This window comes from Acetobacter sp. DsW_54 (assembly GCF_002153575.1).
GTDB classification, from domain to species: Bacteria; Pseudomonadota; Alphaproteobacteria; order Acetobacterales; family Acetobacteraceae; genus Acetobacter; species Acetobacter fabarum.
The window spans coordinates 173015-229837 of sequence record NZ_JOPD01000002.1 but is presented as its reverse complement, the minus strand read 5'-3'; the positions used below and the strand labels follow the sequence as shown (position 1 = coordinate 229837).

Here is a 56823-nt window from a genome sequence, read left to right as displayed (position 1 = left end):
TCCCCCTGATCGCCCCTAGTATTCTGGCTGCGGATTTTGCACGGCTGGGAGAAGAAGTAGAAGCCGTGGCACATGCCGGGGCGGACTGGATCCATCTGGATGTGATGGACGGCCATTTTGTGCCCAATATTTCGTTTGGGCCAGCCGTTATCAAGGCATTGCGGCCGCATAGCACCCTGCCTTTTGACGTTCATCTGATGATCGCCCCCGTTGACCCCTACCTGGAAGCCTTTGCCCAGGCCGGGGCCGACCAGATTCTGATACACATAGAAGCCGGGCCGCACACACACCGCTCGCTCCAGCTTATTCGCCAGCTCGGGGCAAAGCCCGGCATTGTGCTGTGCCCTGCCACACCAGCCGCCGCCATTGCCGAGGTCATGGACCTTGTGGACGTTATTCTGGTCATGACCGTTAACCCCGGTTTTGGGGGGCAGAAGTTCCTGCCCAGCCAGTTGCCTAAAATCGCAGCCCTGCGGGAGATGATCACACGCAGCGGGCGCGATATTCGTCTGGCGGTTGATGGGGGAATAGATGCCGCAACAGCCCCACTGGCCGTACAGGCTGGCGCGGATGTGCTGATCGCCGGGAGCGCCGTGTATGGCAAGCCGGATTATGCCGCGGCCATTGCCTCCCTCCGCAAGGCTTGATCTATCGCATGGTGATTATAGTGCGAATGCACCAAATGCTGTCATAAAGTTCCATTAGAGTAGCGCCTTTAATACCCCAGCCTTGGAGTTACACTCATCTAATGCCCCTACGCCGCTGGACCCGTGCCCCCCGCCTTGCCTATGCCATGCGCAACCCGCTTGGCGGTTTTGCACGCGTTCCCGCGGCCCCCGCCGTAGTGCTGCGGGACCTGTGGCCGGGCAATGCCACGGTAGGGGAAAAACTGGTCCGCAACCGGACCGAGTTTGATGGCGTGCCCCGCTCGCTCCAGTCCGGCATATGGGACGATCCGGCGTGGCCAGCCCCTTACCGCCGATGGTTACAGGGTTTTAGCTGGTTACAGGACCTGCGCGAACTGGGCGCTGAATCCGCGCGGATCAAGGCGCGCACGCTTGTTGCACACTGGGTGCGCCTGCCTGCTGCCGAACGCGCGGTTATGGACCCTTCCATAACTGGTGCGCGGTTGAGCGCATGGCTGGGCTGTTACGAGTTTTTTGCCGCCTCCGCTGATGATGTTTTTCGCCAGAACCTGATGGCCTCCCTTATGATGGAGGCCCGCTCGATTATTGCACTCATGCCCGATGCCGCTTATGGCTGGCAGGCGCTTTGCGCGCTCAAGGGGTTGCTCGCGGTTGCGGTATCCATTCCCGATTATCCGGAGTTCCTGACCCGCTACCTGCGTCTGATTGACGAGGTCATAACCAGCCAGATCCTGCCCGATGGCGGACATATTACCCGCAGCCCTGAAGACCTGTTCCTGACGGTAAAGGAGCTGGCGGAGATGCTTTACATTCTTCAGGTTGCGCGCCTGCCGCTGCCAACAACGCTCGTAGATGCTGCCAACCGGACCGCCCCCGCCCTGCGTGCCCTGCGCCATGCCGATGGCGGGCTGGCCCTGTTTAACGGCAGCACGGAACGCGACCCGCAACTGGTGGAACTTGTGCTGAACCGCGTATCCCGCTCCCGCGTTGTCGCCGCAGGATTGCCCGAAAGCGGATTTGCCCGCCTGAGCAGCGGCCGCGCACTGGTCATAGCGGATGCCGCAGCCCCCGCCCCAACCGGGTTTGACCACACAGCCCATGCGGGCATGCTTTCGTTTGAATTTTCATCCGGCAAGCAACGGCTGATCGTTAATTGCGGGGCAAGCCGGCAAAAAGGATGGGCAGAGGCCCTGCGCTACCCAGCAGCCCATTCCGTTCTGGAACTGGCGGGCATGGCCCCCATGACCTTTGAGACCAACGGCACCACCAGCAGACCACCACAGGTCAGCCGCACCCATGCAACGCAGGACGGCGCACACTGGCTGGACATGACCCATAACGGGTACGAAAGTCAGGGCGGGGGCCTGTACCACCGCCAGCTTTATCTGGGCAAGGACGGCCGCACTCTGCGGGGGGAGGAAAAGCTGGAAGGGGCAACACTAGCCCGCATGCCTTGTGTACGCTTCCACCTGCACCCTGATATTATGGTGGAACCGACCGAAAACGGCCACCTGCTGCACAGCGAGGAAGAAAGCTGGCTCTTCCAGTCCGATGGACAGGTCCGGGTGGAAGAAAGTGTGTATCTGGGTCAGGGCCGCAGGATAAAAACGCTCCAGCTTGTCCTGACCCCGCCCGCACCACCTTTGGATGAGAGCGCAGCCACGCCTACACCCGAACCAGACGCAGCACCTGCGGAGGAAGAGACCACTCCCGCGCAGCAGGCTGCTTTGCCGGAAACAACGCAGGAACAGCCAGCCCCCGCCGCATCTGCCGCTGATGCACTCAGCATTATGGCTGAAGAGACCTCACCCCTTGCAGACCCCCTACCCGCCGCAGAGCCAGTAGAACCAGCCCCCGCCACCGCGCCGGAACCCAAACCCGCCACCACCGGCCACCCGGCACTTCTCCATTCCATGATAGGGCAGCCCCCGCCCAAGCCGATCCATTGGGCACTGACACTGATCAGCGAATAATCCCGACCGTGAAAATACTTGAAGTCACGAATGTTGATTTTTCGCTTGTCCAGTTCCTGCTCCCGCTGATGCGCGCATTGCGTGCGGAAGGGCATGATGTTGTGGGTGTCTGCGCCGATGGCGCCTTGCTTGACGGGCCACGGGCGGAGGGTTTTCGTATTGAAACCCCACCTCTGGCCCGTTCCTTTTCCCCTTTTGCGCAACTGCGCGCCTTATGGGCGCTTATCCGGCTGATACAGCGTGAAAAACCGGATATGGTGCATGCCCACATGCCCATTAGCGGCCTTCTGGCCCGGGTTGCCGCCAGGTTATGTGGCGTCCCGTGCATTGCATATACCTGCCACGGCTTTCTGTTCAACCAGCCCGGCTCCCGCCCCAAACGCCTGCTGGCAAAAGTGCTGGAACGGGGGTGTGGCGCCATAACCGATATTTACCTGACCGTATCGCAGGAGCAGGCAGCAGATGCCTTGCGCCTGCGCATCCACCCTCACCCGCAGGTCATCAGCAATGGGCGGGATAGCCGCGTTTTTCACCCCGATGCGCAGGCACGCCAGCAGGTTCGTGCAGCATTGGGCACCCCGCCACAGGCTGTTGTGATCATTATTGTCTCCCGCCTTGTTCATGCCAAAGGGTACCCCGAACTTCTGGCCGCCATGCGTGACGTACCGGATGCTCATCTGTGGATTGTGGGGGAACGGTTGGCGAGTGACCACGGCCCAACGCTGGATGAAGCACTGGAGCAAAGCAGCCGGGAATTAGGGCCAAGGTTAAAGCGGCTTGGCTACCGCGCGGATATTCCGGCACTTCTGGCCGCTGCGGATATTTTTACCCTTCCCAGCTACAGCGAAGGGCTACCCATGTCCGTTATTGAAGCCATGCTGACCGGCCTGCCCGTTGTGGCCACCAATGTTCCCGGCCCGCGTGAGCAGGTGGTGGATGGGCAGACGGGCATTCTGGTGCCCCCGCGCTGCGTTGCGCCACTGGCACAGGCTCTGCGCCAGTTGGCAAGCCAGCCCGCCCTGCGCCAGAGCATGGGGGCAGCGGGGCGCAAACTGGCCCTTACACGTTATGAAGAACGTGTGGTTATAGGCAGAACCGTGGGCCTGCTAACGCAACCCAATAATCCGGCGGCCTAAAAGCAACAGCCCCTACTCAGTCTTTTTTGGTGGGGCTGTCTGTTCCGGTCTTTTTGGCCGCAGGCAAAAAGCGGATGGTCAGGCGGGAGGGAGAGGCCGCAAGCCGCCCACCTGTGCGGATTTCATCCAGCCGGATACGCACGCCTGAGTCATTTTCCATCAGGTGCCCGGCAACCCCCTTGCCGACCGTTGTCTCGCCCGAGAGCGACCAGTATGTTCCTGCAAAATCTTCCAGCCGTTGCAGGTTATAAACCTTGCCCACGCTGTTGCCGGAGGAAAAACCGATTGCAGCGGCCGAAGCCCCACTGACCTCAAACGGGTAGTCATGCCCGCCATAAGTCAGCACACCATTGCCCCAAGTGTAGCCCACACCCAGATCAGCCGAGCGGGTTTTGAAGGTAACCTCCGCCATGGCAGGGCCGAGAACGGTCTCTGCTCCTGCGGGCAAGGCCCATGCGCCGGACAGTGCCAGCGCCGCAAGAAAACGACGGGATGCTGAGCGCATCAAAAATGCTCCTTGTGTTCGGGACCACCAAAACATGGCATAGGGTTCTGCCGCTGCATAGCTTTATTGCAGGCATGGCTGGGCGGTTTATGTGTTCCAGACCGGGTCTTTAAGCTTTTCCACAAAGGCAGTGTGTGCAGCCAGTTCGGCAGCTGTGGGGCAGACTTTTACCACCTTGCGTTCTGCCGGGCCGTCATACACCACGGTGGGTGCCTGCTCGCCATCAGCCACCAGCCCCAGACCATGCTGGCGACCGCCCATAAGCTCCACATACACTTCGGCCAGCAGCTTGCAGTCCAGCAGCGCATTGTGGGTTGTACGGGCAGACAGGTCCACGCCAAAACGGCGGCACAATGCGTCCAGACTGTTGGGCATGCCGGGAAAACGCTCGCGCGCCATATCCAGCGTGTCCACCATACGGCCCATATCCAGCGGTTTGCGGCCTGCGCGCTTGAGTTCTGCGTTTAAAAAACCAAAGTCAAAGCGGGCATTATGCGCAATAAGGGCATCATCCCCCACAAAGGCCAGAAAATCGTCCGCGACCTCGGCAAACTTTGGCTTTCCCTCTAGGTCCGCGCGGGTAAAGCCGTGAACACGGCTGGCCTCTTCAGGCACATCGCGCTCGGGGTCCAGCAGGGTGTGGTAACTATTACCCGTGGGCAGGTCCCCCACCAGTTCCAGGGCTGCAATTTCAATCACCCGATCCCCGGTTGCGGGGTCCAGTCCTGTTGTTTCCGTATCAAACAGGATGGATCGCTTCATGCCCTCAAACTCCTGATAAAGCGGCGGACCTGCCGCTCTGTTTCCTTCATGGACAACCCCGTGCGGATAACGGTATCCGCCTTTTGCACCCTGCGGGCATCCCGCATCTGGCAGGCAATAAGCCTCCGGGCCTGCGGGGGCGGCATGTTGCGGCGATGGGCCACACGCCTGCGCTGCACCCATGGGGGAGCAGACACCACCGCCACCCGGCGACAGAGCCGGTCTGCCCCGGTTTCAAACAACAGTGGAATATCCAGCACCACGCAGGCAGCCCCCTGCAGGCGGGAGCGGCGCAAAAACTCGGTGCGGGCATGGCGCACCAAAGGATGCATAATGACTTCCAGTTTTTTCAGCAATGCCGGGTGGGCCAGCACGGCCTGCCGGAGCACCGCCCGGTCCAGCCGCCCGGCCGTTACAGCCTGCGGCACCAGTTGCGCAATGCGGGGCAAGGCAGCCCCGCCGGGAGCCTGCAGGGCATGAACAGTGGCATCTGCATCAAACACCGCCACTCCGGCACGGCGCAGCATGCTGGCAACCGTGCTTTTGCCCATACCCATGCCTCCGGTCAGGCCCAGTATTTTCATGCGTAAACCCTGCCTTGGTCAAAAGGAGCAGATCACGCTCAAAGGCTGTTCAGAACATGGTCCTGCGTTGCATCGTCCACTTGCGGGTCCACGCCAAACCATTCCTTAAAACCAAACCGTGCCTGATGGAGCAGCATGCCCAAGCCCCCCACCGTACGCAAACCCTGCCGGGTTGCCGCCGCGAGCAGGGGCGTAACCAGCGGGGCATAGACAATGTCCGCCACCACCAGATCCTCCGCCGCCTGCGCCAGAGAAGGGCAGAACAACGGGTCCGGCCCTCCGGCCATACCCAGCGAGGTGGTGTTGACCAGCAGGGCGAACTCCCCCAGCCGCTGCTCCCACTCGGACCAAGCCAGCACATCCGTACCGGGCAATGCCGCGGCCAGCGTTACTGCGCGCTCGTGCGTGCGGTTGGTTATGGCAACCTTGATGCCCCTGTCCTGCAAAGCCGCAGCCACGGACCGCGCGGCCCCGCCGGCCCCAAGCAGCAGGGCGCGGGTCTGCGGGCGGGGTGGCAGGCTGCTGGCCTCCAGACTGGCAACAAACCCGCTACCATCGGTGGAAAGGCCAAGGATTTTCCCATCCTCACGGAAGACAAGCGTGTTGACCGCACCCGCCCGCCGGGCCGAGGCATCCAGCACATCGGCCAGCTTATAGGCCGCCTCCTTGTGCGGAATGGTAACATTAACCCCTTTGAAGCCCGCAGCCTGCAACCCGAGTACCGCCGCCACAAAATCCTCCGGAGCCGTGGGCAGGGGCACATAAGCACCATCAACCCCATAACGCCGCAGCCAGTAGTTATGCAGCGCGGGCGAGCGGGAATGCTCAACCGGCCAGCCCATAACACCGGCCAGTCTGGCCTTGCCGGTAATAATCTGCGGGGGTGGTGTGGTGGGGGAGGTGGTCATGGCCGCTGTTCATACCTTGTGCAAAAAATCCGCCAGGCCTGTGGCAGCAGGCTGGCCAGCCGGGCGGCCCATTCCGCCTGACCTTCTGGGTGGGCAATCAGGTCCTGACGGATTTCAATTTCAATATACGGCAGGGCACGCTGCTCGCCATGCAGGGGGATTGTGTAATCCGATGTATCGGTCAGGGCGTAGGGTTCATTATCCCCCACCACCAGACCTTCGGCCCGGAGCAGGTCGATCATGATATGAGCCAGACGGGAGTCATGGTTATGCAGCAGTCCCACATGCCATGGCCGCGCCACCTCGCGCATGACCGGCGTGAAGCTGTGCAGGGCCACCACAACCACGGCGCGCTTTTGCGCCAGCCGGGCATCAAGCTCCTGTGTAATCCGCTGGTGGTAGGGGTGCAGAATGGCCTGTTCGCGCCATGCCCGGTCCTGCATGCTCAGGCTCTGGTTGCGTGGAACAGCCGTGCCATCACTCTGCGTCACAATGGAGGTAGGGTGACCCGGCGCGCGGTTACAGTCGATTACCAGACGGGAATACACCTGCTCGATCAGCACCGCAGGCAGGGCATCGGCCAGTTTGCGGCCAACACCGTCTATACCAATATCCCACCCGATATGGCGGGCACGCTCATCCGCGCTCAGGCCCAGACCATCAAGCGTGGGCGGAACAGCCTGTCCTGCATGGTCACTGACCAGCACAAACGGCCCGCCGCCATCCTGCCCGTAAACCTTAAAACTCTCAGCCAATATTTCTGTCATCAGTCATGCCGGCATGTGCCAGTTTGCCGGGCGGAGGGGGCGGAGGCACGACATCCGCCTCCCCCAAAACCCGAAAAAAACGCCTTACTGGGCGGAGGAGACAATAACGGCGGCCAGATCGGCCTCGGCCCGGACGCGACCTGCATCCTCACCACCCAGACCTTCTGCATCCAGACCGCTGCCATCCAGCTCATAGACCAGATAGGCGGGGTCTGTGCCGTCCAGCGATTCTTCACCGCCTTCACTGTAGCTGCGGGCAGCCACGTAGTCCGGCCCACGCATTTTTTCTTCCAGCCGACGCACGGCTGTAATCGGGTTTTCTGCCTTGATCACCTCGAGCAGCACGTTTGCACCCGGGTCGATCACTCCAAAAGTTGTCAGTTCGTGAGCCATGGTCTTTTCCTGAACCCTTTGTAATTTACACACTTTATAAGCAGAGAAATAAGCATGCAGCCAGCCCTGTAAACACCGCCTGCCCCATAAAAAACCTGCCCGCACCGCAGCACTGGCATGATCTGGCGCAAGGATGACGGTTTGCGCAGCGCGGCATGCGCCGGTAGGATGGGCTTTGCATTCAGCCTGCTCCGGTATTATGGCTGCGGCTCCACGCTACATGTAAACGAACAGGTCAGCCAACCATGTCTTTGAAGAACCAGCCCCCGGCCCAGACAGCCACCACAGCCAATGCCAATGTGCAGTGGGGCGGACGATTTGCGGGTGGACCTTCGGACATCATGCAGGCCATCAACGCCTCCATCAGCTTTGATAAAGCCTTGTGGAAGCAGGATATTGCAGGCTCTCTGGCCCATGCGGCCATGCTTGCGCATGTGGGCATCATCTCCAAGGATGACGAGACGGCAATCCGCAAGGGACTGACCGAAATTGGCGCGGAAATTGCCGCGGGCGACTTCGCCTTTTCCGAAGCGCTGGAAGATATTCACATGAATATCGAAGCCCGCCTGTCTGAACGGGTGGGGGAAGCTGGCAAGCGCCTGCACACCGCCCGCTCCCGCAATGACCAGGTAGCCACCGACTTCCGCCTGTGGGTGCGTGACGCCATAGACGGGCTGGACCAGCAGGTGGCCTCGCTCATGCGCGCACTGGCACAGCGGGCACAGGAACACGCGGCAGACCCCATGCCCGGCTTTACACACCTGCAAACCGCACAGCCGGTCACCTTTGGCCACCACCTTATGGCTTACGTGGAAATGCTGGCCCGTGACCGGGGCCGTCTGGCCGACACACGCCGCCGCCTGAACGAATGCCCGCTGGGTTCGGCCGCCCTTGCAGGCACGTCCTTCCCCATTGACCGGGCCATGACGGCCGAACTCCTGCATTTTGACCGCCCGACCGCCAATTCGCTCGATGCGGTTTCGGACCGGGATTTTGCGCTGGAATACCTGTCTGCACTGTCCATTCTGGCCATGCACCTCTCCCGCATGGCAGAGGAAATCGTGATCTGGTGTTCCTCCCCCTTCTCCTTCATCCGGCTGTCGGACGCGTTTACAACCGGCTCTTCCATCATGCCGCAAAAGCGCAACCCGGATGCAGCCGAGCTGGTTCGTGCCAAAACAGGCCGCATTAACGGCAGCCTGATCGGGCTGCTGACGGTCATGAAAGGTCTGCCGCTAGCCTATGCCAAGGACATGCAGGAAGACAAGGAGCCGGTTTTTGCCGCAACCGATGCCGCCGCCCTGTGCCTTGCCGCATGCGATGGCATGGTGCGCGACATGACCGCCAACACCCAGCAGATGCGCGCTCTGGCTGGTTCGGGCTATTCCACTGCAACCGATATTGCAGACTGGCTGGTACGGGTGCTCAAGGTGCCGTTCCGCACCGCCCACCACGTAACAGGCCGCCTTGTAGCCCGCGCAGAAGCCCAGAACATTGGCCTAGCAGAACTCACTCTGGCGGAAATGCAGGCCGAAGAACCGGGCATTACGCAGGATATTTATTCTGTCCTGAGTGTTGATGCCTCCATAGCCTCGCGCACAAGTCTTGGCGGAACCGCTGCATCCAACGTTATGGCGCAGGCCACCCGCTGGCTGGATGCACTGACAGGCACCCCCACCACCACAAAAGGTTGAGCATATGCCCCTCCGCCTGTTCATGGGCCTGTTTTTGGCAACCGCCCTGTGCCTGCCACTGGCCGCCTGTGGCAAAAAGGGGCCTAATCAGGCTCCGGGTCCGCGCAACAAGATTACCTACCCCCTCGTCTATCCACCGGACTGAGCGCAGCCCATGCCGTAACAGGCCAGCCCCCGTGCGGCACCACACGGGCTCTGGCCTACCGTGCAGTGCGCTCACCCATGCTTCCGCCCTTTTTTGTCCAAGGCCCAGTTCGTTTCATGGCTGATTCACCCGCCTATACCGATGCAGACCCCTCGCTGGCTGAACTGCTGGCAACCCACCCGCACCTGAGCACAGACCCCTTGTGTGGGCTGATGTTTGAGGGCGTCCCCCTGAACGCCATAGCCGATGCGGTTGGCACCCCATGCTGGGTGCTGGGTGCTGGCACGCTGCGCCAGCGCCTTGCCCGCATGCGTACGGCCATGGCGGATGCGGGGCTGGATGTCAGCATCCATTACGCGGTCAAGGCGAATGACCACCTCTCCGTCCTGTCCCTTATCGGGCAGGAAGGGTATGGGGCGGATATTGTCAGCGGGGGCGAGCTTGCACGCACACAAAAAGCGGGCATTGCGGCGCAGCGGGTAGTTTTTTCCGGCGTAGGCAAGACCGATGCGGAGCTGGACTATGCCATTGGTCTGGGCATTGGCCAGATCAACGTGGAAAGTGCGGAAGAGCTGGCCATTATCTCGGCCATTGCAACGCGCCTTGGCAAACAGGCCACCATCACGCTGCGCATTAACCCCGATGTGGATGCCAAAACCCACGCCAAGATCACCACCGGGCTGGCCGCCAACAAGTTTGGCATTCCGTTTGATAACGCTGCGGCTTTGTATGCCCACGCCTTTACCCTACCGGGCATCAAACCCGTTGGGTTTGCAACCCATATTGGCAGCCAGATCCTCTCCACCGCGCCATACCATGCAGCCTATGCCCGCGTGGCCGAACTGGTGCGCACCGTGCGTGCCACTGGCCTGAGCGTAGAAGCCGTAGACTGCGGTGGTGGGCTTGGCATCAGCTATCGCAACGAGGTGGAAGGCCAGCCGGAAGCTCTGGCAGGGGCCATCCGGGCCGAACTGGGCGGGCTTGGCCTGCGGCTGAGCATAGAGCCGGGGCGCTGGCCCATTGGCCCCGCAGGTGTGCTGCTGAGCAGCGTTATCCTGCGCAAGGAGGAAGGGCTCCCCAGCCCGTTCCTTGTGCTTGACGCCGCCATGAACGACATGGTCCGCCCCAGCATGTATGATGCATGGCATGGCCTTGTACCCCTTGCGCCACAGGCCTTCAGCCAGCCTGTCGCACCCACGCATGTTGTTGGCCCGGTCTGCGAAAGTGGTGACACGTTTGCGCGCGACCGCCTGCTGCCCCCTCTTGGCCGTGCATCCCGTATAGCCATTCTGGACACGGGCGCTTATGGTGCGGTCATGAGTTCCACCTACAACAGCCGCCCTCTGGCCGCGCAGGTTCTGGTAGAAAACGGTCAATGGACAGTTATACGCCGCCGGCAGACACTGGAAGAACTGTGGCAGGATGAAGCCATGCCAGCTCCCCCGAACGGAAAAGCCTGACGCATGCGCGGTCTGAAGCAGGATCTGACCGCATCAACCGCGCAGGACGGCACACTGGCGGCCCGTCTGGCCCATGTGCGCCGTAATGCGGCCCTTGTTTTGCACATTGAGCAGCTCTGGCCTGCCCTCCAGCCGACTGTAGCCATGCTGGGGGTTTACACACTGGCGGGCCTGCTCCGCCTGCCCCAGCACCTGCCCGATGGGCTGCGCCTTGTCAGTGTGGCAGGCTGGCTGAGCCTGTGTGGCTGGCGGCTCCATACCGATCTGGGCCGCCTGCGCCCCACCACGCCGGAGGACATTGACCGCCGGATCGAGCAGGCATCCGGCCTGCGCAACCGTCCCCTTGCAAGCCTGACAGATACCCCGTCACCACTCCCCCACGCCAGCAATACGCTCCTGTGGCAGGCCCACCGGCAGCGGCTTCTGGCCTCCCTTGGCCGGTTGCGGGCTGGCTGGCCCGACCTTGCGCCCAAAGGCCGCGCGCACCAGCTTGCGGCTGCGGGGCTGGTGCTGGCTCTTGGCGTGGCCGGCGGAGTTGCCGGGTCCTCGGCTCCGGGGCGTATTCTGGCCGCTTTTATTCCCGGCCGGGATGACCCGGACGTGCCCCTCCCCCACATAGATGCGTGGATTACTCCCCCCGCCTATGCCCCGGACGCTCCGGTTTTTTTAAGCCCGAACCGCCCTGCCCCCCAGATGCAGGAAGGTGCCCGGCTTACCGTTATTGTTAACGGCATGGCCTCGCACCCCGTGCTGCAAGGCACACACGGCATGGTGGTACAGGACGCAAAACGCCAGAAGCTGGCCCCCCATAGCTGGAAGCTGGAAGCCACGCTGACCCATAGTGGTCTGCTCAGGCTAACCGGCCGGGGACGTACCCTTGCCAGCTGGTCCATGACCATTCTGCCCGACCTGGCCCCACAGGTTGCCTGGGGCCCATCCCCCGGTGCCCCCGGCAAGGGGGACTGGCATACCCGCCTGCCCTACACGGCCAGCCACGCCTATGGCCTGTCAGACATGCAGGTAGTGCTACACGCTGCCCACCCTGCCAAAGGAGCCAACCCCAAGCGGGAACTGAGTATTCCCCTGCCTTTAACCGGCCACCCCAAATCGGTTAAAAATGTGCTTGTCCCTGACCTGTCGGAAGACCCATGGGCCGGGCAGGACGTGACCGGGCAGATTGTGGCAACTGCTACCAGCGGGCATCAGGGGCAGAGCGAACCTGCCACGTTCAAACTCGGGAGCAGGGTTTTCCACTCCCCCATTGCCCGCGCCATTCTGGACGTGCGCAGGCGTTTTGCGCTGGAGCAGGAAAAGCGTGAAGATACGGCGCAGGACCTGGAAGCATTGGGTGAGGCCCCCGGCCCTGTACGGGAGCATACGGGCATGTTCCTCAACCTGACCAGCATTGTAGCCCTACTGGAAAATGCCGACATAGACACCCAGACCGCCCGCACCAGCGCCACCAACCTGCTATGGGACCTGGCGCTGGACATAGAAGACCGGCGCACGGGTGATAATGCCAGTGCTCAGGCCTCGATTGATGTGCGGGCCGCACAGGCCGATGTCGCCCAGAAGCTGGCAGACATGAAGCGCAATGGCACCCACAACCAGCAGGCACAGGAAGAGCTGGAACAGAGCTTAAAAGCGCTACAGGACGCCATTGCCCGCAAAATGCAGGCTCTGGCCGATAACGCCCTGCGCAACCATACGGCCATCCCTGACCTGCCCGGTTTTTCCGCAGCGGGGAATAAAGCGTTCGATCGGCTGATGAAGCAGTTGCGCGCCGATGCCGCCAATGGCCGCTCGGGCGATGCCATGCAACGCCTGCAGGAAATGGAAAACGCAACCGAGCGCATGCGCAATGCCACACCGCAGGACCTTGCCGCGCTGGCCCAGCAACTCCAGGCCCAGCAGAAAGCGCGTGAACAGGCCGCCGCCCTGCATGACCTGACAACCAAGGAATCCAGCCTGCTGGACCATGCCCAATCCCGGCTGGATGAACATGCGCGTGCCCTTTCCCAACAACAGAGCGATCTGGCGGATGATGGGGATGGAGAAGCCGCAGAATACGCCAACCTGCCGACATCGGAACTCCTGCGCAGGCTTGGGCTTTCCGCCCCACCCAATATGGGTGGAGGCAGCACAGGCCAGCAGCCTTCCTCCGGCAATACCCAGCCCCCGGCTGGCTTGCCAGACCCGGCCAAGGCCGAAGCACAGGCCAGCGCACGCCGCACCGAACGTGCAACCCAGCATGCGCTTGAACAGGCATTGAGCGAGCTTAAAGATGAGTTCAAGGAACTCACCGGCAAAACCCCCGATGCATTTGAACAGGCCCGCAAGAGCATGGCTACGGCCCGCAAGGCGCTGGCTGATGGGGATGATGCCGCAGCCGCCAGTGCTGAGGAAAAAGCACTCGAAGCCCTGCGCCAGAGCCGCAAACAGATGCAGGACAGCATGAAGGGCAATGGCCAGAACACAACGCCCAGCTTTTTGCCCTCCTTTGGGGGGAGTGGCGATGGGTCATCCGGCTCAGGCAATGCGGGAGAGAGCGGGAATGGCCAGCCCTCCGATACTGCGGGCGAAGGTGGGGACGACGAAAACACAACAGGCAAAGACCCTCTAGGCCGTAAGGAAGGCGAAGGGGCGGACCAGAATACGGACGACAGCACCCATATTCCCGACACGGTAGCCCGCCAGCGCGCGCGTGAGATTGAGCAGGAACTCCGCCGCCGCGATTCAGACCGAACCCGCCCGCAACAGGAACTTGAGTATCTGGACCGCCTGCTCAAACCGTTCTGAGCAGGCGGGGCGGAACCCTGCACCAATCTCTGCTGCCCGCGCTGGTGCCCAACAGCTGGTTATGCCCCTATAGGGACCCCGCAATGCGCAGGCCCCGCCTACCCGTGCCAAAAGCCGCGTTGCACATAATGGAAAAGAACCGCCACAATGCGGCATAACGGATGGGCACAGGGTGCCAGTTGCAAGCCCGCTGCCCCATAAGGGAGAGCCTTCATGTTCGCCATGCGTCTGCACAGCCCGCGCACCCCGCTGCAATGGGAGGAACTACCCGACCCGACCCCCGACCCGGGCCAGATTCGGGTCAAGGTGCTGGCCTGCGGTGTGTGCCGGACCGACCTGCATGTGGTGGATGGAGACCTGACCCACCCCAAACTGCCCGTAACCCCGGGGCACGAAATTATTGGCCGGGTTGACCTGCTGGGCAGTGGCGTAACCTCCCTTACGGTTGGCCAGCGCGTAGGTATTCCCTGGCTGGGCCATACCTGCGGGCACTGCTCCTATTGCGCAACAGACGATGAAAACCTGTGTGACCACCCCATTTTTACCGGCTACACGCGCGATGGCGGCTACGCCACAATGGCCGTGGCCGATGCACATTTTGCATTCCCCATGGGGGAGGAAGGCTCGGACGTCTCCCTCGCCCCCCTGCTCTGTGCAGGGCTGATCGGGTGGCGCTCACTTGGCAAAACGGGCAATGCCCAGAAAGTTGGGCTGTATGGCTTTGGGGCAGCGGCCCATATTATTGCGCAGGTGCTGGTATGGCAAAAACGCGAGGTTTATGCCTTTACCCGCCCCAATGACACCAAAACGCAGGAGTTTGCCCGCTCGCTCGGCGTAAAATGGGCTGGTGGGTCGGACGCACTCCCCCCCGAGCAACTGGATGCAGCCATTATTTTTGCCCCTGATGGGGCTCTGGTCCCCGCAGCCCTTAAAACCCTGCGCAAAGGCGGGCGTGTCGTGTGTGCCGGGATTCACATGAGTGAAATCCCCGCTTTTTCCTACGACACGTTATGGGAAGAGCGCGATATTGTCTCTGTTGCCAACCTGACGCGTGAGGACGGGCTGGAATTTCTTTCCCTCGCGCCCAAAATTGGCATCCACACCACCACCACGACCTACGCGCTCAAGGACGCCAACAAAGCGCTGGATGATTTGCGCCATGGCCGGTTTGATGGCGCTGCCGTGCTGGTGCCCTAGGCGGGCACGTCCTCCACGCTGGCAGCCACCAGAATGGCCGCCAGCAGACCGGGAAAACGGCTTTCCAGCTCCTGCTCACGCAGGGAGTTCATGTGGGTAACCCCCACCACTTCAGTCCGGATAAGCCCGGCCTTGCGCAGGACCGCAAAGTGGTGGGAGACGGAGGATTTTGGCCGCCCATCCTGCAACGGGGCGCAGGGCTGGGGCTGACAGGCCGCAAGCTTGCGCACCACCGCCAGCCGGAACGGGTCGGACAGGGCGTAAAGCAGGCAGGACAACTGCATATCCTGCGCCAATGGATGGTCATACTGCTTCATGACAACTGTTTGACCTACCTCTTCCCTTGCTTTGCCCGTTAGTTCGATTATAGTCGAACTAACGGGGCTATGATGCCCCTTTGTAACAGGAGCACGGTTCATGCCAACGCTTTTCGACCCTTATACCCTCAAAGGCAGCACATTACGCAACCGCATTGCTGTTGGCCCCATGTGCCAGTATCAGGCGCAGGACGGCATGCCCAACGACTGGCACAGTGTACATTATGCCTCGCTCGCCCGCGGTGGAGCCGGGCTTGTTACGCTTGAAGCCACCGCTGTTTCTCCCGAAGGGCGGATTACCCCCAACTGCCTTGGCCTGTGGAATGATGCGCAGGCACAGGCCTATGCTCCCATTGTTGCCAGTATCCGCAAAACCGGGGCTACGCCGGGTATCCAGATCGCCCATGCAGGGCGCAAGGCCAGCGCCAATGTGCCATGGGAAGGGGATGACCATATTGCCGCCACCGACCCACGCGGCTGGCAGCCCATTGGCCCCTCTCCCGTTGCTTTTGGTGCCAACCTGCCCCGCGCACCGCATGAAATGACCCTTGAGGACATTGAACGCGTTAAAAACGACTTTGTCGCAGCCGCAATACGTGCGCGTGACGTGGGTTTTGAATGGCTGATGCTGCATTTTGCCCATGGCTATCTGGCGCAGAGCTTCTGGTCCACGCATTCCAACAAGCGTACGGACCAGTATGGTGGCTCGGCAGAAAACCGGGGCCGCTTCCTGCTGGAAACACTGGCAGCCGTGCGTGCCGTCTGGCCCGAAGACCGCCCGCTGATTGCCCGTTTTGGCGTAATTGAATTTGATGGCAACGATGCGCAGACGCTGGAAGAATCCATTGCTCTCGTACGCAGGATGAAAGAGCACGGGCTGGACTTTATTGATGTCAGCATAGGCTTTTCCACCCCCGAAGCCACCATTCCGTGGGGGGCCGGGTTTATGACCCCCATAGCCCATAAAGTGCGGCAGGAGGCGGGTTTGCCTGTCACCACATCATGGTACATCAGCGAAGGCCGTCAGGCTGATGCCCTGATCCGTAACGAGATTGTAGATGTTGCCACAATCGGCCGCCCTTTGCTGGCCAACCCGCACTGGCCGCACGAGGCAGCGCGTATTCTGCACGCCAAGGACGCAAAAACCATTCTGCCGCCGTCCTATGCATGGTGGCTCTCACGCTACCAGTAACGCGGTTACTGGTCATACTACCCCGCACAGGTTACGCGCCTGTGCGGGCTACCGCGTGCGGGCATAACGCGTGCGGCCTGCACACCCCTTACCCAAAAACGAGTCGTATGGGCTCTAGTCCGCCTTGGGCATGCCCACACATTCCGCCGGACCGGGGAATGTGCGCGTACGCACGGCATGGGCGTAATCAGCCACAGCGCGGTCCACTTCCTGCCCCAGATTGGCAAATTTACGCACAAAACGTGGGGTAAAGTCGGGGAACAGGCCCAGCATGTCCTCCGCAACCAGAATCTGCCCATCGCACTGGGGCGATGCGCCTATGCCTATGGTCAGAATCCCCAAAGCTTCGGTTATGGCGCGCGAGAGTGGTTCCATTGTGCTCTCGATCACCACGGCAAAGGCTCCGGCTTTTTCCACCGCCAGCGCATCGGCCATAACCTGTTCGGCCTCACTCCCGCGCCCAACGGTACGAAACCCCCCATGTGCATGCACGGCCTGCGGTTTAAGCCCGATATGCCCGATAACCGGAATCCCCCGCTGGACCAGAAACTCTATGGTCGGAGCCATTTCCTGCCCCCCTTCAAGCTTGATGCAACCGGCCCCGGTTCTGGCCATAATATCCGCCGCAACGCGGAACGCCTGCTGTGGGCTTTCCTGATAACTGCCAAAAGGCATATCCACGGCTACGCAGGCCTTCTGGCTACCACGCACAACCGCCTGACCGTGGGCAATCATCATCTCCACGCTTACGGCCAGTGTGGAGTCCATGCCGTACACCACCATGCCCAGCGAATCCCCTACCAGAAGCAAGTCGCAATGCGGGTCCAGCAGCCGGGCCATGGGGGTTGTGTATGCAGTCAGGGCCACTACGGGCGTATCCAGCGCTGCCAGAGAACGGGGCGTGTACCGCCGCACTGTTTGGTGTTTGCTCAAGACCTTTACTCCCCGTCACACTTGGATACCCAGAACCGGATGCAGCTTTTCCCCGAACCCCTGCATATGTCCAGCCCAATGCTTATAAATCTTTTGCCAATTCCAACCGGCCATAAAGCCGCATAAAGCCCCCTAACACACCACAGGCAAAGAATAGTTACCTAAAGCCATTGACAACCCCGGGAACAGGCTTTAGGTCAGTGCTCAACAAGTCGGAGGGGTGCCCGAGTGGCTAAAGGGGGCGGACTGTAAATCCGCTGGCGTACGCCTACGTTGGTTCGAATCCAACCCCCTCCACCATGTTTTCCATAAATTCAAAACCTCATATGCCTTGCAATGTTTTTACAACTGCATGCTCGGTCTTTATGCATGGTTTTTGTGGCTTGAAAGCCTTGCCTGTATTCCAAGCCGCACCCTCCTATGCCTTTGGACATCAAGGTGATTGCCCTACCTTTTGAGGTAATCAGGCCATGCCTGGAACCGGCAGTTCTGCCGCGCATCATCCAGCCTGACTGTCCCGCGCATTCTACTGATTCGGGCACACAAAAAAACATATCTGAAAATCACAAAATGCCTGATTAAACCGTAATTGGTCCTTTCAATATTTTGAAAATATTAAGACTTACTTTTGTAAAAACCGGTCTTGCATACAGTCCCATATGAGGAACCGATCCTATTTTTACACAAATAAAAAAGCGTCAATTAACGCATGTACCAATCAGAACAATACAATGGGCTGTTTGGGCTACCCTGCTTGGCATTGCTGTTTACGCACTGGCTTTTGCATTACCTGTGCTTATTCGTCGGCTGGCATTTAATGGGATTCTGGAACACTCAGAAGCAAAAACTTTCTACTTCAGCGGTTTATTGCGTGAGAAATATCCTCTTTACCAATACACCCATTCCCCTGCCGCGTTTTATCAGACCAGCTCAATATATAACCCACTTTATCACCTGTATTTACGCGCCTTCCCCGAAGCCTGGATTGCCAATCTTTCCGCCTTACGCATTCTATCTTTTGTGCCGCCATTTTTACTATCGGCTGTGCTGGTTGAAGCTTCCATCCGCCGGATACTCGGCCTTAACTGGGTAGGTCTGCTCTGGTCTTTGCTCTTCCTCGCATTGTACCCAATGTATGCCTAGATCGACCTCTCCCGGCCTGATGCCATTTTCATGCTGAGCATCATTTTTGTACTCTTCACGTGCAGCCTGAAAGATAGCGGATTTTTAAAATTTATTCTCGTCGGGCTCTCAATCTGCGTGTGTTTTCTCGTCAAACAAACCGGATTACTTTTAATTGGCATTCCGCTGGTTATGGCGGTTTACGAACGTAAATATCTTATTTCATTCGCAGCAGTTCTTGGCTCCATTATCCTTTCCATTGCCCTGTTACAGTGGGCATACGGACCGGCATACTGGCACTGGGCTTTTACCATTCCCCGCACAGACCCCTATTCCCTGAACCAGAGCATTCTGCTTGTTGCGCAATATACCGGCGATGTTGTTATTTCCCTTCTCGCTCCGTTCCTGCTGCTTTCTCAAAAACATTTGCCCAACAACAGAACACTGCGTGACATTGCGCCCCTCCTCCTGACATGTGGCGCAGCATTTGGCCTTGCTTTTGTTTCAGGCGGAAAATGTGGTGGCTGGATTGCGGATTTTGTTATTTACATGGAGATCTCGGCCATTGTTCTGGCGATACTCCTGCGAGAAGCTCTGCACAGCTTACACATTAATATTTGACTATCCGGCCTTACTGGAAGCCTTGGCGTTCTTTTTTCCATCTCAATTCTGGAAGCGCGCAACATGCGCCACAACCTGAAACCAACACGGAATGAGACGGATCAGATCGAACTGGTACAAATGGTACATCACATCAAAGGGGATGTATGGACCACAACATGGCCAATTATTGATTACCTTGCAGGAAAAACTATTAAATCCCCCTTACAAATTATCTGTCAGGCATGGTTCGGCGTTTGCAACACTCCCTCAAATATAAGAGCAGATTATCTGGATCCAAAAATCTGGAATCCTATTACAAAAAAACATATTGAGGCTGTTTTTATGCCAGATAATCTGTCCGTTCCCACTTTGGAAGCAATTCTAAAACAGAAATATATTTACTGCCTTTCTTTAAAAAACCATCTGAAAATCAAGTATTTTTATGGTGGGCAGATGTTCTGGCCATCAGAGGTCTGGGTCGCATCACAGGCAACATGCGATGACCTGCGCGCAACCTTCGGGTATGCGGCTCAACCTGCACAAAACTGACAACACTCCAGCACCACCTGCTGCTGGTTTATTCCAACCAGCACGCGGCACACCGTAGGTGCCACGCAGCAATACACAGGCATTAACAGGCGACAAACAAAACAGGCAGGCCAACCGGCCTGCCTGTTTTTTACACCCTGCATCAACGCCGCAGGCTGTTACGTGCTTTGTATTTTAGATCACGCGGCCCGCAATGCTTTTGAGCTTGCCCATCAGTTCGGGGTCACGCGCATCGGGAGCTGTAATCAGCGCATATTCCAATGCACGGTCACAACCAGCACTGCACAGACCACGCTTTTTACCACCCAGTGCGGGAATAACCGCCTTGACCAGCGCCTTGGCCTTGGCGGAATTGGCCTGCATGGTTTTAACAACGCTTTCCACCGTCACGTTATCATGCTCGGTGTGCCAGCAGTCATAATCGGTCACCATGGCAACGGTGGCATAGCAGATTTCCGCCTCACGGGCCAGGCTGGCTTCTGGCATGTTGGTCATGCCAATAACCGAGCAGCCCCATGTGCGATAAAGTTCACTCTCCGCACGGGTGGAAAACTGCGGGCCTTCCATAACCAGATACGTACCCTTGCGCGTGGCCTCAATACCCAGCCTGTCGGCCTCGGCCTTGAGCACATCGCCCACGCGGTTGCACAGCGGATCTGCCATGGAAATGTGGGCAACACAGCCCGTATCAAAAAAGCTTTTGTCGCGCGCAATCGTGCGGTCAATAAACTGGTCGATAATCACAAACCGGCCCGGCGGCAGTTCTTCCTTGAGCGAGCCGACAGCGGAGAGAGAGACAATATCGGTCACGCCAGATATTTTAAGCGCTGCAATATTGGCCTTGTAGTTCAGGCGGGAGGGCGGAATAGGGTGGCCACGGCCATGGCGGGGCAGAAACACGCATTTTACGCCATCCAGCCGCCCGAATAAAAGCTGGTCGGAAGGCATGCCCCACGGGGTTTCCACCGTGCGCCATTTCTTGTCTTCCAGACCATCAATATCATACAGGCCAGACCCGCCAACCAGACCGATAACGGGTTCTACAACTTCATTTTCTGACATCAGACCAGATTCTCCGGTTTAAAATCGCAAACAGCACGGCAAGAAAGCACAGATACAGCCCCGCTCCCACACCCAACCTGCGCCGCTGGTCCAGATGGGGGGCAGAAACCCAGGCAAGGAAGGTTGTTACGTCCCGTGCTTCGGCCTGCACATCGGGCACTGTGCCATCTGCGTATTTGACCTCGTTGCCATGCAACGGGGGGGGCATGGCCGTAAAGTGGCCAATGGCATAGGGGTTGGAAAAACCACGCCCGATCTGGCGCACAGGCTGCGGACCGTACCCGACCAGCAGGCCATACAACCTGTCCGGCCCGCCGGGATAAACCTGAAGAATGCGGGAAAGATCAGGCGGCACCACACCCTGATTAGCCACCATAGCCGCCTCTGGCCCCGCATAAGGGGATGGCAGGGCATCATCCGGGCGGGCAGCGCGGTGCCTGAGCCGCCCTTCCGCATCCAGTCCATCGGGCACCTGCCAGCTTGCAGCCAGCGCAACGACCTCCGCAGTTTGCAGGCCCATTCCTTCAAAATCGGAAAAATGAAGCTGCGACAGGCTATGGCAGGAAGCACAGGAGCCCGCAAAAACCGCGTAACCACGCTGGACCGCGGCTAGGTCAAAATGCCCCAGCGCACCTGTAAAAGACCAGTGCTGCCGCGCGGCTGGAGCAGGCCCGCGCGCAGGTTGCGCCAATGCACTACACGCCCAAAGCAGACCAGCCCCAATAGCCACACACCGCCGGACCATCATGCCCTGCCCCTCCGCCACACACGGCCGACAAAGGGCAGATAGAGCAGAAAATACGCGTAGTACCCCACCATACCCAGCCGGGCCACCAGCATCCACACTCCCTGCATGTGGTGCAGGCCTGCGCAGGCCACTGCCACGGCAGAACAGACAAGCAGACCCATAGCCCCCATCCGCACGACCACGGGTGCGCTGTGGGCGGCATCCGTTGCACGGTCCAGCCAGGGGACGGCAAACAGAACAGCCACCGCTCCGCCAGAAAGCAGCAGCCCCCCCAGCTTGAACGGCACAGCCTGCATCATTCCGTAAAAGGGCAGAAAATACCATTCCGGCTCAATATCGGCCGGGGTGTGCAGCGGATTGGCCGGGCGGTAATTGGCGGGTTCGACTATAAGTTCCGGCCAGAAACACAGCACCCCGACAAAGGCAAGCGCAACCAGCACAATGGCCAGCATATCCCGCACCGTAAAATAGGGGTGAAAAGGCAAAACTCCCGTTGCCGCAGTTGGGCGGGCAGATGGGCTGGAACTCCCCCGCGCATGCACATGGGCAATATGCCCCAACACCACCCCTACAATCAGGAATGCCAGCCCAAAATGCAGGGCAAACATGCGGTGCAGCGTGGGTGTACCGGGGGAATCCCCCCCCAGAAAAACACCTTCCAGCCACCCACCGGCAAGGGGGAGTGCTCCCACCGCCTTACCCGCGACATCCGCCCCCCAGTAGGACATCTGCCCCCAGGGCAGCACGTACCCTGCAAAGGCCGTAACCATAACCATGACCAGCAGAGCGCACCCGCTCAGCCACACAGCACGGCGTGGCGGCAGGTAGGAGCGGTAGTACAGCCCCCGCAACAGGTGCACATACAGGGCCAGCATAAAAAAAGAAGCACCGGTCATGTGCATGCCGCGTAGCAGCCAACCTGCTGGCATGCGGCGCTCAATGCTTTCAACCGAGCCAAAGGCCAGCCCCGCATCGGGTGTATAAACCAGCGTAAGGGTAAGCCCAGTAAGCAGCATAAGGGCCAGTATGGCGCACAGGACTGCCCCTATGGTCCACAGCCAGTTCAGGTCCGCAGGGAGCGGCAGGCGGCCATACGCCTTGGCCCACGCGCTCAACTGATCCTGCGTTGCAGGCTCCGCGCCCTGTCCGTTATGGCAGACTGGTTTGCCAGCCATTGCACTTCTCCCCCACGCCCCACCACATTCGGGCGGGCTCAGGTTCCCGTTTAACGATGAACCGGATGATCTTGCAATGACCGGCCCTAAGGCGCACCCCTTGAAAAAATGCCCTAAGCCGATTCTCTGCTTGCCGGGCAGCAGACCAGTATGGAAAGAGCTTTACACATGACGCCGACAAAGCCTGCCTCCGTTCCCTCGCATGACAAGCTCAAGGACGCGGCACGCGCATGGTTTGAAACTCTGCGTAACCAGATATGCACAGCCTTTGAAACCATTGAGGCAGACGCCGCCGCACAGAACAGCCCGGTACTTCCCGGCCACGAACAGCCCTCCCGCTTTGAACGCAAAAGCTGGAACCGCCTGAATGAAGACGGAACCCCCGGCGGCGGCGGCGTGATGAGCCTGATGCGTGGCCGGGTTTTTGAAAAAGTGGGGGTCAATGTCTCCACCGTGGAGGGAACATTCCCCCCCGACTTTGCGACCACCATTCCCGGCGCGACCGAAAACCCGCATTTTTTTGCAACCGGCATCAGCCTTGTTGCCCATATGTGCAACCCGCTGGTCCCTGCTGCTCACTTTAACACCCGCATGATCATTACAACGCAGGGCTGGTTTGGGGGTGGGGGCGATATTACCCCCATGTTCCCCGCCAGCGCCGAAGCGCAGGACGATGCCGCCACCTTCCATGATGCGTTTGCCAAGGCATGCAATGCGCACGACCCGGAGTATTACCCACGCTTCAAGGCATGGTGTGACAAATACTTCTACCTTCCCCACCGCAACGAACCACGCGGCCTTGGCGGTATTTTTTATGACCGGCTGGACAGCGGCAATGCGGAAGAGGACTTTGCCTTTACCAAAGATGTCGGCCTTGCTTTTCTGGATGCCTACCCGCGCATTATCCGTCGCCGGATGATGGAACCCTGGACCCCCGAACAGCGCGATGCCCAGCTTGTGCGCCGTGGCCGTTACGTGGAATTCAACCTGCTGCATGACCGGGGCACGCTGTTCGGGCTTAAAACCGGAGGCAACACGGAAGCCATTCTGATGAGCATGCCACCAGAGGTTAAATGGCCGTAATAAAATGGCCGTGTTTCTGCCTTTAATTTCGCATAGTATGGAACCGCGATACCCACAATGAAGGCTATTGGTGTTTGTCTAATCTCATCCCTGCTTCTTCAATGATGCACCAACACCATGGTCTTGCCCTGTCCCGCCGCCTGTTTCTGGGCGGGGCACTGGGGAGTATGGCCGCAGCGGCCACGGCCCATGCGGCAGATGACATACTGGTAGGCCCGGCCCCCACCGCCACGTCTGACCAGACCACAAAGCTGATTGTGGCAGGCAGTGCAGAAACACCCTGTGGCGCATGGGCCACCCGGCTTGCTCCGGATATGGCGGAAGAGCTGGGGCAGCCGCCTTTTGACCTCACCTTCACCACCGGGTGGGACGGCGTAACAGGCGCAAACCTGTTTGATGCGCAGGAGCAATTGAGCACCGCATCCAGCACGTTACTTGTACCCGGCACAGCACTTATGGCCGCCATGACCGGGGATAGCCGCGTGCATTACGCGTATCAGCGCTGGCTACCTGTGTTAACAATATGCCAACCCAGCGTGGTTGTGGGGCATGTCAGCCTGCACCGCTCGCTCGGCGTTATTCTAAGCAGCAAAACCACCCGCATTGCGGTTTCCACCCCCACAGGGCCGGAACTGCCGACCCTTCTGGCCTTTGACCTGCTGGCCCTGCGGCCTCTGCCAGTCAGTGGCTATGCCACACCGGATGCCGCCATGGCCGCCCTGACCGGCGGACTGGTCGATGCCATTCAACTCCCCATGGATGCCGCCCTGAAAGAGCGGCTGGACACACTGGCCACCAAAGGATTTGTCCCGCTCTTTCTCAACACCGTAGCGCCACCCGTGCCAACACCGGCGGATATGGTGTTACCCCCCACCTTCCCGACCATATTGCTGCAAGAACGCAGGACATCCACACCGGCTTTTCTGCCACAGGCATGGCAAGCCATTGCGTCTGCCGCCAGCCTTAAGGCAGCCCTTGTTCTGCCCCTGTTAACGTCCCCCGCCAAAGTGGCGCGCTGGCGGCATGCGGCGGAAACATGCGCAGCCAAACTGAACCTGCAACAGATTGCGCTGGCTAACGGCCAAACCGTACTTTCGGGCGCAAAATGCATTGCCTCCTACGGCATGGCTACTCCCGATGTAAACGTGGGCATGGCACTCCGCCGCTGGCTGGCACTTAACCTGCCACGCTGGCGGAGCACACCAGTCCCCCCTGCGCAGCCCTTACCGCCTGCGCCTGCGCAGTAAAATCCGGACAGAGCCTTTATTCCCCTCATGGGGGTAAGCCAGCCCCAGTATGCTGGCCCGCATTTCCGGCCGCTCCAGCCAGTGGGGTAGTTCGCGCCGTAAAATGCCGCCTTCCTGCCCTGTACCCAGCCCTGTAATAATTTCCACACAGCGCAGGCCACGGTGGGCAGCTACGTCCATGAACTCTCTGAGCCGCACAAACGCTTCCTGCGCGACCATACCGTGCAGGTCGAGGCGTTTTTCCACCCGCATGCTCCCCTGGTGGAAACGCCGCCAGCTATAGTCATCCACACCGGGCTGGCGCTGGCCAATTTTTTCCGCAATGGGCGGCGCTGGCCGTACCGTTATGGGGGCTACCGCTGGAGCATGGTGGACTGTGGGGCGCACCTCCCACAACAGGCTCCCGGCGGGCCTGACCTTGGGCGGGTTTTTTTTATAATGCGTTTGCGGAATAGCCGCAGCACCCTCCGGCACAGGGGGCGCATCCCGGCCGAATGCCGTATCCGCCATGGGGGGGACAAGGCTGGCGCTGGTCAGGGGGGCCACATCACGCACCACCAGCGCCCAGAGCTGCTTTTCCGCCTCCTGTAACTGACGCCGCCTTTTTACCACCCTGTCCACCTATCGCGCTTTATTCCAACCGATCTGGCCCGGCATACCCTGCCACAAACACAAACGGCTCGCCCCACAGGCTTTATCACCTGCGGACGAGCCGTTGTTCAAGCACAGAAAGCGGGCATCCTCAAAGATGCCCGCCCGTGTCTTTCTGTTTTACTGTTTGGTGTTGGTCAGTTCATGGCCTTCATACTTGCCCGTCAGGGTTTGCAGGAACGCCACAATATCCGCCACATCCTGGTCAGACGGGTTGCTGTCCGGCGTCTGGTAACGGGCCATTTTGCGCACGGCTTCATCCAGTGTTTTTACGCTACCATCGTGGAAGTAAGGCGCGGTCAGCGTAATGTTGCGCAGGGTGGGCACCACAAAGCGGTTCTGGTCCAGCTTGTTATGGCTGATGGCGTAGATACCTTCATCCGCATCTGTCAGCTTGCCGCCGCGATCCTTGAAGTAATCGGACTCCAGCCCCATGACTTCGTAACCACCGCCACCAACACCAATACCGCTATGGCAACCCGAGCAGCCAATGGCCTTGAACCGCTCATAACCACGTTTGGCCTGCGGGCTGATCGCGTCTTCCTTGCCCTTGAGGTATTCATCAAACGGGCTGTCTGGCGTGATCAGGGTTTTTTCAAACTCGGCAATAGCCTGCGTAATGGTCTGCTGATCAACCTGCACATCCGGGCCAAAAGCGGCCTTGAACATACCGGCGTAATCGGGGTCTGCTGCCAGCTTCTGGGCAACTTCCGACCAGTCATGCGATCCCATTTCCAGCGGGTTCATAACCGGGCCTGCGGCCTGTGCAGCAAGGTCTGGTGCACGGGCGTTCCAGAACTGGGCGATCTTGAAATACGCATCATACACGGTTGGCACGTTAATCGGGCCTTTCTGGCCGCCAATACCGGTTGCGGTTACCAGATTATCCACCCCACCCTTGTCCAGCCCGTGGCAGCTTGCGCAGTTGAGCGTGTTGTCGCCTGACAGTTTTTTGTCAAAAAACAGCTTTTTGCCCAGCGCAACCTTTACCGGGTCCACCTCCACGCTTTCCGGTACGGGGCGTACGGGTTCGGCAGCCAGTGCTTGGGTTGCACCCGTATTGGCGTAGTATTTACGCCGGGTCTGCTGCACCCATGCCAGAATGTCCTGCCGCTCGGCATTGGACAGGTGCGCATGCCAGTGCAGCAGCAGGTACTGTGCCGGGGGCATGCGGTTCTGCACAATGACTTCCTCAATGCGCGACAGCTCTTCTTCCGACGGCGGCGTACCATGTTCAAACGCATGCAGAACAGGTTCCATACGGAAATGGCGCAACCCCTGATCGCGATCCCGTTCCATAATCGTGTTCGCCACTGGCAGACGGAAGTAAAAAGGCAGGTCCCGACCTGTTGCATGGCAGTAATCGCAACGTGCTTCATTCAGCGCATTAAACGCAGCCAAAGCAACGGGGTCTTTATGTGTTGGTGAAGACGGCACAAGCTCTGTTGCCGTTACATGGTCATAATGCTGCAAAAACGCAACTGTACCACCGTATGCCAGCAAGCCGACCCCTGCCAGAGAGACTAATATACGTTTCAAACCCCGATCCCCCGGTTCTATTTCTTTCTCTTATACGTTTTATTCATTCTTGAGCCCGTTGTGTTTGATGCACATCAAAATGTCAAAACGATTATTTTTATCGTAATAATAGATAAATCCGATCAGGCGAGCGGGCTGTTCACCAGATCGTGCATAAGACGTGCCCGGGCTATGGCCACGTACTCCGCATCTATTTCCATCCCCACACCACTGCACCCAAGGCGCTGGGCGGCCAGCAGAGTGGTGCCTGTGCCCATAAATGGGTCAAGCACCCGGCCTTTGGATTTGCCATGGAGCAGAATGCACTGCTCGGGCAGGGCTATGGGGAAAGTGCCGGGATGATCAAATTTTTCCGCCCGCCCGCGCACGGTCTCGTAAGGGATAAACCACGCATCCCCCCGGCAGCGGCGATCTTGCTGGTGTCCACGGCGGGCAATGTTGGTTTTGTCCTTATAAGGCACACCCGCGCTCAGCCGGTCCAGCGGCACATCCCCTTCGAGCGTGAAGTGAAAAAGATGTTCATGCCCACGGTGCAGGTAGCGCTGGCTGTTCATGGGTTTAAAATGGCCAAAACTATCCTCCCCCACGGAGATGGATTTGACCCATGAAATATGGTTTTGCAGCACAAACAGGTCGCGCAGGCGCACGGCCAGCTCGAACGGCAGCCACGGCTGTGCAGATGAGCCTGAGATATTCAGAAAAAACGACCCGTCCGGCTTAAGCACCCGCTGTAACTGTGTGGCAACCTCCACCATCCAGTCCAGATAATCGTTTTCTTCCCGCCGGTCGGGGTAGCTCCGGTAGGACAGGCCAATATTGTAGGGGGGGGATGTAACAATCACATCCACGGTTTCGGCCTGCATGCGCCGTAATGCGCGCAGGCAGTCGCCTAGAACAATGTCCTGACGACCAACCTTATAGCGTTTTGCCCGTGCGGGCGGGGTGGTGGAACCCGTGGCCGGCTTGTCCGCACTCACGCACTACGCGCCGCCGCAAGACGCCAGCCACTGCCACCAACGCCCAGCAGGCGTTCGAGCGTCCACATATCGGAAAACTCGGTCACGGCATCCGTGCCGGTAACTGGCTGGCCAGCCTGATCTTCCACCAGACTGATCTGGTCGGAAACAATGCGCACATCAATGGCAACCCCAAGCCCTACGTCCAGCTTTGTCAGCCGCACGTCCTCAATGGCGAGCGAGCGCACGGCCTGAATGTCTGTCCGCTGCTTCTGCCCGGCGGCTTCACGCGCGGTAATGGCAGCATCGAAGGAGTTATAGACCGCGGGTGTCAGATAGGTTTGCAGCACATCCCGGTTACCCTGGGCGTAGGCTTCCACAACCTGTGAAAACACGGTCTGCACGCTCATCAGGAACTGCTGGGGGGTAAATGCTGTATCCTGCTGGTTAATCTCAACCAGCAATTGCCCAACCCGCGTGCCGGGGGATGGCACATCGTATTCAACAGCGGGGCCAGCTGGCTCCACCTTGTTTTCCACCACACGGGGCGCTGCCTCCGCACGGGGGGGAACAGGCATGGTGGGGGGCTGGATGCCAACACGCTTACCCAGAACACTCCGCAAGCGCAGAGCCAGAAAAGCGGCTACCAAAGCCAGAAGAACCAGATCGACCGGAAAGTGGTCGAGAGAAAAATCCATCTGTTAAACGTCCACCAATCTGCCTGCACACAGCGTTTGCAGGTTTATATATTATTACGGGAAGAGCACTTTCCCTCGGGCTCTCATTATCACATAGTCATGACAGAGTGCGGTTACAATGAATACCAGTCCATCCGCCCTTGTAAAAGACCATTCCTGTTTTAAAAACCACTCAGGCTACCATGATCATCCTGCGTCATTGCGAAAGTGAGTTCAACCGCCTGTATAACCTGAGCGGGCGAGACCCCTGTGTGCCCGACCCTGCCCTTTCCGCCCATGGGCAGGACCACGCCCATGCTCTGGTGGATGAACTCCGGCACAAAAACATTACGCGCATTCTGGTTTCGCCCTTTACCCGTACCCTGCAAACCGCCACCCCCATTGCCCACGCGCTGGGCCTAACACCACAGATAACGCCCCTTGTGCGCGAGCGGGGTATGTATTCGTGCGATGTGGGCTCCCCCGCCTCCGCACTCATGCAGGACTGGCCGCAGCTTGATTTTGCCCACCTGCCCGAAAAATGGTGGTCTCCCTTACCAGAATCCGACCGTGCACTCAGCCTGCGGGCGCAGCAGTTCCGTGAGCAGATGCGCAAGGACGCCCCGCATGAGCACACATTGGTTGTTTCCCACTGGTGGTTCCTGCTTGAACTGAGCAACCAAAGCCTGGAAAACGGGGACTGGCTGCATCTTTCCCCATAAAAACAAACGCCCATAGCCTCCCTCCGGCATGGTGCATACGCCCAGCAAAGACCCGGATTGGAGTGTTGGCTAACCCCGCAGGTCATGCTACCGCCTTAAGGGAACCCAATACGTTTGAGAGCAGGAAGCTGTCATCAATGTCCGATACTGCCCAGTCCGTTCCGCCCGCCCTGCCACTGGCCATTAACCTCCAGTACACGCGCGATCTTTCCTTTGAAGTGCCCGTTGGGGCAGAAATCTTTGCAACCCTGCGCGCTCAGCCCCAGATCAGCGTAAACATCGATGTGCAGACCAACCGCCTGCAGAGTGATCAGATGGTTTACGAAGTCATCCTGAGCATCAAGGCCGAAGCCAAGGAAGCCCCGGAAACGGAAAACGGCCCCGCCGGGCGCACGGTGTTCCTGACCGAACTGGTTTATGCAGCCGTTGTCACCCTGACCAACCCGCCGCCTGAACTGGTTGAACCCATTCTGCTGGTTGAAGTCCCGCGCCTGATCTTCCCCTACGCGCGCAACATCATCAGCGATGTCACGCGTGATGGTGGGTTCCCCCCCATTGTGCTGCAGCCGATCGACTTTGTGGCCCTGTGGCAGGCCCGCCGCGCAGAATTCCCTGAAGCAGCAGGCCACGCATAAGCCTCTGCTTTGGGTGTAACAGCGCCTTGCAAAACCCGGCTGCCATTATGGTAGCCGGGTTTTTTATGTGTTCAGGCAACCCAGAGCCGCAAGCATGGCCGGGGCATCGGGCGTAGCGGCCACCGTAACCGGCCCCTGCCAGCCCGCAAGCTGCACCGCCTGCGCCACCTCGTGCGAAATCACAACGGCGCGCAGGGCCAACACCTGTGCGTATAGATGGCTACGGGGCACACTGGCCAGCCAGCTCCGGGCACTCCGGGCCGAAAAAAACAGAACCGCTGCAACCTGCCCGGCCTGCAATGCCTGACCGGCAGAGGCGGGAAAATCCACCACCGCACTGGCTCGGTACGCAACCCGCCGTACAACACTAAAACCGTGGCTGCGCAGGCTTTGCGCCAGTTCCACCCCCTGCCCCGCACCGGAAAAAAGCAGAAGTGTTCCCTGCTCCGGGGAGCACGTACCAACCAGCAGACGTACGAGCGCCTGCGCATTACCCTTGGCACTGCACACGGTAACAAACCCGGCCGCCCGCGCTTTTTGCGCAGTGCGGTCGCCCACAGCAAAAACAGGAATGGTGGGGCTGACACTTTCCGCCGCAGCGGCAACTGCCTGCCCACTGGTCAGCAGTAATGCAGCAGGCTGGCGTGGCAAATGCCGCACAGGACAGGCCCACACATGCAAGGCCGGAGCAGGAACAGGCACCCACCCCGCGCGGGCCACTGCCAAGGCCGTCTCCCCCAACCCCGGCTCTGGCCGGGTGATGAGAACACCACGCGACGACGGCGAATGCGAAAACGGCGGAGGCATGGAAGGCGGCCTGTGTGTGTTTTTACGCGTTTTCCTCAAAAATATCGGCCGGGCTATCCCTGCGCAGGCTGCATCCCAGTTCACGCCCCAGCCGTGCGGCATCTTCGGGCGCACCACTTATGCTGCGCTTGAGCAGGAAGGACCCGTCCTCCCGTGCCACAAGGCCGGTCAGGTGCAGTTTGGGCGTATCCCCTGCCACAACGGGAATAAGCTGGGCATAGCCCCCAATCGGCGTACGGCATGACCCGTCCAGCTCTGCCAGCAGGGCGCGCTCGGCCGTGGCAACGGCGCGGGCTTCGTAATCCTCAATGGCGGAAAGCAGTTCGCGCAGTTCAACATCGTCCTCACGCACCGTCACGCCAACAATGCCCTGCCCGGCGGCTGGGACCATAACGGTGGGGGAAAGCACAATGCTGGCGCGCTCGGCCATGCCAAGGCGGCGCAGGCCAGCCAGCGCAAGCAAGGTGGCATCGCACTGCCGGGCGGCAAGCTTGTCGAGTCGGGTCTGCACGTTGCCGCGTAGCAGGCCAAACTTAAGGTCCGGGCGTACATGCAGCATCTGCGCCTGACGGCGGACAGAAGCACACCCGACCAGAGCGCCTTCGGGCAAGGCCGAGTACGGATCATCCGGATCGGACTGTTCCAGCCGGGGGCCAAGGATCAGCGCGTCCCGTGCATCTTCGCGCTTGAGCGTACAGGCCAGCACCAGACCGGGGGGGAGCGTTGTTTCCAGATCCTTGAGGCTATGCACGGCAAAATCAATCCGCCGGTCTGCCAGAGCCTCATGAATTTCCTTTGCAAACAGGCCTTTACCGCCAATTTCCGCAAGCCTGCGGTTTTGCACCTGATCACCCGTTGTGTTGATCTGGTGTTCCTGAAAAGCGTTCATGTCCCGCAAGACGGGGCAAAAGCGTGTCAGCGTGGTCAGGAAGGCGCGTGTCTGGACCAACGCCAGAGGCGACCCACGCGTGCCCACGCGCAAAGGCAGGGAGTGACGTCCCGAATGACTGCCCGCCTTTTTCTGGCGTGCAGCCGCTTCTGCGGCAATCTCCTGCAAGGCGGGAGAAAGGACAGGTGAGGAAGGGTAGGCTGAATCCATAAGATGTGTCTATTACCGGGAATGGAGAAAGGACAAGATACGATGAAGCCCGGCTGGTCTGAAAAACTTGCGCGACCGGAAAAACATTCCGCCCCTCCCCATCCGTTGCATTCGTGCAAGAATACCGCTTTTTTTATGGTGCGTCCATGAGTGACCTTTCCGCCACCCATCAGCCCGCCGGGCCTGTTCTGGCCATTGAATCCTCCTGTGATGAAACCGCCTGCGCCATTCTGGCCCCCGATGGCACCTGCCTTGCCCAGCGCGTTGTCTCGCAGGATGGGCATGCGGATTTTGGGGGGGTGGTGCCAGAAATAGCTGCCCGCGCGCATCTGGCCCTCCTGCCTGCTCTGGTCGAAGCAACATTGGCAGATGCAGGGCTGGCCACCACGGACCTTGCCTTTATTGCCGCCAGCACCGGGCCGGGACTGATTGGCGGGCTGATCGTTGGCACAAGTTTTGCCAAAGGGCTGGCTCTGGCGCTGAATATTCCTTTTGTTGCGGTCAACCATGTAGAAGCCCATGCCTTGACCGCCCGCCTGCCCGGTATTGTGCCCGATGGTGCGCCTTTCCCCTACCTGTTGCTGCTGGTTTCTGGCGGGCATTGCCAGTGCATTGCGGTGGAAGGCGTTGGCCAGTACCGCAAACTCGGCGGCACCATAGACGATGCCGCAGGCGAAGCATTTGACAAGGTCGCAAAAATGCTCGGCCTTGGCTGGCCTGGTGGCCCGGCACTGGAAAAACTGGCCCAGATGGGCAACCCGGATGCCATAGCCCTGCCCCGCCCGCTCCTGCACCGGCCGGGGTGTGACTTCTCATTCTCCGGGCTTAAAACCGCAATTGCGCAAAAACTGGCCCCTTACGGGCAGGCTCCCCTGCCCCACCAGTTTGCCGCCGACCTTGCGGCATCCTTCCAGCAGGCGGTGGCCGATGTTGTGGCCGACCGCATCAACCATGCGCTGGACATGATGCCACAGGCCCGCCTTCTGGTTGCCGCTGGTGGCGTTGCCGCCAACACCACCCTGCGCGCCAGACTGGAGGACGTAGCCCACAAGCGCGGCCTGCGCTTTGCCGCACCTCCGCTCCGGCTCTGCACGGATAATGCCGTTATGGTCGGCTGGGCAGCCCTTGAAACATGGCGTGAAAGCGCTGAACGCGGCCTGCCCGCACCCAACAACACAACCCTGCGCCCACGCCCGCGCTGGCCACTGGAAGACATGGCCCAGCGTTTTGAACCCGATCAGGCCTCCGCATGAACTATCGCCACATCTACCACGCAGGCAATTTTGCCGACTGCATGAAGCACACGTTGCTGGTCAGCCTGCTCCAGCATTTTCTGCGCAAGGAAGCACCTTTTCTGGTGCTGGACACCCATGCCGGTATTGGCCGGTATGACCTTGAAAGCCCCGAGGCCGAAAAAACCGGCGAATACCAAAGTGGTATCGGCAGACTATGGGCAGAAGCGCCAGACAGCCCGCTTGCCCCGTGGCTGGAGCTGGTACGCAGGGCTGGCGGGCCACGCTTTTACCCCGGATCCCCCCTGCTGGCATCGCTCATGCTACGCCCACAGGACCAGTTGATCTGCTGCGAAAAACATCCGGTGGACAAACGGGCACTGTACCGCCTGTTTGCAGGCCAGCCCAACATAAGCGTGCATGAGCGCGATGCGTATGAGAGCCTGCGTGCACTCCTCCCCCCCAAAACAGCAAAACGCGGCCTTGTGCTGATCGACCCACCATTTGAGGAACCGGGGGAGTTTGACCGTCTGGCCGAAGCACTCCAGACCATTCGCACCCGCTTTGCCGCAGGCATGATTGCGGTGTGGTATCCCATCAAACACAGAACACCTGTGCGCCAGTTCCATACCAGCGTGGAGCAGGCGGGGCACCGCAACGTGCTGGTAGCTGAACTGCTGATGCGCCCACCCCACAACCCCGATGCCCTCAATGGGGCGGGGCTATTGGTGATCAAGCCACCTTACGGTTTTGCCGCACAGGCACAGCAACAGCTTGAGCGGCTGAAAACGGCACTTGGTGCGTTTGACGCCACAGTAAATGAACTGGTGCCTGAATAAACCAGCCCCCCCTTTTTTGCGTAAAAAGGCCTCATGCCTCAGTCGAAAAAAGGGGCGTGGATCTTGTGCGTAAGGGAGGCCGCCCCGCTTAAGTGGGGCGGCTGACATCCTTGAGCAGGCTGTGCCACATATCTGTTGCAAAGCCCTGCACGCCTGCGGCCAGAATCTGCACGCCAATGCACAGCAGAACGAGTGCCGCCATCCGGCTGACAATGCGTGTGCCGGTTACACCCAGCATGGATACCAGTTTTTCCGAGCTGGAATACGCAGCCCACACGATCAGCACCACGCAGATAGCAGCAACAGTCGTACCCGCCGAATATGCCCAGAAGGAATGACCTGATGGACAACCCGAGCCCAGGGCAATAGCCACGGCAATTGTGCCCGGCCCAACGGTAAAGGGCATAGCGAGCGGGAAAAACGCCGTATCTGCCCAGTTGGGCGACATAACGGTGCGCCCACCCTGCAGGGCCTGTTTTTCCTTCTGCGCTTCCACACTCTCCGGGCTTTGCAGCAGGGCCCATGCCCGCACGGCCACAACCAGACCGCCGGCCACACGCAGGGCGTTAACGGTTACGCCAAAAAACGCCAGAACAAGGCTGCCAAACCACAGGGAAACAATGATCAGCATAAAGGAATAAAAAGAAACCAGCCGCGCAAGAGCCATAATCTCGCGCTGGGAGCGACCATCGGACGCCTGAGCAAAAATAAGCGCCGCGCCAAATGGATTAACAATGGAAAACAGGGCGGGAAAAGCCAGCAGAAAAGAGGAAATCCCTGTCCTGACCATACTGCCGCTTAGCAGAACCTCGGGAAGATGCGCCGCCATAACCCTGCCCGGAACTCCAACACAAACACCACACCGGCCAACAGGCCGCTCAAAGAGGGACGTCGGTTACGTCCCGGTTGGCTTTATAGGTTTTTACAAAACGCGAGACCAGAGCAATATCCTCCGGCGGGTAACACAGATTGGTATTGCTGCCATCTTCAAGCGGCCACACATTCAGCCCGATGTCGTTGTAAATCCGGATAAAGCTGCCCCCCACCTGCCAGAAGGCAAGCCGCTGGCCCTGCTGCAAGGCCAGATCCCGCAACCGCCATATGGCCGAAATGCTGTCATCCTCCCCGCCGGCAGGGTCCCCCAGCCCGACGAGTAGGTTCCCGCGGTGGATAAAGGGAATAACCGCATCCCCTGCCTCCCCTTCTACAAAGCCTTCGGGCTTCATGTCTGCAATGTCAGGCAGGGCGTGTTCGAGCGTTCCGTAATGCTCGGCCATATCCTGCGTCCATGACTGGATAGGAATACGGGCAGGCCACATCAGCCGTGCCAGCACGACCAGAGCCAGCAGCACGGCCAGTGCCACGGTCCAGCGTACGGCCCCATGCGCGGGGGAGGCAAGAATAAGCTGCCACCAGCTCCCCGCCCCGGCATTGCGCGTGGCCAGAGCAATAATGCAGGCAAAAAACAGTAACAGGCACAAAAGGTTGGAGCGCGATAACGGTTCGCTCAGCAATTCGGCGCGGCGGTAATAGCAGTTCCGGAACGGCGCAATGAACAGTGCGGACAACCCCAGCATAACGGGCACAAAAATTGTGTTCCCGCGCAGGAAGGTCATGACCGTTGCCACCAGCAACAGGCCCAGCGCCCCCCGCCATGCCAACGTTACCCGCTGGGAAAGACCAATGGCCATGCCAATCAGCGCAACCCCCATAAGGGAGAGCAGATAGTTACCCCCCACATGCACAAGGCCCGCAAACGTGTCCGGCAGCATGGAAAACTTGGGAACAGGCTCCATCAGCACAAGGCAGAGCAGCAGCACGCCACACAGCGAGACAGCGCCCGTTGCCACGGCAACAGAAAAAGCCGCTTCGCTCTCACGCACAACCTGACTGGGCCTGCGCCGGACAACCTGTGCATCCTTGCCACGTTTGCGGTTTTTCTTTTTGGCAAGAGCGGCATCCCCCCGCAGAAACAGCTCATGCCCGGCAAACATGATGCCCGCCAGAAAGAGAGGGATAATGTAGTAAAAAAGGCGAAAAATCAGCACCACACCCAAAATCTGGGGGGCAGGCATATATGGGCCGAGCGCCAGCAGCATGGCCCCATCAAACACCCCCAGCCCGCCGGGCACACTCGCCACCAGCCCTGCCGTGTAAGATGCAATATAAATGGCCAGAAAAGAGCCAAAATCTACCCCGCACCCTTTGGGCAGCAGCACAAAGGCAATGCTGGCGGTTGCTGCAACTTCTGCCGTAGCCACCACAGTCTGCATGAAAGCCATGCGGGGGGATGGCAACGCAACAACCCATTTACGGAACCGGAATTCGCGCAGCCAGAAGGACAGCCCGATATACCCGGCTACCATCAGCCACAGCAGCCCGCCCACAAAGGCCAGCACCACCTGCGGCACACGGTTGCCAATACCGGGCAGTACCGAAGGCTCCAGAATAAGCACCGCCCCAATAAGGACCGCAGCCCCCAGCAGGTAGGTGGCAGAGCAAAAGGCAATAATCTGGGTAATGGCAAAGGCGTTAACGCCCCAGTTACGGTACAGCCGGTACCGGACCGCTGCCCCCGAAACTGCCGAAAAACCAAGGTTATGCGACAGCACATAGGAGCAGAAAGCCGCAAACGCCGCACGGCGGAAAGGCAATTGCCCATACCCGACCTGAATAGCGGCCAGCCGGTCGTAAAAAGACAGAATAAAGTAGGACAGTAATGTGCAGCCAACAGCAGCCCATAGCTGGAAGGCGGGAATAGCCTCCATGGCCTGCCGGATGTCGGTCATTTTCAGGTGCCGCACCTCATGCTGCACCACAAGAATGGCCGCCACCATCAGCACCAGCCCGACCAGATGGGGGAGATGCCTCAGCCGCTTTTTCCATCCCTTTTCCCCTCCGTGGAGGTCAGGTTGCTGGTCGGGGAGCTGGGGCATCTGTGTCATCTACTGCCAGACCCTGCTTAAACCTGCGTATCTCGCAAGAGGGCGGCGTCTATAAGGGCAATGGTTTCTGGCACACCGTACAGTGCAACAAAGCCGCCAAAGCGTGGCCCTTCCTTTTGCCCCAGAAGCACCTCATACAGGCAGCCAAACCAGCTTCTAAGCGGTTCAAACCCGTGGCGCTTGCCAATTTCAAACACCAGATTCTGCAAGATGGATGCGTCTGCCGCCTCCCCTTCAAAACCCCGCAGGGTTTCGGCCAGATCCACAAGTGCCGCGCGTTCCTTATCCGTTGGAGCACGGAAGGTTTTGGCAGGGCGGACAAAGTCCGCGTAATAAGCAATGGCATGCTTGACCAGTTCGGCCAGCATGGGATGCGTCTGTGGTGACACGGCACTGTCGTAACGGCGGATAAAGCCCCACAGCACTTCGGGCGTATCCGCATTGGCAACACTGGCCAGGTTGAGCAGCATGCCAAACGGTACCGGGCTTCCGGCATCTTCCGGCACGCTGCCTTTGTGAATGAACCATGCAGGGTTTGCCCGCAGGCCATTCCCGGCCGGGTTTTCTGCCTGAAGGGCGCGCGCCTTGTCCGCGTGGGTCAGGTAGTCATCCGCCGTTTTGGGGATCACATCAAAATACAGCCGTTTGGCCCGCTGCGGCTGGTTGAACATGAACTGGCCAAGGCTTTCCGGCGGGGCATAACGCAGCCACTCTTCCACCGACAGGCCATTGCCCTTGGATTTGGAGATTTTTTGCCCCTGTTCATCCAGAAACAGTTCGTAGGTCAGGCCCGCAGGCGGTGTGCCGCCCAGAATTTTGCAGATGCGGCCAGACAGGCGCACGCTGTCGATCAAATCCTTGCCCGACATTTCGTAATCAACGCCCAGCGCATACCAGCGCATGGCCCAGTCGGCCTTCCACTGCATTTTGGCGTGGCCACCTGTAACCGGCGTTTCAAACACCTCGCCTGTTGCGGGGTCGGTCCAGCGCACGGTGCCTGCTGCGGCATCAATCGCGTCCATTTTAACCTGCATGACCTCCCCCGTACGGGGGTGCAGCGGCAGAACGGGCGAATAGGTTGCCCGGCGGTCCGGCCCCAGTGTGGGCAGGATTACAGCCAGAATCTGGTCGTGCACTTCCAGCACCCGCAGCAGGGCCGCATCAAACCGGCCGGAGGTGTAATACTGGGTGGAGGAGGCAAATTCGTATTCGAACCCGAAACTGTCCAGAAACGCGCAGAGTCGGGCGTTATTGTGCGCTGCAAACGACTCGTGCGTGCCAAACGGGTCCGGCACGCGGGAGAGGGGCTGCCCTATGTACTTCTGCAACATCTCACGCTGGGGCACGTTATCGGGCACCTTGCGCAGGGCGTCCATGTCGTCCGAAAAAGCCAGCAGGCGCGACGGGCGGCCCGTAAGCGCCGTATAGGCCTGCCGCACCCAGGACGTGCGCGCGACCTCACCAAAGGTACCGATATGAGGCAGGCCGGAAGGGCCATACCCGGTTTCCAGCAGAGCCGGGCGCTCATCGGCGCCTGTGCTGCTACGTGTTGCAACATGATCGGCCAGTTTGCGCGCCTCTTCAAAAGGCCACGCGCGCGGAAGATCGGAAGCGGATGCTGTTTGGCTATCTGACATGCGCGGGAAGCTATGAATTGCGTGGCACCCGGTCAATGCAAAAACGCGCAGGACACCCTTCGTGGTGTAATTTTTACGCCCATTGACCCCGCAAACACTCCGCTCCATCCTTGCGGGCAGTCAAGAAGCCCAGAACAAAAGGTCAAACCCGAGTCATGCGCCGCACTTCTGCACTCATTCTTATTGGTAACGAAATCCTTTCTGGCCGCACACGGGACGACAACATCCAGTTTCTGGCGCTCCGGCTGGGAGAACTGGGGATTCCCCTGGTCGAAATCCGCGTGATCCCCGACATCAGGGCCACCATCATCAACACGGTCACGGAATTACGCGCCCGCTTTGACGAGGTATTTACAACCGGCGGCATTGGCCCGACGCATGATGACATTACATCCCCCTGCGTAGCCGAAGCCTTTGGGGTGCCGTGGGAAATTCATGCCCCCACCTTTGCCGTGCTGCAAGAACGCTTTGGGCCGGAAAACTTCAATACAGCCCGCCAGCGCATGGCCAAACTGCCCAAAGGGGCAACCCCCATTGCCAACCCCGTCTCCATTGCGCCGGGCTTTAGTATTGGCAATGTGCATGTGCTGGCTGGCGTCCCCCGCATCATGCGCGCCATGTTTGAAGAGCTGGCCCCGACCTTGCAGAAAGGTGCGCCAGTTTTTTCACGCACATGGCACACCACACTGCTGGGTGAAGGCGCGCTGGCCGATGGGCTGGAAGCGATACAGGAACGATTTACCGATCTGGATATCGGCTCCTACCCGTTCCACCGTGAAGGTGGCCACGGTGTGGCTCTTGTAGCCAAAGGTCAGGATATGCAGCGCGTGAACGATGCGGCACAGGCCATCCACGACCTGCTCAAAGAAAAAGGCGGCTCACCCGTGGAAGGTGAACCGCCTGTCTGATCCGCTTGGTGCCCGCATCCTGCTGACCGCGCCGGAGTGGTGCGGTCAGGTGTGGTGCGGTTCAGTGCAGGGCTTCACGCCCCATAGCCAGAAACTTTTCGCGGCGCAGTTCCTTCAGCTTTTCCGGCGCCAGCGGCAGCAGGTCTTTCAGCATCGCACCCAGCACACCACGGACGGCATCCATGGCTGCGGCCGGGTCACGCTGGGCGCCCCCCACGGGTTCGGGAATGATCTGGTCGATCAGGCCAAGGCGCTTGAGGTCCTGAGCAGTCAGACGCAGCGTTTCCGCCGCCGTGCTGGCCTGCTTGGGGTCACGCCACAGGATGGAGGCGCAGGCCTCGGGCGAGATAACAGAGTAAATGGCGTGTTCGAGCATAAGAACCCGATCCCCAGCCCCCAGCGCCACCGCACCACCTGACCCACCTTCGCCAATAACCGTGGCGATCAGGGGAACAGGAGCGTCAAAACAGGTGGCAATGGAACGGGCAATGGCTTCGGCCTGCCCACGCTGTTCCGCATCAATACCCGGCCATGCACCTGCGGTATCAATAAAGGTGAGAATCGGCAGCTTGAACTGGCCAGCCATCTTCATCAGCCGCTGGGCCTTGCGGTAGCCTTCGGGCCGGGCCATGCCAAAGTTGTGCTGGAGCCGGGTTTCCAGGTCCGAGCCACGCTCGGTCCCGATCACCATTACGGGCATGCCATCAAAACGGCCAATGCCACCAATAATGGCTTTGTCATCCCCAAACAGCCGGTCGCCTGCCAACGGCGTAAAATCCGTTACGAGCCGACCAATATAGTCCTGCGTGTGCGGACGCTGGGCATGACGGGCCACCTGCACTTTCTGCCAAGGTGTGAGCTTGGCGTAGATCGTGCGCAGGTGCTTTTCCGCCTTATCAGAAAGGCGGGCCGTCTCTTCTTCTATATTGACCCCTTCGGGGTCGGTCATCTGCCGCAGTTCGTCGATCTTGTTCTCAAGTTCGGCGACGGGCTTTTCGAAATCCAGGAACTGACGCATGAGCAAAGCCGATAGCACAATGGCGCTTAAAGCCAAGTCACTTCGTGCATCCAAATGTGTTCTGGGTGTGCTTTTTACGCTCTCAATCGTCCAAAGTGGTGTTTTGAGAGGCTGAGAGCGGGTGATGTTCGGCCACAACCTGCCGCAACCGCTCGGTCTGCACATGGGTATAAATCTGGGTTGTGGCAATATCCGCATGCCCCAGCAGCATTTGCAGCGCACGCAGGTCCGCCCCATGCGCGAGCAGGTGGGTCGCAAAGGAGTGGCGTAACACGTGGGGGGAAAGACGCGCAGGCTCCAGCCCGGCCTTTAACCCCACATCATGCAAGATCCGGTCAAAAGCCTGCCGGGTCATGGCCCGTGCGGGGTTCCGCCCGGGAAAAAGATAGGGGCTGTTCAACCCTGCATCGGCCTGCACAAGCGCACTGGCCGCCTGCCGCGCACTATCGGAAAGCGGGACAAGCCGCTCCCGCCCGCCTTTGCCGCGCACGCTGAGCATGCGCTGGTCCCCCGCCAGAGCCTGCCGTGGCAGCACCAGCAGTTCAGAAATTCGCAACCCCGATGCGTACAGCAACTCCAGCGCCGCCCGCGCCACCAAAGCCCGGCGCTTTTTGGCGGGGGAGGCTCCTTCCGGCTCCACGCAGGCATCAAGCAGGGCCAGCACTTCCGATTCGGACAAAAAGCGCGGCAGAGCCTGCTCCGCACGGGGGGAATCGAGGTGCTCGGCCGGGTTATCTGCCCGCAGGCCCTCACGCAGTAAAAACAGATAGAACTGCTTTATGCATGACAGGCGGCGCGCCACGGTACGCCGCGACTGCGCCTGTGCGGACAGGTCCGCCAGCCAGCCCCGCAGGCCGTCAGCACTTGCCGTGCGCAGGGTCTGCCCCACGGCCAGCAAACTCTGTGCACAGGATGCAAGATCAGCCTGATACGCCAGCAGGGTATTGGGGGCGGCCGCACGCTCGGCCGCCTGCATTTCCAAAAAAAGCTCTACACAGCCTTCCGCGTTGCTCACGGGTGAGCGGGAGCCTGCGCTGTGGGAGAAATGCTGACCTGAGCAGGGGCTGCTGGCACAACAGGCGTTACAACTGGCACAGCAGGAGCCGGGGGCACGGCAACGGAAGGGGTTGTTACCACCGCATCGGCCGCGAAAGGCAGGTCATGGTGGACGGGCTGCGGCACGGGCGGCCGACCGGCAACCCCAAGAGCGGCAAAGCCCCCCAGCGCGCCAAGAACAACAACGGCAAAAACGATCAGAACCATACGGCTCATTCGGGCAGGCTCCCCTTACAACAGATATAGGTGTGTTCTTTCTGCTCTATGTTAAGCTAGGCTTTATGTCATCACGTATCTCTCCCCCCTCCCCAACCACAGACCCGCCGCCTATCCCGCTTGATCTGGAGCGGATTGTCCGCAACCCCAGCAGCACGGGCATGACCTCCGGGCGCAGCATTGTGCTGGTCGGCCTTATGGGTGCTGGCAAAACAACGGTGGGCCGCCACCTAGCTGCCAGACTCGGCCTGCCTTTTGTTGACGCCGATGTTGAGATCGAGCGCGCTGCTGGCTGCTCCATTGCCGATGTGTTCCAGCTTTATGGTGAAAGCGCATTCCGCGATGGTGAGCGCCGGGTGATTCGCCGCCTGCTTGAAGGCCCCCCCATGGTGCTGGCAACCGGGGGCGGCGCGTTCATGGATTCCCAGACCCGCGCTCTGGTGCGCAGGCAGGCGGTTTCGGTCTGGCTGCGCTGCCCGCTGCCCGTGCTGCTCCGCCGTGTGGCGGGGCGCACACACAGGCCGCTGCTCAACACCGCATCCCCCAGAGATGTGCTGGACCGGCTGATGACCATCCGCCACCCGGTCTATGCCGAGGCCGAGATTATTGTCGATTGTGGAGACAACAACGTGGAACACACCACAACCCGCGTTATGGAAGCGCTTGCCCTGTCCCGCCGCCCGTTGCGGCTGCCCGTGTCGCTGGCCAGAACGTCCTATGATGTGGTGATCGGCACGGACCTGATCAGCCGGGCAGGCGGGCTGCTGGCCCCGGTACTTCCACAGAAAAACGCCATCATCATTACCGACAGCACCGTAGCGCCGCTTTACCTGCAGAAGCTGGAGGATTCGCTGCGCGAAACGGGCGTACGCACCCGCAGCCTGCGCGTAACGCCGGGCGAGCAGAGCAAATGCCTGACCGTTTACCAGCACCTGACAGACGCGATTCTGGAACAGGGCGTGGAGCGGCGCACAACAATCATCGCCCTTGGTGGAGGAGTCGTGGGGGATCTGGCCGGGTTTGTGGCAGCCACCACCCTGCGCGGACTGCCTTTTGTGCAAATCCCGACCACCCTGCTTTCGCAGGTCGATTCTTCTGTGGGTGGTAAAACAGGCATCAACACACGCTGGGGCAAAAACCTGCTGGGCGCGTTCCATCAGCCTTTGTGTGTGCTGGCGGATGTGACCACGCTCAGTACCCTCCCCCGGCGCGAGCTGGTTGCGGGGTATGCCGAAATCGTCAAATCCGGCCTGATCGGTGACCCGGCTCTGTTTAACTGGTGCGAGAAACACGGCGCGGCCGTGCTGGACCAAGAGCCTGAAGCACTGGCCGAAGCCGTGCGACAGGCCTGCGCCTTCAAGGCCCGCGTTGTGGCGGCAGATGAGCGTGAGGAGCAGAAAAGCAACGGGCGCGCGCTGCTCAACCTCGGCCATACCTTTGGCCACGCGCTGGAAGCCGAGCTTGGTTACGATGGCCGCCTGCTGCATGGCGAGGCTGTATCCATCGGGCTGAATCTGGCCTTTGCGCTTTCAGTCAGGCTCGGACTTTGCCCGGAGCAGGATCAACTCCGCGTGACACAGCACCTGGAAAGCCTGAACATGCCCGCGCATATCCGGGACCTGCCCCAGACCTTTGCCGTGGATGACCTGATGGCCCACATGCAACGGGACAAGAAGATGCAGGACGGGCGTCTCTCGTTCGTCCTTGCCCATGGAATCGGTCGTACCTTTACAACACAGGACGTTCCTGCAGATGCAGTCAGGGAAGTTCTGGTCTGCGATGGCGCGCAGGGGTAAGAAACAGACAGCCATGCACTTTATTTTTGGGGCGTTGCATTTTTGCCACCAGCCTCAATTCCGCCTTATTCTGGCGCGAGAGCATGGCTTAAATCTGCAACGGCAGAGCTATTGGACACAGTAAACGAAGCAACAACCACGCAGCATGCAGCCAGTTCATGTTCATGCTGCAAAATGAGCTGTTGCAACGAAAGCACTGCTGTGTCTTTTAGTCGACAAGAGTATGAAACGTCGCTTTCCCGAATGGGTGGTGACCGCTTTATACGAATTTTTGGTGCATCGGGTGGTCAGTTACGCCAGTAATTGGTAGAACAGGCTTACCTAGATGAAATATTGAGGGCAAAAAATGCGTCTCCGCACGGCGTTACTCGCAACAACCCTGATGGCAGCGGCTCCGGCGGCCGCATCCGCCACCACCATCACCGGCCCGTATGTCGACCTTGGCGGCGGCTACGACCTGACCCAGACCCAGACGTTCAAAACCAAAGGTACAGACGGTTACTCCGGTAAAGTCGGCCACAAGAGCGGCTGGACCGGTTACGGTTCTGTTGGCTGGGGCTTTGGTAACGGTCTGCGCGCTGAAGTCGAAGGTACCTACCTCCGCTCCAACCTGAGCGGCTCCTTTGGCGATGGTGCCCGCAACAAAGGTAAAGATTCGTCCTACGGCGGTTTTATTAACGCCCTGTACGACTTCGACCTGACCAAGTTCGGCATTAACAATGTTCCGGTGACCCCCTTCATCGGTGCTGGTGCTGGTTACCTGTGGACGCAGGAACATCACAGCTTTACCGGTGGTGGCGAAACTGCTGCTGGTTACCGTGGCACGAAGGGTGGCTTTGCTTACCAGGCCATCGTCGGTGCAGCATTCGATACGGGTATCCCTGGCTTCCAGGTGACCGCGCAGTACCGTATGATCGGTCAGCCCGGCTCCTTCCGTAACGGTCAGTTCTATGACGCTAACGCTGGTACGGACCGCACCAGCGTTGACCATCGCTTCAACCACCTGTTCATGGTTGGCCTGCGTTATGCGTTCGACACGGCTCCGCCGCCCCCGCCGCCGGCTGCTCCGATCGTTGCTGCTCCGGCTCCGCTGCCGGCACGCTCCTACCTCGTGTTCTTCGACTGGGATAAGTCTGTCCTGAGCGCACGCGCTCGTCAGATCGTGGCTGAAGCTGCTCAGGCTTCCACCCACGTTCAGACCACCCGCATCGAAGTTAACGGTTACACCGATAACTCCGCAGCTCACCCCGGCCCGCGCGGCGAAAAGTACAATCTGGGCCTGTCCCTGCATCGTGCTGAAAGCGTGAAGGCTGAGCTGGTTCATGACGGCGTTCCGGCTGCTGCTATCGACATCCACGGTTATGGCGAAGCCCATCCGCTGGTGCCGACCGGCCCGAACACCCGCGAACCGCAGAACCGCCGCGTGGAAATCATCCTCCACTAATCGGTCTGCTCCGGGTTACCTCGGAACAAAAAGGGAGGCACCTTCGGGTGCCTCTTTTTTTATGTCTGCTCACTGGAGAGCGGCCCTGCATATTTGTCTTTTTTTACGGAACCTTATCCTCAGCGCCTTTTTGCATTACTGCTGATTGCCAAGAACAGTTCAGCCGCATGATTGAATACCCTGCATGCGTGTTCTTGAAAAAGCAGATCAGGCGGTTCATACCCCTGATTACCCATTTGAAAAAAATACATGCTTTCAGTCGGTTACGCGAATGCGTCCGCCCCGATAGTCTTACCTGTCAAGTATTTTCAAACATAGTGCTGTACAGGCAGCGGCCTACTCTCCGGGCTCGAGCACGCCGCCATGCACCACCGCTCCCTGTTGCATATACATCACACCCTTCCTGCTCACGCCGCAATACACCAGACATAAGCAGAGCAAGCGCGCAGCATAACAGGAGCAGTTCATACCCAAGCCATGCCACGCCCACTTGGAAGATTCCTGAACAGGATACAGCGAGGCCCGGGCGGCTCCGTTTTTATATCTTGCCCTGAGCATTTTTTTCTGACTTTTGCAGGGGATGCGTTCAGTTCTTCCGTTCAGGCTCTCCCCACGCCTTTTGCGCTTTTTTAAATTTTGCGTTGTCGGCTGTCTGGGTTTTGTGTGGGACACAGGCTCCGTTTACGCTCTGCGCCCCGTTATCGGGTTAACTGCTGCAACGCTGGCGGCTTATTTTATTGCCGCAACGCTCAACTGGATTCTGAACAGTTTATGGACATTCCGCGGCGTTGGGCACCACGAGCACCCGGTGCTGCAATGGCTGCGATTCCTTTCCGCCAACAGTCTGGGTTTTTTTCTTAACCGCGGAACGGTCTATACGCTGTTCTACCTCTTTCCGCTTTGCGTCCATTACCCCATTCTGGCTCTTGCCTGCGGCTGTTTTGCTGGGTTGTTTGCCAACTTCAACCTGACGCAAAAACTGGTTTTTCGTGAAAAACCACCCGCCTCGGCACTGGAGCTTGCAGAAATGACAGTGCAGCTCCCCCCCACCGACCCCACACACAACGCAGAGCCATAATCCTGCCCTCTTTCAGAGAAGCACAGGGTGCGCTACATTTACCCACAGGTTTAAGAGAATACTGCGCGTATCACCCGGCCGTAAGCATCGTCCATCGCTCTGCGGGAGGGTCTTATGCGCTCAACCAGTTTCAGGACTTTGCTGCCTCACGCCATGCTGACAACAAATGAAATCCGCACCGCTTTTCTGGACTATTTTGCCAGCAAGGGCCACCAGATCGTCCCCTCCTCGTCCCTCGTGCCGAGCAACGACCCAACCCTGCTGTTTACCAACGCGGGGATGGTCCAGTTCAAAAACGTGTTTACGGGGCAGGAAACACGCCCCTATTCCCGCGCAACAACCGCACAGAAAGTTGTGCGCGCAGGTGGCAAGCACAACGATCTGGATAACGTTGGCTACACGGCCCGGCACCATACGTTCTTTGAAATGATGGGGAATTTTTCCTTCGGGGATTATTTCAAACCGCAGGCCATAGAGCTGGCATGGAACCTGATTACCAAGGGTTTTGGCATCTCCCCGGACAAGCTGCTTGTAACCGTCTTTGCCGAGGATGAAGAAGCCGCCGGTCTGTGGCGCTCCATTGCAGGGCTGGATGACAGCCGCATTATCCGCATCCCCACTTCCGACAACTTCTGGCGGATGGGTGATACCGGCCCCTGCGGCCCCTGCTCCGAGATTTTTTATGATCACGGCCCCGATGTTCCCGGCGGCCCCCCCGGCTCCCCCGATGAAGATGGCGATCGGTTTGTCGAAATCTGGAACCTCGTGTTCATGCAGTATTTCGAAGACCCGCCGGGCACACGTTCCCCCCTGCCCCGCCCTTCCATTGATACGGGTCTGGGGCTGGAACGCTTTGCCGCCATCATGCAGGGCAAGCGTGACAACTACGATACGGACACGTTTGTATCGCTCATCAACGCATCATCGGAACTGACGCATCAGGCCGTGGACGGCCCCTTCAAGGCCAGCCACCGCGTTGTGGCCGACCACCTGCGCTCCACCGCGTTCCTGATTGCCGATGGTGTTCTGCCCTCCAAGGATGGTCGCGGTTATGTGCTGCGCCGGATCATGCGCCGCGCCATGCGCCATTTGCACATGATGGGCACCACAGACCCGATTTTTTACAAGCTGCTGCCAGCCCTGATCCAGCAGATGGGTTCGGCCTACCCCGAACTGGTGCATGGGGAAGCCCTGATCCGCGAAACCATGCGTGGGGAAGAAGAACGCTTTAAAGCCATGCTCGACCGCGGCCTGCACCTGCTGGACGACGAAAAAAGCAAGCTGGCCTCTGGCGCACCGCTCCCCGGTGATGTGGCCTTCCGCCTGTATGATACATTCGGCTTTCCGCTGGATCTGACGCAGGACGCCCTGCGCGGCAGCGGCCACGATGTGGATGTAAAAGGCTTTGATGACGCCATGACCATCCAGCGCCAGCGTGCCCGCGCGGCCTGGACCGGTTCTGGCGACACAGCGGTTGAAACCATCTGGTTTGAAGCCCGCGACAAGTTTGGTGCTTCCGAATTCCTTGGCTACTCCACCGAGCAGGCTGATGGCGAGGTTCTGGCTCTTGTTGCCGGCAATGCGTTCCTGCCGGAAGCCACGATCGGGCAGGAAGTTGCCGTGCTGCTCAACCAGACCCCATTTTATGGTGAAAGCGGTGGTCAGGCGGGCGATACAGGCTTTTTGACCGCCAAAGGGCTGAAAATCGCCATCCACGATACACAGAAAAAAGCAGGTGACCTGATCGTGCATTACGGCACGGTTACCGAAGGAACGCTCAAGCCCGGCATGGCTGTAACGGCTACCGTGGACCATGACCGTCGTTCGGCCATACGTGCCCACCATTCGGCCACCCACCTGCTGCACGAAGCCCTGCGCCGCCGCCTTGGTGCGCATGTGGCACAAAAAGGCAGCCTGAACACCCCCGACCGCCTGCGCTTTGACGTCAGCCAGCCCCGCCCGATTACGGCGGAAGAACTGGCGGACATTGAGGCCGAAGTGAACCACCGTATTCGCCAGAATGCAGCCGTGACCACCCGCTCCATGACCCCCGAAGAAGCCATTGCCGAAGGGGCAACCGCCCTGTTTGGCGAAAAATACGGCGATGAGGTGCGCGTTGTGGCCATGGGCCCGTCTGAAGATGGCAAGGGTGCGTGGTCCATGGAACTGTGTGGTGGCACGCATGTCAGCCGCACGGGGGATATCGGGCAGTTCCGTATTGTGGCCGAAAACGGTGTTTCCGCCGGTGTGCGGCGTATCGAAGCCGTAGCAGGCAAGGCTGCCGAATCCCTGACTGCTACCAACGAGCAGAGGCTGCTCCAGCTTGCCAGCATGATGAAGGTGAGCGTGGCCGATGCCCCCGAACGGCTGGCTACCCTGCTGGAAGAACGCAAGGCCATGGAACGCCAGATTGCCAACCTGCAACGCCAGATGGCAACAGGCAGCGTTGCCGCTGCTGGCGTGGAAAAAGTGGGGGCTGCCCGTCTGGCCACTCGCAATGTGGGGGAAACCCCCGCACGTGAGCTGAAAGGGCTGGCAGAAACCATTCTCAAGCAAGGCGAAGCCGATGTGGTTGTCCTGATTTCCTGCGCTGAAGGCAAAGGCAGTGTTGTGGCGGCCGTAGCCCCGGCCCTGACCGAGAAGGTCAGCGCCGTGACTCTGGTCAAGGCAGCCAGCGTGGCCATGGGTGGCAAAGGTGGCGGTGGCCGCCCGGACATGGCGCAGGCCGGTGGCCCGGATGGCGCAGCAGCGGATGCGGCCTTTGCCGCCGTACGCGATGTGTTGAAAGAAACCGTCTGACACAGACGCCCTGAAAACGAAGCAGCGGAGCAGACCTTACTCCCCTGTCCCGCTGCTTCCCTTTGGTGCGCCTTTGGCGTAAGGATTGCGTTATGTCTTTACTTGCATCCCTTAAACTTGTTGTTGCACGCCCCCACCCCGAAGCCCGCCCGTTTTTGCTGGCATCGGGTGCGGTGTCCGCTGTGTCCTACCTGCTTGGCCGCAAGCTGCGCTGCCCCAAGCTGCGCCTGCTTGGCCATGCCAGCACCGGCTTTTTTGGCTTCTGCCTCTACTTTTTCCGGGACCCGGAGCGTGTAACACCTGCCCGTAATGACGTGGCGGTGGCCCCTGCGGATGGGCATATTGTGTCCATTGAAAAAATTGCCCCCCCCAAGGAACTGGGCATGGGCGAAACCCCGGTATGGCGGATTGCCACCTTTCTGTCCGTTCTGGATGTGCATGTAAACCGTATGCCCGCAGCAGGGACAGTTACCCGTATTGCCTACCACCCGGGCCTGTTCCTGAACGCAAGTCTGGACAAGGCATCCGAGCAGAATGAACGCAATGCGCTCAGCCTGACCCTGCCAGATGGCCGCATGCTGGCCGTGGTGCAGATTGCAGGGCTGGTTGCACGCCGGATTGTCTGTTCCGTCAATGAAGGTACAAAAGTGGAAGCGGGCGAACGCTTCGGCCTGATCCGCTTTGGATCACGCACCGACCTGTATTTGCCGCCCGGTGTTGAACCGCTGGTAGCTGTTGGTCAGACCATGGTTGGCGGTGAGACCGTCATGGCGCGTCTCTGACAAGCCCGTGACACTCCCCACACCAACACCTCCTTCAGTGGTCCTGACCGAGCAAACGGATGCGCCGCGCCCGCGCCACCGCAAGCGGCGTGTGCGCAACAAAAGCCGCGGCCCTTCCTTTAACCGCCTGATTCCCAACATTCTGACAATGCTGGGGCTTTGCGCGGGCCTGATGGGCATGCGCTTTGCCATTGAAGGACGTTTTCAGGCGGCTGCGGCAGCATTGCTCATTTCCGCCTTTATTGATGGGCTGGACGGGCGTATTGCCCGCATGCTGCGTGGGGCCACACGCTTTGGCGCGGAATTTGACAGCCTTTCCGACTTTCTGTGCTTTGGGGTAGCACCTTCGTTCCTGCTGTATTTCTGGGCGATCAAGGACAGTAACCGCTACGCTTTTCTACCCTGCCTGCTCTTTACGGTCTGCATGGCGCTCAGGCTGGCGCGCTTTAACGCCAATCTGGATGGGGAAGAGCTGAAACCCAAATATGCCAGCAACTTCTTTACCGGCGTACCCGCACCCGCCGGAGCCGGGCTTGCGCTTTTCCCGCTCTTTTTGGGGCTGGAAGCGCAAAAACTGGGCATAGACTGGCTTTACAACCTGACCCGCCTGCCATGGCTGCCGGACTTTACCTTGACCAGCACGGCCCTGCTGCTGGTTTCCACCCTTCCGGTCTGGTCCTTTAAAAACTTCAAGGTTCCGGCCCAGTTTGTGCTGCCCCTTATGCTGGGGACCGGCATTTACGCAGTGGTGCTGGTGGCAGACCCGTGGGCCGCACTGGCTGCGGCGGGCGTAATCTATATGGTTCTGCTCCCCTTAAGCCGCCGCAGTTTTCTCAAACTGAAAAAAGCGGCAGAAGACCTGCATAAAGACGATACCGAAACGCCCTCATCCCCCTGAGGGCGTTTCCTTTTTACCGCCCTGCGCGGCACTCCCAAGCAGGGAGCACAACCCGTTCAGGATTTCCTGCGGGCTGGGTGGGCAACCCGTAATAGCCAGATCGATCGATACGCGCCGCTCCAGCCCCCCCATAACGGCATAATTTTCGCTAAATACGCCGCCATCCAGTGCGCAGTTGCCAATGCTAATGATGCCTTTGGGGTTTGGCATGGCCTCCCACGCTGCCTGCAACACAGGCGCCATGGTGCGGGTTAAAGCCCCGGTAACCAGCAGCACATCGGCCGAGCGGGGGGAGTTTACAAACCCGAACCCCGCCCCCTGCATGTCATACGGCAGGCAGGTCATGGCCTGTAGCTCCATGCCACAGCCACCACAGCCACCCGTATCCACATGAAAAAGCAGCAAGGGCCAACGCGGACCTAATGGCTTGCGCTTTTGCCGCTCTTTCCAGAACACCGTATTCATGACCGCGCGGATCAGCCCCATGACCGCCCCGCCTTGTACCCGTTCATGCCTGCTCCCTTAACCATCGAGTGCTGCTGCGTTCATACCGAGTGAGCAGGCCAGCAACGCGGCATCCTCCGCCGCATGGTTGGGCAGAGCCTGCTCGAACACCAACAGAGCCGAGGTTTCAGGCTTGCGGCAAAAAGCTTCCGCCACACGGCCATGCGCCAGACGCACCCAGTACAGCACGCCCCCCCATGGCCCTTCCACCAGCCCCGTGCCCTCCCCATCCTGCATGGACAGGGGAACCGTACCACCCGCATTCAGCCCGATCCGGGCCGAGGCCAGGTCCAGCATCCGCAGGCTTTCCTCCATCTCATCCAGCAACAGCAGGGCGCGGTCTTCCGCCGTGCCGTTCTGCCTGCCCGATGTGTAACGCCACAGCCCGTCATATGCAGGCATAATGCGTCTGCCATCACAGTCCCAGCCTGCGGCCCGGGCTACGGGGCCATCCAGCCCGACCCGTTCCAGATCATCAGCCTGAATACGCCCCACACGACCCAGCAGGGCAGAAAGACCGGGGTATTCACGCCATAAAAGCACCAGTTGCGGGTAAGCCTTCTGCCCCTGTTCGTACACTCTGGCGCACAGATCCCCCATCTGCGTTGCGTCCCGCACGGACAGGCCACCGGGGATGCAAACATCCATCAGCAACCGTGACCCGGTTATGGGAGCAGCCTCGGCCACCAGTTTTTCCCGCAGCGCCATACAGTGCGATGCCACAAGCTGCGCACCCGCCAGCCGCGCCATACCGGCCAGAGTGTACAGGTGCTGGAACAGGCGCTCCATTTCCAGCAAGGCTACGCGCAGGAGTGCCACTTCGGCCCCGACCTGCGCATTGCAGGCATTTTCCACCGCCTGACAGAATGCAACCTGATGCGCCACGGAGCTGCCCGCCGCAACGCGGCTGCTCAACCGGCAGACATCCTCTACCCGCGCATGCCGTGAGCGGGCGGCAATGCCCCGGTGGGCATAGCCTGTCTGTGTTTCCGCATTGGCGACCAATGTGCCGGACAGGACAAGCCGCGTATAAAACGGTGGGGCCAGATCGCCCGTTGCAGGCCCACGTTCTTCCACCCGCCCCTTGGCGGCCGCCATGGCATCGGATGGCTGAAACGCCACAAGCCCCTTGCGCTGCCCGCCCCGACCAGGTGCGGCGCAAAGCGGTGGGGCGGCAGACCACACATCATGGTCAAGCAGGGGGCGCACATCCACCGCCCACATGGCCTCTGCCCCGAACAGGTCATAGATCGCCCGTTCATACAGGCTGGCGGCAACCCGTGCGGGGGAAAGGGCAGGATAACGCCCCCCTTCCAGCGCCAGCGTTGCGGCGAGTGGGTGCCCATCGGGCAAGAACAGGGCATGCACATCCGCCCCATCGCACCACAGGCCGACAAAGGGCAGATCATCCCCTTTAAGCATATCCACCATATCGCGCCAGGCCAGTTCATCCAACCGGAAGCGCCATGGGGTGGAGGTCTGTTCGCCTGCGTAGATCAGTGCGGCAACATCCATCAGAACGCCCCCAGCATCATGGCCAATGGCACCAGAAAGCCCATAACGGTCAGCACCGAGCAGGCCACGCGCCCGGCCATGTCATCTGGCCAGAACAGGCGGGCGGCCTCCCGGTCCGGCACGGCGCGCAGCACGGCAGCCAGAATGCCGCACACGGTCAGCACCGCAACGGGCCATGCCCAGTCGGTCATGACAGACAACAGGAGCAGGCACCCCACAAACGGCGCACCGGGGGGAAAACAGGCCAGAACATTAATCGCCCAGCCCCGCCCACTGCGGTTACCCCCGGCCAGACACCAGCCACACAGGAACAACAAAGCCGCAACATCCGCCTCCACGCCAACGGCCATAAGGGCCAGCGCAGACGGGAACGTGCGGAACAGCCTCTGCCTGTCCCCCGCACGGCCAGCAGCAGCCGTTAACCAGACCGAAATAAGGCCCGCCGCCACCAGAGCCATTTCAAACGCAGCACCACCATGCCCGCGCAGCCGCATGGCCAGCAGGATGGATGCCCCTGCAAACGGGAGGAACAGGAAGCTATCGTTCTCATCGCGCCAGAACTGACCAAACGGGGCCAGCCCGGTTAAAATAACAAGGCCACATGCCATCATCAGGCCCGAAACCGTGCTCCCCTGCGGCAATAACAGACCCGACAGCACAAGGACCGTTCCCACCGACCCGGTGCGGATTAACCCCCACCCGGTTTTGGCCTGCCCGGCCGGGCGCGTAAAAACAAACACGCCCCACGCCAGAGCCAGCTCCAGAATACCCAGCCCTACAGCCGGTTGAGGCGCAACACACGCAAGCCCCGCCAGAGCCGTGCAGACATGCGGCAGGCTACGCAACAGGCGGTCGGGCTGGATGCCGTTTTCCAGCACCAGCAGCAGCAGGCCGAAGGCGAGCATGACCCGCCCGGCCCTTTGCACCGGATCATCATCCCACCCGCTGGCGCCATTCCCGACCGAGGGGAACATGAACACGACAACCGCAAGCCCGCAGCCGATGGCGGCCATCCATACCGCGACTTCACGGCTATGGGGAGCAGGCAGCGCGGCCACAACCAGCGCACCAATAAAGGGCCACACAAATGCCAGTGCGGCCAGAAAAACCGTGGCTTCCATGCCAGCACTCATGCGCCTGCACCTCCGCCCGGCTGCTCCGTGCGCCTGCCCCGCTGGCCAGCAGCACGCACAGGCACAACACGCGGCATAATGCGGTGGATGCACATGCCCCCAAGGAGCAGCACCACCGCCCCGGCCAAAGCGGCCACACCCAGCACCACAGGCTGCTGGCCCAATACGGCAGACAGCAGAACACCTTCAATACAGGTTAAAAGCCCCGCCCACTGCCAGACCATGCTCTGGCGGCACACAACGGCCACCAGCCCGGCTACCATGGTGCACAACCCTGCGGGAAAAACCGTACTCCCCGCGTGGTTACAGGCCAGCAGCAGCAAAACCATAAGAGCCAGCGCAAAAAACGGCACGGCGGCCCCTGTGCGTTCGTGCGTGGCATCGTGCTGGTAGCGGGTTAAAAAAAACGGCGGCAGGGCTGCAAACAGCAACGCCAACGTGGCCCCTGCCTCCTGCACTGGAGTAAGCCCATCCACCAGCATGGCCAGTGCAGTCACCACCCCGGCGGGCAGCAGAAAACCAACACCCCGCGCCACAACACACAAGGCCACCATAGGCACAAGAATGGCAACAAGGGTCATGGCGCATCCTCCATACCTGCGGCGGAAGCCTGCGAATTATCCTGCAAGACGGCAGACACGCTGGTATCCTCCCGTTCGGCCAGAAAAGGGTGAACAGACCAGGTGACCTGCAAGGCCAGCACTCCAAGCAAAAAGATGCTGACCAGCCTTACCCGCGCGCGCCGTAGCGGGGGCAGCACAACCAGCCGGACCAGTGCAAGCAACACCGCAGCCAACAGCAGCTTGGCACCCCACAGGCCAAAACCGAGCATGCACTGGCTCAGCCACTGTTCCATGCCCGCGTCATCAGGCAAGGCAAGGCTGCCCGGCCATGCCGTATCCAGCGCCAGCACAACCCATGTTATTTGCACACAGTCTGCCGCCCAGAGCCACATAGCCCGCTCCGGCCCGGCCAGCAGGGCAAGCTGGCCATCCTGCACAGGCCACGCCAATGCGGGCACTAAAAACAGGGCCACACCGGCCAGCACAAAAGGCGCGCCATCGGTTAGGGGGGAAAGCCCGTGTACCGTGGCCAGAAAATCTGAAAAATCACGCGCACCACAGAGCAGAAAAACCGGCACCAGCGCGGGCAGCAACAAAAATGCCCCCAGCATGCCGCGAGCCCCCTGCACGGCCCCCAAGCCACCGCCCAGCACACAGGGAATGTTCAGGCACACCAGCGCCATAACCAGCACGCAGCAGATCAACAGCAGGCCCGGGGCAGGGAAGTCGGGAACCGCCAGTGTAAATGCCGGAACCAGCGCACAGCCCAGAACGGCCAGCACCAATGCCGCCGCACAGGCAATACTGGCCAGCTGTGCGCCCTCCTGCTGCAAGCGGGGCCGGCGGAACTGGTGCCCTATATCCTGCCACCGCCCCATAACCGGAAAAGCCGAAACACCCGACAGGCGCCCCGCCACCCGCCCGACAAGCCCGCTCAACCAGGGTGCTGCAAACACCATTGCCAGTGTTTGCAGGCCCAGAAGCGGCAAAAAGAGGAGGACCCAGCCCCAGGGAATGGAATGTGTCATTTGCCCACAAACAGCCCGGCCAGCAGCCCTGCCCCCATAAGGAGCAGGATAAGAACCATTCCCTGCGCTTCGCACCAGCTTATGGCCACAAACAGGCAACGCCGTGCATAACGCCAGAAAACTTTTCCCCGGCGTGGCAGAATACCCCTTGCCCCCGGTACGCGCAGGGCCGTAACGGCCGCAGGCGTGGTAAAAAACCCGCGCCACGCTGGCCACAAAGGCAACAGCCCCCCACAAGAGCCCCCCTCCGCTACAGGTGCGGGGCCATTCCGGTCTGGAGGAATTTCATACACCGGAGCACCCTGCCGCCATGCTGTAACCTGCCGCAGAGCCGGGGCAAATGGCATAAAACCAAACACCCGGACCAACAGAGCCGTGGCAAGCAGCACCAGTGCCAGCCCCAGCAAAACCAGCAGTGGCGTCAGGCGGGCGGCGTGCCCTGCAAAATGCACTGTTGTCATGTCCTGCCATGTTATGGGTAGCAAAGGCGGCCCCACCACCAGATGGTCTGCCACAAACAGCCAGGTTCCCGGCACAAAGGCCAGAACACTGCTCAGTACCGCGCATACCCACAAAGGCAGAACCATGGCAGCGGGGGCATCCGCCTTCCCCTGTGGGGCAGACAGAAGCAGCAGGCCCGCACGCACCAGAGCAGCACTCAACACCACTCCAAGGGCGACAAAAAACACCACCAGCATAACCGCCAGGAGCGCCATGACCGGCTGCGTGGCCTCGACCGAGTAACTGCCCCCCGCCAGAGCCGCCCACAGGACCGCAAAACCACCACAGGGTGGCAGAACCGAGCACTGGGCCAGCACCACACACAGCAGGCACCGCGCCGCACGGGTGTGCAATATACCGCCCTCACCTGCGTCACTCCGCTGGGCTACCCAGAGCATGCCCAGCAGCGCCACAACAGGGGCGCCCATGCCCAGCACCACGGTTGTACGAAACGTATCCGCCCCCCCCAGAGGGGAGGATAGCGCCAGCACAAGGGCCAGCACGAGCATACCGTACCAGCAGGCCGCCAGCCCTGCCACAAGGGCCGTGGCCTGCTGGCCGCGCATGGCCTGCGCAAGCCCTGCACACGCAACCACACCCCCACACGCCAGCAGCACCCCTTGCGACAGCAGGGGCAACTCCCCCACTTCGGCCAGCAAACGCCCAAGCAAAAACAGGCCAATACAGGCAGGCAGCACCCCCAACGGCCCCCGCTGCACGGCAATGGCCCACCCGACAAGCAGAACCATAACCCCCAGCAGCGGCACAGACAGGCTGCTATCGGCGGGAATACAGGCAGGCAGCACGGCAAAAGGCAGGCACAGCCCGCGCTTGCCATGCCCAG

Annotated in this window: 54 protein-coding genes and 1 tRNA gene (2 of these 55 only partly in view); 26 read left to right on the top strand and 29 right to left on the bottom strand. The window is 60.0% G+C overall.

Annotation, left to right across the window (positions count from 1 at the left end; translation table 11 throughout):
• The 3 genes from rpe to HK20_RS01600 form a co-directional block, all read left to right on the top strand.
• Positions 1-647, top strand: partial view of a ribulose-phosphate 3-epimerase gene (gene rpe, locus HK20_RS01610; RefSeq protein WP_086645337.1) — the 3' portion only. 16 nt of this gene lie to the left of the window's left edge; 647 of the gene's 663 nt are visible here — the last part of the coding sequence; its start codon lies beyond the left edge, outside the window; its stop codon occupies positions 645-647.
• Positions 648-748: 101 nt separating this feature from the next.
• Complete coding sequence (locus tag HK20_RS01605) at positions 749-2620, top strand: heparinase II/III family protein (protein ID WP_086645336.1); 1872 nt, start codon at positions 749-751, stop codon at positions 2618-2620.
• A gap of 8 nt (positions 2621-2628) precedes the next feature.
• Positions 2629-3756, top strand: coding sequence for a glycosyltransferase family 4 protein (locus tag HK20_RS01600; RefSeq protein WP_086645335.1), 1128 nt, complete (start codon positions 2629-2631; stop codon positions 3754-3756).
• 16 nt (positions 3757-3772) lie between these two features.
• Here HK20_RS01600 and HK20_RS01595 read toward each other — a convergent pair whose 3' ends face one another.
• From HK20_RS01595 to HK20_RS01570, 6 genes are all read right to left on the bottom strand, one after another.
• The gene (locus HK20_RS01595; protein ID WP_086645334.1) at positions 3773-4261 is read right to left on the bottom strand and encodes a hypothetical protein; all 489 of its coding nucleotides are present in this window, start codon (positions 4259-4261) and stop codon (positions 3773-3775) included.
• 87 nt (positions 4262-4348) lie between these two features.
• A complete protein-coding gene (gene dnaQ / locus HK20_RS01590; protein ID WP_086645333.1) occupies positions 4349-5023 on the bottom strand; it encodes a DNA polymerase III subunit epsilon in 675 nt (224 codons plus the stop codon).
• Complete coding sequence (coaE, locus tag HK20_RS01585; RefSeq protein WP_086645332.1) at positions 5020-5607, bottom strand: dephospho-CoA kinase; 588 nt, start codon at positions 5605-5607, stop codon at positions 5020-5022. Before coaE ends, dnaQ begins: the two co-directional genes overlap by 4 nt.
• 38 nt (positions 5608-5645) lie before the next feature.
• Positions 5646-6515: a shikimate dehydrogenase gene (locus HK20_RS01580; protein WP_086645331.1), complete on the bottom strand. Its 870-nt coding sequence runs from the start codon at positions 6513-6515 to the stop codon at positions 5646-5648.
• Positions 6512-7282, bottom strand: coding sequence for an N-formylglutamate amidohydrolase (locus HK20_RS01575; protein WP_086645330.1), 771 nt, complete (start codon positions 7280-7282; stop codon positions 6512-6514). The genes HK20_RS01580 and HK20_RS01575 overlap by 4 nt, the downstream gene beginning before the upstream one ends.
• Before the next feature lie 84 nt (positions 7283-7366).
• Positions 7367-7675, bottom strand: coding sequence for a hypothetical protein (locus tag HK20_RS01570; RefSeq protein ID WP_086645329.1), 309 nt, complete (start codon positions 7673-7675; stop codon positions 7367-7369).
• A gap of 245 nt (positions 7676-7920) precedes the next feature.
• Between HK20_RS01570 and argH the strand changes: the two genes are divergently transcribed.
• From argH to HK20_RS01550, 5 genes are all read left to right on the top strand, one after another.
• Positions 7921-9369 (top strand): argininosuccinate lyase, encoded by a 1449-nt coding sequence (gene argH, locus HK20_RS01565; RefSeq protein WP_086645328.1) that lies wholly within the window; start codon positions 7921-7923, stop codon positions 9367-9369.
• Positions 9370-9373: 4 nt separating this feature from the next.
• Positions 9374-9514 carry a hypothetical protein gene (locus HK20_RS13045; RefSeq protein ID WP_198943861.1) on the top strand — a complete coding sequence of 47 codons (141 nt, stop codon included), beginning with the start codon at positions 9374-9376 and terminating at the stop codon, positions 9512-9514.
• A 116-nt stretch (positions 9515-9630) separates the two neighbouring features.
• A complete protein-coding gene (lysA, locus tag HK20_RS01560) occupies positions 9631-10974 on the top strand; it encodes a diaminopimelate decarboxylase (RefSeq protein WP_086645327.1) in 1344 nt (447 codons plus the stop codon).
• A 3-nt stretch (positions 10975-10977) separates the two neighbouring features.
• Complete coding sequence (locus HK20_RS01555; protein WP_086645326.1) at positions 10978-13773, top strand: DUF4175 domain-containing protein; 2796 nt, start codon at positions 10978-10980, stop codon at positions 13771-13773.
• 213 nt (positions 13774-13986) lie between these two features.
• Positions 13987-14970: a zinc-dependent alcohol dehydrogenase family protein gene (locus HK20_RS01550; protein ID WP_086645325.1), complete on the top strand. Its 984-nt coding sequence runs from the start codon at positions 13987-13989 to the stop codon at positions 14968-14970.
• Here the strand turns inward: HK20_RS01550 and HK20_RS01545 are convergent.
• Positions 14967-15287 (bottom strand): helix-turn-helix transcriptional regulator, encoded by a 321-nt coding sequence (locus HK20_RS01545; RefSeq protein WP_086645324.1) that lies wholly within the window; start codon positions 15285-15287, stop codon positions 14967-14969. The two genes, HK20_RS01550 and HK20_RS01545, sit on opposite strands and share 4 nt — an antisense overlap.
• Before the next feature lie 100 nt (positions 15288-15387).
• On the opposite strand from HK20_RS01545, the gene HK20_RS01540 reads away from it, so the two are divergent.
• Positions 15388-16479, top strand: a complete 1092-nt coding sequence (locus HK20_RS01540; RefSeq protein WP_086645323.1) for an NADH:flavin oxidoreductase/NADH oxidase — start codon at positions 15388-15390, stop codon at positions 16477-16479.
• Positions 16480-16593: 114 nt separating this feature from the next.
• On the opposite strand, the gene panB is transcribed toward HK20_RS01540, so the two are convergent.
• The gene (panB, locus tag HK20_RS01535; RefSeq protein ID WP_179290095.1) at positions 16594-17412 is read right to left on the bottom strand and encodes a 3-methyl-2-oxobutanoate hydroxymethyltransferase; all 819 of its coding nucleotides are present in this window, start codon (positions 17410-17412) and stop codon (positions 16594-16596) included.
• A 214-nt stretch (positions 17413-17626) separates the two neighbouring features.
• Between panB and HK20_RS01530 the strand changes: the two genes are divergently transcribed.
• The 4 genes from HK20_RS01530 to HK20_RS01520 all read left to right on the top strand — a co-directional run bounded on the left by HK20_RS01530 (position 17627) and on the right by HK20_RS01520 (position 19686).
• A tRNA-Tyr gene (locus HK20_RS01530) sits at positions 17627-17712 on the top strand.
• 492 nt (positions 17713-18204) lie between these two features.
• Entirely contained in the window at positions 18205-18555 is a 351-nt protein-coding gene (locus tag HK20_RS12745; protein ID WP_143296436.1) for a hypothetical protein, read from the top strand.
• 30 nt (positions 18556-18585) lie between these two features.
• On the top strand, positions 18586-19155 hold the full coding sequence (locus HK20_RS01525; RefSeq protein WP_086645322.1) for a hypothetical protein: 570 nt from the start codon (positions 18586-18588) through the stop codon (positions 19153-19155).
• Positions 19156-19218: 63 nt separating this feature from the next.
• The gene (locus HK20_RS01520; RefSeq protein WP_086645321.1) at positions 19219-19686 is read left to right on the top strand and encodes a hypothetical protein; all 468 of its coding nucleotides are present in this window, start codon (positions 19219-19221) and stop codon (positions 19684-19686) included.
• Between the two features lie 174 nt (positions 19687-19860).
• Here the strand turns inward: HK20_RS01520 and HK20_RS01515 are convergent, their stop codons facing one another.
• The 3 genes from HK20_RS01515 to HK20_RS01505 are packed head-to-tail and all read right to left on the bottom strand — an operon-like array spanning position 19861 to position 22671.
• Positions 19861-20748 (bottom strand): S-methyl-5'-thioadenosine phosphorylase, encoded by an 888-nt coding sequence (locus HK20_RS01515; RefSeq protein ID WP_086645320.1) that lies wholly within the window; start codon positions 20746-20748, stop codon positions 19861-19863.
• Entirely contained in the window at positions 20735-21496 is a 762-nt protein-coding gene (locus tag HK20_RS01510; RefSeq protein ID WP_086645395.1) for a cytochrome c1, read from the bottom strand. Before HK20_RS01510 ends, HK20_RS01515 begins: the two co-directional genes overlap by 14 nt.
• Positions 21493-22671, bottom strand: coding sequence for a cytochrome b (locus HK20_RS01505; protein WP_086645319.1), 1179 nt, complete (start codon positions 22669-22671; stop codon positions 21493-21495). Before HK20_RS01505 ends, HK20_RS01510 begins: the two co-directional genes overlap by 4 nt.
• Before the next feature lie 168 nt (positions 22672-22839).
• Between HK20_RS01505 and hemF the strand changes: the two genes are divergently transcribed.
• Positions 22840-23754, top strand: a complete 915-nt coding sequence (gene hemF, locus HK20_RS01500) for an oxygen-dependent coproporphyrinogen oxidase (protein ID WP_086645318.1) — start codon at positions 22840-22842, stop codon at positions 23752-23754.
• 101 nt (positions 23755-23855) lie between these two features.
• The gene (locus HK20_RS01495) at positions 23856-25001 is read left to right on the top strand and encodes a hypothetical protein (RefSeq protein WP_086645317.1); all 1146 of its coding nucleotides are present in this window, start codon (positions 23856-23858) and stop codon (positions 24999-25001) included.
• Here the strand turns inward: HK20_RS01495 and HK20_RS01490 are convergent.
• The 4 genes from HK20_RS01490 to HK20_RS01475 form a co-directional block, all read right to left on the bottom strand.
• Positions 24978-25613: a Smr/MutS family protein gene (locus tag HK20_RS01490; protein ID WP_086645394.1), complete on the bottom strand. Its 636-nt coding sequence runs from the start codon at positions 25611-25613 to the stop codon at positions 24978-24980. The genes HK20_RS01495 and HK20_RS01490 overlap by 24 nt on opposite strands.
• Before the next feature lie 159 nt (positions 25614-25772).
• A complete protein-coding gene (locus tag HK20_RS01485; protein ID WP_086645316.1) occupies positions 25773-27191 on the bottom strand; it encodes a cytochrome-c peroxidase in 1419 nt (472 codons plus the stop codon).
• 122 nt (positions 27192-27313) lie between these two features.
• Positions 27314-28168, bottom strand: a complete 855-nt coding sequence (locus HK20_RS01480; RefSeq protein WP_086645315.1) for a site-specific DNA-methyltransferase — start codon at positions 28166-28168, stop codon at positions 27314-27316.
• Positions 28165-28845: a Tim44/TimA family putative adaptor protein gene (locus HK20_RS01475; RefSeq protein WP_086645314.1), complete on the bottom strand. Its 681-nt coding sequence runs from the start codon at positions 28843-28845 to the stop codon at positions 28165-28167. Before HK20_RS01475 ends, HK20_RS01480 begins: the two co-directional genes overlap by 4 nt.
• A 182-nt stretch (positions 28846-29027) precedes the next feature.
• On the opposite strand from HK20_RS01475, the gene HK20_RS01470 reads away from it, so the two are divergent.
• Together HK20_RS01470 and secB are read left to right on the top strand one after the other, a co-directional pair.
• Entirely contained in the window at positions 29028-29546 is a 519-nt protein-coding gene (locus tag HK20_RS01470) for a histidine phosphatase family protein (protein ID WP_086645313.1), read from the top strand.
• 137 nt (positions 29547-29683) lie between these two features.
• The gene (secB, locus tag HK20_RS01465; RefSeq protein WP_086645312.1) at positions 29684-30181 is read left to right on the top strand and encodes a protein-export chaperone SecB; all 498 of its coding nucleotides are present in this window, start codon (positions 29684-29686) and stop codon (positions 30179-30181) included.
• 63 nt (positions 30182-30244) lie between these two features.
• Here the strand turns inward: secB and HK20_RS01460 are convergent, their stop codons facing one another.
• Complete coding sequence (locus HK20_RS01460) at positions 30245-30988, bottom strand: uroporphyrinogen-III synthase (RefSeq protein ID WP_086645311.1); 744 nt, start codon at positions 30986-30988, stop codon at positions 30245-30247.
• Between the two features lie 22 nt (positions 30989-31010).
• A complete protein-coding gene (gene hemC / locus HK20_RS01455) occupies positions 31011-32087 on the bottom strand; it encodes a hydroxymethylbilane synthase (RefSeq protein ID WP_086645310.1) in 1077 nt (358 codons plus the stop codon).
• Between the two features lie 146 nt (positions 32088-32233).
• Between hemC and tsaD the strand changes: the two genes are divergently transcribed.
• Positions 32234-33340, top strand: a complete 1107-nt coding sequence (gene tsaD / locus HK20_RS01450) for a tRNA (adenosine(37)-N6)-threonylcarbamoyltransferase complex transferase subunit TsaD (protein ID WP_086645309.1) — start codon at positions 32234-32236, stop codon at positions 33338-33340.
• Positions 33337-34158 (top strand): 23S rRNA (adenine(2030)-N(6))-methyltransferase RlmJ, encoded by an 822-nt coding sequence (locus tag HK20_RS01445; RefSeq protein WP_086645308.1) that lies wholly within the window; start codon positions 33337-33339, stop codon positions 34156-34158. The genes tsaD and HK20_RS01445 overlap by 4 nt, the downstream gene beginning before the upstream one ends.
• A gap of 88 nt (positions 34159-34246) precedes the next feature.
• Here HK20_RS01445 and HK20_RS01440 read toward each other — a convergent pair whose 3' ends face one another.
• From HK20_RS01440 to HK20_RS01430, 3 genes are read right to left on the bottom strand one after another with little or no spacing between them, the layout of a single operon-like run.
• Entirely contained in the window at positions 34247-34987 is a 741-nt protein-coding gene (locus tag HK20_RS01440) for a MarC family protein (protein WP_086645307.1), read from the bottom strand.
• Between the two features lie 49 nt (positions 34988-35036).
• Complete coding sequence (locus tag HK20_RS01435) at positions 35037-37103, bottom strand: lysylphosphatidylglycerol synthase domain-containing protein (protein WP_086645306.1); 2067 nt, start codon at positions 37101-37103, stop codon at positions 35037-35039.
• A 17-nt stretch (positions 37104-37120) separates the two neighbouring features.
• Positions 37121-38740: a lysine--tRNA ligase gene (locus tag HK20_RS01430; RefSeq protein WP_086645393.1), complete on the bottom strand. Its 1620-nt coding sequence runs from the start codon at positions 38738-38740 to the stop codon at positions 37121-37123.
• A 155-nt stretch (positions 38741-38895) separates the two neighbouring features.
• Between HK20_RS01430 and HK20_RS01425 the strand changes: the two genes are divergently transcribed.
• Complete coding sequence (locus tag HK20_RS01425) at positions 38896-39648, top strand: molybdopterin-binding protein (RefSeq protein ID WP_086645305.1); 753 nt, start codon at positions 38896-38898, stop codon at positions 39646-39648.
• Positions 39649-39709: 61 nt separating this feature from the next.
• On the opposite strand, the gene HK20_RS01420 is transcribed toward HK20_RS01425, so the two are convergent.
• From HK20_RS01420 to HK20_RS01410, 3 genes are all read right to left on the bottom strand, one after another.
• Positions 39710-40666 carry an acetyl-CoA carboxylase carboxyltransferase subunit alpha gene (locus HK20_RS01420; protein ID WP_086645304.1) on the bottom strand — a complete coding sequence of 319 codons (957 nt, stop codon included), beginning with the start codon at positions 40664-40666 and terminating at the stop codon, positions 39710-39712.
• Between the two features lie 82 nt (positions 40667-40748).
• Positions 40749-41681, bottom strand: coding sequence for a tyrosine recombinase (locus HK20_RS01415; protein WP_255375206.1), 933 nt, complete (start codon positions 41679-41681; stop codon positions 40749-40751).
• Positions 41678-41938 carry a hypothetical protein gene (locus HK20_RS01410; RefSeq protein ID WP_086645303.1) on the bottom strand — a complete coding sequence of 87 codons (261 nt, stop codon included), beginning with the start codon at positions 41936-41938 and terminating at the stop codon, positions 41678-41680. Before HK20_RS01410 ends, HK20_RS01415 begins: the two co-directional genes overlap by 4 nt.
• 65 nt (positions 41939-42003) lie before the next feature.
• On the opposite strand from HK20_RS01410, the gene aroB reads away from it, so the two are divergent.
• The 6 genes from aroB (at position 42004) to HK20_RS01380 (ending at position 50735) form a co-directional block, all read left to right on the top strand.
• Positions 42004-43734 carry a 3-dehydroquinate synthase gene (gene aroB, locus HK20_RS01405; RefSeq protein ID WP_086645302.1) on the top strand — a complete coding sequence of 577 codons (1731 nt, stop codon included), beginning with the start codon at positions 42004-42006 and terminating at the stop codon, positions 43732-43734.
• 346 nt (positions 43735-44080) lie between these two features.
• Positions 44081-45178, top strand: a complete 1098-nt coding sequence (locus HK20_RS01400; protein WP_086645301.1) for an OmpA family protein — start codon at positions 44081-44083, stop codon at positions 45176-45178.
• A gap of 580 nt (positions 45179-45758) precedes the next feature.
• Positions 45759-46256 (top strand): GtrA family protein, encoded by a 498-nt coding sequence (locus HK20_RS01395; RefSeq protein ID WP_086645300.1) that lies wholly within the window; start codon positions 45759-45761, stop codon positions 46254-46256.
• Positions 46257-46409: 153 nt separating this feature from the next.
• Positions 46410-49055: an alanine--tRNA ligase gene (gene alaS, locus HK20_RS01390; protein ID WP_086645299.1), complete on the top strand. Its 2646-nt coding sequence runs from the start codon at positions 46410-46412 to the stop codon at positions 49053-49055.
• Between the two features lie 92 nt (positions 49056-49147).
• Positions 49148-49837: a phosphatidylserine decarboxylase gene (locus tag HK20_RS01385; RefSeq protein WP_086645298.1), complete on the top strand. Its 690-nt coding sequence runs from the start codon at positions 49148-49150 to the stop codon at positions 49835-49837.
• 7 nt (positions 49838-49844) lie between these two features.
• Positions 49845-50735 (top strand): phosphatidylcholine/phosphatidylserine synthase, encoded by an 891-nt coding sequence (locus HK20_RS01380; RefSeq protein WP_086645297.1) that lies wholly within the window; start codon positions 49845-49847, stop codon positions 50733-50735.
• Here the strand turns inward: HK20_RS01380 and HK20_RS01375 are convergent.
• The 6 genes in view from HK20_RS01375 to HK20_RS01350 are tightly spaced (at most 36 nt apart) and all read right to left on the bottom strand, a layout consistent with a single transcriptional unit that may run on beyond the window.
• A complete protein-coding gene (locus HK20_RS01375) occupies positions 50724-51221 on the bottom strand; it encodes an NADH-quinone oxidoreductase subunit B family protein (protein ID WP_086645296.1) in 498 nt (165 codons plus the stop codon). The two genes, HK20_RS01380 and HK20_RS01375, sit on opposite strands and share 12 nt — an antisense overlap.
• A 36-nt stretch (positions 51222-51257) precedes the next feature.
• Complete coding sequence (locus HK20_RS01370; RefSeq protein WP_086645295.1) at positions 51258-52754, bottom strand: NADH-quinone oxidoreductase subunit D; 1497 nt, start codon at positions 52752-52754, stop codon at positions 51258-51260.
• Positions 52754-53887: a hypothetical protein gene (locus tag HK20_RS01365; protein WP_086645294.1), complete on the bottom strand. Its 1134-nt coding sequence runs from the start codon at positions 53885-53887 to the stop codon at positions 52754-52756. Before HK20_RS01365 ends, HK20_RS01370 begins: the two co-directional genes overlap by 1 nt.
• On the bottom strand, positions 53884-54468 hold the full coding sequence (locus tag HK20_RS01360; protein WP_086645293.1) for a hypothetical protein: 585 nt from the start codon (positions 54466-54468) through the stop codon (positions 53884-53886). Before HK20_RS01360 ends, HK20_RS01365 begins: the two co-directional genes overlap by 4 nt.
• Positions 54465-55478 carry a hypothetical protein gene (locus tag HK20_RS01355; protein WP_086645292.1) on the bottom strand — a complete coding sequence of 338 codons (1014 nt, stop codon included), beginning with the start codon at positions 55476-55478 and terminating at the stop codon, positions 54465-54467. The genes HK20_RS01360 and HK20_RS01355 overlap by 4 nt, the downstream gene beginning before the upstream one ends.
• On the bottom strand, positions 55475-56823 hold the 3' portion of the coding sequence (locus HK20_RS01350) for a hypothetical protein (RefSeq protein WP_233129030.1). It continues 385 nt past the right edge of the window; 1349 of the gene's 1734 nt are visible here — the last part of the coding sequence; the start codon falls outside the window, past its right edge; its stop codon occupies positions 55475-55477. Before HK20_RS01350 ends, HK20_RS01355 begins: the two co-directional genes overlap by 4 nt.

Coding starts and splice junctions, on each gene's coding strand:
- HK20_RS01605 (WP_086645336.1), top strand. CDS start 749: ATGCCCCTACGCCGCTGGACCCGTGCCCCCCGCCTTGCCTATGCCATG.
- HK20_RS01595 (WP_086645334.1), bottom strand. CDS start 4,261: ATGCGCTCAGCATCCCGTCGTTTTCTTGCGGCGCTGGCACTGTCCGGC.
- dnaQ (WP_086645333.1), bottom strand. CDS start 5,023: ATGAAGCGATCCATCCTGTTTGATACGGAAACAACAGGACTGGACCCC.
- coaE (WP_086645332.1), bottom strand. CDS start 5,607: ATGAAAATACTGGGCCTGACCGGAGGCATGGGTATGGGCAAAAGCACG.
- HK20_RS01580 (WP_086645331.1), bottom strand. CDS start 6,515: ATGACCACCTCCCCCACCACACCACCCCCGCAGATTATTACCGGCAAG.
- HK20_RS01575 (WP_086645330.1), bottom strand. CDS start 7,282: ATGACAGAAATATTGGCTGAGAGTTTTAAGGTTTACGGGCAGGATGGC.
- HK20_RS01570 (WP_086645329.1), bottom strand. CDS start 7,675: ATGGCTCACGAACTGACAACTTTTGGAGTGATCGACCCGGGTGCAAAC.
- argH (WP_086645328.1), top strand. CDS start 7,921: ATGTCTTTGAAGAACCAGCCCCCGGCCCAGACAGCCACCACAGCCAAT.
- HK20_RS13045 (WP_198943861.1), top strand. CDS start 9,374: ATGCCCCTCCGCCTGTTCATGGGCCTGTTTTTGGCAACCGCCCTGTGC.
- lysA (WP_086645327.1), top strand. CDS start 9,631: ATGGCTGATTCACCCGCCTATACCGATGCAGACCCCTCGCTGGCTGAA.
- HK20_RS01555 (WP_086645326.1), top strand. CDS start 10,978: ATGCGCGGTCTGAAGCAGGATCTGACCGCATCAACCGCGCAGGACGGC.
- HK20_RS01550 (WP_086645325.1), top strand. CDS start 13,987: ATGTTCGCCATGCGTCTGCACAGCCCGCGCACCCCGCTGCAATGGGAG.
- HK20_RS01545 (WP_086645324.1), bottom strand. CDS start 15,287: ATGAAGCAGTATGACCATCCATTGGCGCAGGATATGCAGTTGTCCTGC.
- HK20_RS01540 (WP_086645323.1), top strand. CDS start 15,388: ATGCCAACGCTTTTCGACCCTTATACCCTCAAAGGCAGCACATTACGC.
- HK20_RS01525 (WP_086645322.1), top strand. CDS start 18,586: ATGCTGAGCATCATTTTTGTACTCTTCACGTGCAGCCTGAAAGATAGC.
- HK20_RS01520 (WP_086645321.1), top strand. CDS start 19,219: ATGCGCCACAACCTGAAACCAACACGGAATGAGACGGATCAGATCGAA.
- HK20_RS01515 (WP_086645320.1), bottom strand. CDS start 20,748: ATGTCAGAAAATGAAGTTGTAGAACCCGTTATCGGTCTGGTTGGCGGG.
- HK20_RS01510 (WP_086645395.1), bottom strand. CDS start 21,496: ATGATGGTCCGGCGGTGTGTGGCTATTGGGGCTGGTCTGCTTTGGGCG.
- HK20_RS01505 (WP_086645319.1), bottom strand. CDS start 22,671: ATGGCTGGCAAACCAGTCTGCCATAACGGACAGGGCGCGGAGCCTGCA.
- hemF (WP_086645318.1), top strand. CDS start 22,840: ATGACGCCGACAAAGCCTGCCTCCGTTCCCTCGCATGACAAGCTCAAG.
- HK20_RS01495 (WP_086645317.1), top strand. CDS start 23,856: ATGATGCACCAACACCATGGTCTTGCCCTGTCCCGCCGCCTGTTTCTG.
- HK20_RS01475 (WP_086645314.1), bottom strand. CDS start 28,845: ATGGATTTTTCTCTCGACCACTTTCCGGTCGATCTGGTTCTTCTGGCT.
- HK20_RS01470 (WP_086645313.1), top strand. CDS start 29,028: ATGATCATCCTGCGTCATTGCGAAAGTGAGTTCAACCGCCTGTATAAC.
- secB (WP_086645312.1), top strand. CDS start 29,684: ATGTCCGATACTGCCCAGTCCGTTCCGCCCGCCCTGCCACTGGCCATT.
- HK20_RS01460 (WP_086645311.1), bottom strand. CDS start 30,988: ATGCCTCCGCCGTTTTCGCATTCGCCGTCGTCGCGTGGTGTTCTCATC.
- hemC (WP_086645310.1), bottom strand. CDS start 32,087: ATGGATTCAGCCTACCCTTCCTCACCTGTCCTTTCTCCCGCCTTGCAG.
- tsaD (WP_086645309.1), top strand. CDS start 32,234: ATGAGTGACCTTTCCGCCACCCATCAGCCCGCCGGGCCTGTTCTGGCC.
- HK20_RS01445 (WP_086645308.1), top strand. CDS start 33,337: ATGAACTATCGCCACATCTACCACGCAGGCAATTTTGCCGACTGCATG.
- HK20_RS01440 (WP_086645307.1), bottom strand. CDS start 34,987: ATGGCGGCGCATCTTCCCGAGGTTCTGCTAAGCGGCAGTATGGTCAGG.
- HK20_RS01435 (WP_086645306.1), bottom strand. CDS start 37,103: ATGACACAGATGCCCCAGCTCCCCGACCAGCAACCTGACCTCCACGGA.
- HK20_RS01430 (WP_086645393.1), bottom strand. CDS start 38,740: ATGTCAGATAGCCAAACAGCATCCGCTTCCGATCTTCCGCGCGCGTGG.
- HK20_RS01425 (WP_086645305.1), top strand. CDS start 38,896: ATGCGCCGCACTTCTGCACTCATTCTTATTGGTAACGAAATCCTTTCT.
- HK20_RS01420 (WP_086645304.1), bottom strand. CDS start 40,666: ATGCGTCAGTTCCTGGATTTCGAAAAGCCCGTCGCCGAACTTGAGAAC.
- HK20_RS01410 (WP_086645303.1), bottom strand. CDS start 41,938: ATGAGCCGTATGGTTCTGATCGTTTTTGCCGTTGTTGTTCTTGGCGCG.
- aroB (WP_086645302.1), top strand. CDS start 42,004: ATGTCATCACGTATCTCTCCCCCCTCCCCAACCACAGACCCGCCGCCT.
- HK20_RS01400 (WP_086645301.1), top strand. CDS start 44,081: ATGCGTCTCCGCACGGCGTTACTCGCAACAACCCTGATGGCAGCGGCT.
- HK20_RS01395 (WP_086645300.1), top strand. CDS start 45,759: ATGCGTTCAGTTCTTCCGTTCAGGCTCTCCCCACGCCTTTTGCGCTTT.
- alaS (WP_086645299.1), top strand. CDS start 46,410: ATGCTGACAACAAATGAAATCCGCACCGCTTTTCTGGACTATTTTGCC.
- HK20_RS01385 (WP_086645298.1), top strand. CDS start 49,148: ATGTCTTTACTTGCATCCCTTAAACTTGTTGTTGCACGCCCCCACCCC.
- HK20_RS01375 (WP_086645296.1), bottom strand. CDS start 51,221: ATGGGGCTGATCCGCGCGGTCATGAATACGGTGTTCTGGAAAGAGCGG.
- HK20_RS01370 (WP_086645295.1), bottom strand. CDS start 52,754: ATGGATGTTGCCGCACTGATCTACGCAGGCGAACAGACCTCCACCCCA.
- HK20_RS01365 (WP_086645294.1), bottom strand. CDS start 53,887: ATGAGTGCTGGCATGGAAGCCACGGTTTTTCTGGCCGCACTGGCATTT.
- HK20_RS01360 (WP_086645293.1), bottom strand. CDS start 54,468: ATGACCCTTGTTGCCATTCTTGTGCCTATGGTGGCCTTGTGTGTTGTG.
- HK20_RS01355 (WP_086645292.1), bottom strand. CDS start 55,478: ATGACACATTCCATTCCCTGGGGCTGGGTCCTCCTCTTTTTGCCGCTT.